The sequence below is a fragment of the Anaerostipes faecis genome (assembly GCF_910574135.1).
GTDB lineage: Bacteria > Bacillota > Clostridia > Lachnospirales > Lachnospiraceae > Anaerostipes > Anaerostipes hominis.
Genome location: NZ_CAJSYK010000018.1, coordinates 1 through 57671, shown reverse-complemented (window position 1 = coordinate 57671; position 57671 = coordinate 1). Strand labels below are relative to the sequence as shown.

Genomic DNA, 57671 nt, shown 5'->3' with positions numbered 1-57671 from the left:
TTTCTTCGCAGTTGAGTAAAAAGCCAGTGCGATCCCCGGACATCCGAAGATTTTTGAGAACCCAGTGGATGTGAATCCGGCCATAGGAACCAACGATTTTAAAGATGCACCGGACGCTGCGATCTCAGGCAGCTTGGTTGCCCAGTAGGCATAAAGTCCTCCGGGTACCACCACATTGTCGTAATAAAACGGTGAATATAAGATATGGTGCAGGCCAAAAGGAATCAGGGCTTTCTCTAAAAAGACGAAGACCCATATTCCGAGAGCTCCCGCTCCTTTGACAAATCCCTGGAATGCAAACATGCCAATCTGGATTTTGGGCCATAATAATGCTGCGAGGACTGCCACCGGAATCATCACGAAAAATCCGACCATGAATACGAAGGTGGAGCCGCTGAACGTACCCAGCCATTCCGGAAGTTCTGTGTCAAAGAAACGGTTATGTAAGTAAATGACGATTCCCGCGATAGCGAGTGCGCCCATCATACCCATATCCAGGGTTTTTATATTTGCGATCATTGTGAGACCGCTTGTGCCGCCGACTTCCTGTGCGAAGTCAACCCCGAAGACTCCTCCCCACTGGGAAAGGATCGTGCTCAGGAAATAGTGAAATGTGAGATATAAAACCAAAGCTTCCATACAGCACCGGGCATTCTGTTTTTTCGCCATGCCAATTGGAAGTCCGACAACAAACAGGAGAGGGAGCTGGTTAAATACGGTCCAGCCGCCCTGTAATATCACATTCCAGCATTTGTACCACATGCTGGACGGAGCGGCAAGACTGCCCATAATAGTCTCTGTGGTAAACAGGGTTCCGATCCCTATGACAATTCCCGCGAAGGCGAACAAGAGAACCGGAGTAAACATCGCCCCGCCGAATTTTTGAATTTTCTGCATCATAATTTTTCATCCTTTCTTCGTCAACTGGACTCAAAGCCCGGCGCCTGGGTATTGAGCACAACACATCAGACGGAATCTTCTGGTCTTTACTGTGTTGTTATTTTCAACAAATCCATCCTAACAGACCTTGAAAATGTAATCAATATATACAAAGGCTTTAGGGAGAGGGGCTATCAAACAATGAAGCTGCACAATTCCTGTGAAATTTCCCAGGAGGAATATATTCCCGTGTCTCTTTGCATCAGTTTTATTCTTGATATGCGTTGTCAAGATCAATATATTGTGTTAATATAATTTTTAGCATCCTACATATAGTTGAAAGGTGAACAATTCATATGAAAAACATAACAAGAGCACAGGGCTCCGAAAACGCTGTCATCGTAAGGCAGACGATACTGGAAGCATTCCGGACAGATGAATTTCCGATTGGAAACCTTCTTAAATCCATACAAAATGAGTTTCTGCAGAAAGAATATGACTTAAATATCCTGAACGAGAAGTTTCAGAGTTTTCTGAAGGAAAATATGGAGGATCATGAGAAACTCCTTCTGCTTGTAAAGGCGGCCGCCGAGCTCACTTCCCAGGAGGCTCCCAAATGGGAGAATATTGCCGCAAGGCTCAAGATCCTGGAGTTCGAATCTGTGGTTAAAAACAATTTAGAAGAATACCATATCCGGAATTTCTGTGATAAAATTATATTTTTGAGTCAGCAGAATTTATATGGAGATTATATCCTGAAACATTACTCTAAAGATGAGATCCGTTTGTTTTCATCCTGGATCCGGCCGGAGCGAAACAACCTGTTTCACTATTCCGGCCTGGAACTTCTGCTCAGCCGGTATGTGATTCGGGACCGGCAGGGGAATCCTCTGGAGACTCCCCAGGAAATGTTCATGGGCATCGCCATGCATCTGGCGATGAAGGAAACAGAAGACAGAAATCAGTGGGTCAAACGTTTTTATGATATGTTAAGCCTCCTTCAAGTCACCATGGCCACTCCGACTCTTTCCAATGCCAGAAAACCTTACCATCAGCTCTCTTCCTGTTTCATTGACACGGTTCCGGACAGCCTGGACGGAATATACCGAAGCATTGACAGCTTTTCCAAAGTAAGCAAATTTGGAGGAGGCATGGGCCTTTACTTCGGAAAAGTGAGGGCCAGCGGAAGCTCGATCCGGGGATTTGAGGGAGCTGCGGGAGGTGTGATCCGCTGGATACGGCTTGCAAATGATACGGCTGTGGCCGTAGACCAGCTTGGAATGCGGCAGGGTGCCGTGGCCGTTTACCTGGACGTCTGGCACAAAGACCTTCCCGAATTTCTGAGTCTCCGGACAAACAACGGAGATGAACGAATGAAAGCCCACGACGTGTTCCCTGCAGTCTGCTATCCCGACTATTTCTGGGAACAGGCAAGAGATAATATTGAAGGCAGCTGGTACCTGATGTGCCCCCACGACATACTCACAGTCAAAGGCTATGCACTGGAAGACTGCTATGGAACGGAGTGGACAGAAAAATATCTGGACTGTGTCCGGGATGACAGAATCAGTAAGCGTGTGATCCCCATCAAAGATATCGTGAGGATGATTATCAAAAGTGCAGCAGAGACCGGAACGCCATTTACATTCAACCGGGATCATGTCAACCGTGCAAATCCCAACCCACACAAGGGTATCATCTACTGCAGCAACCTCTGTACCGAGATCGCCCAGAATATGAGCGCCTCCGTACAGACAGAACAGAGAATTGAAATTATCGGTGGTGAGGAAGTCGTTGTGAACGTCACAAAACCAGGAGACTTTGTAGTCTGCAATCTGGCAAGCCTCTCCCTCGGGAATCTCTGTGTCACCGATTACGAGCAGCTGTCCTATGTCACAGAAAGTGCAGTGAGGGCCCTGGACAATGTAATCGACCTGAACTTTTTTCCTGTGCCTTATGCCGAGATCAACAGCAGAAGATACCGCCCCGTAGGCCTCGGAGTCAGCGGTTATCACCACATGCTGGCAAAGCATAAAATACAATGGGAGAGCGAAGAACATTTAAAATTCGCAGAAAGAGTATTTTCCGATATCCATTATGCCGCACTGGAAGCCAGTTCAAAAATTTCCGAAGAAAAAGGATATTATCCGTATTTCCCGGGCAGTGACTGGCAGACCGGGGAATATTTCAGAAAGCGGGGTCTCACAAAAGGACGCTGGAAAGTACTTGAGGACCGGATCAAAAAACACGGGCTGCGCAACGGCTATCTGCTTGCCGCAGCACCTACAAGCAGCACCAGCATTATCGCCGGGACCACGGCAGGCCTGGATCCTGTCATGAACCGGTACTTTCTGGAAGAGAAGAAATATGGGCTGATCCCAAGAGTTGCCCCTGAACTGTCCATGGAGACGTTCTGGTATTATAAAAATGCCCACTATATTGACCAGACCTGGTCTGTGAGAGCATGCGGTGTCCGTCAGAGACACATCGACCAGGCACAGAGCATGAATCTGTATATCACCAATGAATACACGTTCCGAAAAGTCCTGGACCTATATATCCTGGCATGGGAACAGGGAGTAAAAACAATTTATTACATGCGGTCCAAAAGCCTTGAAGTTGAAGATTGCGAAGTTTGTTCTTCTTAACTACAGAAAGAGAGAGAATCAATGACAGAACTTACAAAAAAACCTCTGTTTAATCCTTACGGTGACACGGATGTCCGAAAGCGCAGGATGATCAACGGAAATACAACAAACCTGAATGATTTTAATAATATGAAATACCCCTGGGTCAGCATCTGGTACCGCCAGGCTATGAATAATTTCTGGATACCTGAAGAGATCAATCTGGGGACAGACATCAAAGATTATAAGCAGCTTGCGGGGCCTGAGCGCCGGGCATATGATAAGATCCTTTCTTTTCTTATCTTCCTGGACAGCATCCAGACGGCAAACCTTCCGAATATCAGTGAATATATCACGGCCAATGAGGTCAATCTGTGCCTGTCGATCCAGGCATTCCAGGAGGCAGTCCACAGCCAGAGTTACAGCTATATGCTGGATACGATCTGCGAGCCTCAGGAAAGAAATGATATCCTGTATCAGTGGAAAGACGATCCTCATCTGCTGGAGAGAAATCAATTCATCGGTGACCTTTATAATGATTTTCAGACCAATAAAAATGCAGAAACTTTCGTAAAAACACTTGTTGCCAACTACATCTTAGAAGGCATTTACTTCTACAGCGGATTTATGTTTTTTTATAATCTCGGAAGAAATCACCGTATGCCGGGTTCTGTACAGGAAATCCGGTATATCAACAGGGACGAAAATACTCATTTGTGGCTGTTTAAAAATATTCTGCTGGAATTAAAAAAAGAAGAGCCCTCCCTGTTCAATGCTGACTGTATCAATGACTATCGCCGGATGATCAAAAAGGGTTGTGAACAGGAGATACGCTGGGGACACTATGTAATCGGCGATGAGATCCAGGGGCTTAAAAAGGAAATGGTGCAGGAATATATCAGGTACCTGGGAAATCTGAGATGCCAAAATCTCGGCTTTGAACCCATTTATCCCGGTAATGAAACTGAACCGGAGTCCATGTCCTGGGTCGGACAGTTCTCCAACGCCAACATGATTAAAACAGACTTTTTTGAGGCAAAAAGCACTGCGTATGCAAAAAGTACCGCCTTAATAGATGATCTGTAAGAATGCAGATCCGGCAGTCATTATGGCTGCCGGATCTTTGATTTACCGTTTACTCATTTTTCTTTTTTACCGGAACCCAAACTCATATCCTGAGTTTGGCAGCCATTCGGTTCCAATCCTCTTTTCCAGCTGCTGGATCGATTCCGGCATGGTACCTTCTCCTTCAAAGATTGCCCAGGTGGCAGCCGATCCGTCTTCAGCGGCTTTTGTCTACAGTCCCGGCACCATTTGAAAGTTTTTTTCCACATCCTTATGCATCGGCGCAGACGGCCCTATAATACGAAAGCTCTCTTTTGTCTCAATTCTGTTTTTCCGGCGATACCGTCTGCAATCAATTTTCCTAGCTTTTTCATATCATTTCCCAGTTCACAGTCTCCCTTGTTATCACAGAAAAAACTTTCCACGAGAATCGCCGGCGGTTTTGTTCCGTTCAGAAAATAGAGGTGGTCATCTTTTTTCGCTCCCCTGTCTCTGAATACTCCGGCCAGCTTTTTCTGAACTCTCTGTGCATACGAAAAGAGGAGCAAGCCCACTTCAACGCCCCAACCCCTCACTCTTTGAGGGGCTTGACAACTTTGCGTGCCAGATGCGATTTGCCGCAGGCAAATAATTTCCTTTGTCCAGACAATAGTTCTGCAGTCAATCACTCACCCGGGTGAGTGAATCACTGATCCTATGTAACCTATTTTTCATACCTGTTGATCTGGTTTGCACTAATGACCACATCGCCCTTGCCGACCTTTATTCCCTTGGCTTCCAGGAGCTCAGATACCGTGCACACTTCAAATCCCTTTGCCTTCAGCTGAGGAAGAACCTTTTCCACTGCCGCCACCGAAGGTTTATGGATATCATGCATCAATACGATGTCTCCGTCCTTGGCCTGCTTTAAAATCGTGTTGACCGTGGCATTTGTATTCAGTGTCTTCCAATCCAGCGTATCGATGCTCCATAAAATCAGAGGAGCATCAACATTGGCTTTCACCGTGTCATTGATAGCACCGTAAGGAGGTCTAAGCTGTCCCACATCTGCTCCTGTCACCTTGGAGATGGCAGCGTTCATCTTCTGCATCTGCAGCCGGACTCCGGAAGTCCCGATCTTTGTGAGCTGAGGATGATTCCATGAATGTCCTGCCACTTCATTTCCTGAATCCATGACTTCCTTTACCAGTTCCGGATACAGGTTGGCATTCTGTCCCAGCATAAAAAATGTTGCTCTCGCATCATTTTTGTCTAAAGCCTTGACAATCCTGTCCGTATTCTCTCTGGCCGGACCGTCATCAAAAGAAAATGCGATCAGCTTCTTCGTTTTATCAATTTTTCTCGGAACATAGAGCGACTCCTTTAATTCGTCTCCTGTTCCTTTGTCCATGACACCTTCATTGGCCTTCGCAGTCATTTCTCCAATCCCGTCATTTACACTTGTGTATTTTGTCTTTCCGGAACGGACAAACCAGATACTCCCGGCTATGACTACAGCCAGTAAAAGAATCCATCCGGCAATACCGGCTTTGTTCCATTTCCTTCTTGTTCTCCTTCTTCTGCTCATTCTACTCACCTTTTTCCTTTATCATCTGAAAGTTTTTTACATCCACCAGTCCTTTATCTGTCAGGCGTAGTTCCGGTATCACCGGCAGCGCCATAAATGACAATGTTATAAAAGGATCACAGTCCTCTGATATGCCCATTTCCCTGGCTCTCCGTACCATGGCATCCAGCCGGTTCTGTATCTCTTTTGCAGGCCGCGTACTCATGAGTCCGGCAATCGGAAGCGGAAGTCTCAGAATATCTTCCCCGCCCTGCACCAGAGCATAGCCTCCCTGCATCTCTTGTATGATCTCCACAGCTTTCATAATGTCTCTGTCATTATCTCCCGCTGCGATAATATTGTGTGAGTCATGGGCAACAGATGTAGCAACTGCTCCATTTGTGATCCCATACCCTTTCAGCGGAGCGGCCTTAATATTCCCTGTACCTCTGTGCCGCTCAAACACACACAGCTTTGAGTATGTGGAATCGGGACAAAAAAGACCATTTTTAGCAGGCACCTCTTCTTTTAGGTACCTTGTCGTGATCTGCCCGGGCACCAGCCCGATCACCGGCACTTTTCCTTCTGTGTGCAGTTTCAGCTGTTCCTCAGTAAACGGTTTCAGATTCACTGTGTGCAGCATTCCCCTGTAATTCGTTTCATGTTCCGCCCTGTGTTCCAACCACCATCCGGAAGGAAGACCCTTTTTATAGACTTCAAGAACATTCATATTCTCCAGAGAATCTAAGACTGCGATGTCTGCATCAAATCCCTTTTCCAGGCATCCGACGCTGGCAAGGCCATATGTCCGCGCCGTATTCCAGGTGCCCATGGCCACTGCTTCCTCCGGTTTCAGTCCCAGCCGGATGCTTTTCTTTATATTATAACTGATATGACCTTCGTGCTCGATTGTATCCAGATGTTTATCATCTGTACAGAAAAGAAATCCTTCCGTGTCAAGGCCCTTCTTCACGATTCCTGAAACGATCGCCTCCACATTTCTTGCCGCACTTCCTTCCCGGATGAGAATCTTCATGCCGGCTCTCCGCTTTTCTTCTGCCTCTTCAAAGGAGGTACACTCATGGTCCGTCATGACCCCAGCCTGTATATATTGATACAAATCGGTTCCTGAGAGTCCGGGAGCATGTCCATCGATCACTTTTCCCCTGCAGAGAGCGATCTTATCCATAATCTCCTTTCTTCCTGCAAGAACATCCGGATAACACATGACCTCTCCCAGGCCGAGCACTCTCGGATGTTCAATCCACGCCTCTATATCTTTAGACGTGAAATCCGCCCCATTAGTTTCAAATGGTGTAGAAGGAATGGAGGACGGGAGCATCACATAGACGGAAACCGGCAGATCCTCTGATGCATCCAGAAGATATTTCATAGCTTCATTTCCCCTGACATTGACCATCTCATGAGGATCGGCGATTACCGTCGTAGTCCCATGGGGCAGCACTGCATCTGCAAATGAAGCCGGCGATGCCATGCTGGACTCAATATGGACATGGGCGTCTATGAATCCCGGACAGAGCACCTTTCCGCTGCAGTCCACTACTCTTTCTCCGTCAAGACTGCCGATCTCTGCGATCACTCCCCCTGACACAGCCAGGTCTGCCCTGTAACTTGTCTTTGTCTTTACATCTACAATGGTTCCGTTTTTAAACACAAGGTCGTATGACATCATCCTATCCTCTTATTTGGCCTGTTCTCTCAGCATCTCTGCCTTATCCAGGCGTTCCCACGGCAGATCCAGGTCATTTCTTCCGAAATGTCCGTAGTTGGACGTCTGACGGTAGATCGGCCTTCTCAGATCCAGCATCTTGATGATACCTGCCGGTCTTAAATCAAAGTTTTTCCTGATCAGTTCCACGAGATCTTCGCTGGATATTTTTCCGGTGCCGAACGTATCCACATTGATGGAAGTCGGATGTGCAACACCGATCGCATAAGACAGCTGGATCTCACATTTGTCAGCCAGTCCGGAAGCTACGATATTCTTTGCCACATAGCGCGCAGCGTAAGCAGCCGAACGGTCTACCTTGGTACAGTCCTTGCCTGAAAAAGCTCCGCCGCCGTGCCGTGCATATCCGCCGTAGGTATCTACGATGATTTTTCTTCCCGTGAGTCCCGCGTCACCCTGCGGCCCCCCGATGACAAAACGTCCTGTCGGATTGATGAAAAATTTTGTTTGATCATCCACCATTTCTTTCGGAAGAACCTTATCAAAGATCTCTCTTTTCACATCTTCGTGAATCTGCTCCTGATCCACTTCCGGATCATGCTGTGCAGATAAGACTACAGCTTCCAGACGGAAAGGATTTCCGTTTTCATCATATTCCACACTGACCTGTGTCTTTCCGTCCGGCCTTAGATAAGGAAGAACCCCGTCTTTACGTACCTGCGTAAGTCTCTTGGACAGCTTATGAGCAAGAGAGATCGGATAGGGCATATATTCCTCCGTCTCATTTGTAGCAAATCCAAACATCATGCCCTGGTCACCTGCTCCGATGGCATCCAGTTCCTCATCGGACATATCGGATTCCTTTGCCTCCAGGGCCTTGTCCACACCAAGGGCAATATCTTTGGACTGTTCATCGATGGCCGTGATGACACCGCAGGTACTCGCGTCAAATCCATATTTGGCTCTCGTATATCCGATATCCGTCAAAGTCTGTCTTACTATTTTCTGGATATCCACATAGGCATTGGTTGTGATCTCGCCCATGACCATAACGAGTCCCGTTGTGGTACAAGTCTCACATGCTACCCTGCTCATCGGGTCTTGTTTTATCAGTTCATCTAAAATAGCATCTGAAATCTGGTCACAGACTTTGTCCGGATGTCCTTCAGTCACGGATTCTGATGTAAATAATATTTTTTCCATTATGTGCTCCTTTCGCTCTGCTGAACAGCAACTATATATATCGAAAAAGGCCCGAACTGATCGGACCTGCTTCAATCTAAAATCATAAATTCGGCATGATATTTACATTCCTGCTGCGGATGACTTCCACTTCCTTCACCTGCCCTGCGGCAACTTTAGATACGCGGATTGCCCCGCCTGGAAAATAATAACAATGCCCGCACTTTACTTCTTCCTTTTCCAGATCGATGCCCTTGAGTACTGCTTCCCCTATGGACTCTCCTTTGTATTCCTCCGGAATGTTCACATGGACCAGCTCATTTACTTTGGCAATCTTCTGGTTTGGCAGAAATACTGTCTTGTCAATGTCCTCAAAACGGTCCAGAAAATACTTTCTTATAATGAAGAGGACCGCGATTGAAAAAATACAGAGCAGATTTTCCACCGGACTGGTATGCTGCGCAATCATCTGTCTTGCAATCGCAAACATCAGCACTTCTACCAGTGTTGACGCAGTATGCTTGCAAAGCATCTTGATGAATTCCACGCAGATCACAAGATTAAATGCATTGAGTACAAACTGATAGACAGCATTGGAATCCGGATTGGATGATAAAATAGTGATCAGATCTTTGATCATCCAGATCCCGCCGCCGATAACCGCTATGGCAATCAGCGCAGATAAATAAAATTCTATCCACTTGGATATTTTAAAAACTTCATTCTTCAGGTATTGTCGCACCGGCAATTCCCCCTTTATCTATACAATACGAAGTTTAAATCTGGCGATTTCTTTCTCGCTGTTTACCAGCTGGATATCTCCGCCAAGATTTTGAATTTTCTTTTCAAAACCTTCATAGCCCCGGTAGATATATCCGATATCGCTGACCGTAGTATAACCGTCGGCCGCAAGGCCTGCAATGACCAGCGCTGCCCCTGCACGCAGATCGGGTGCTGAGACATCTGCCCCGGTAAACAATTTGACTCCGGTAATGATGGCCGTTCTGCCGTCCACCTGGATACGGGCACCCATCTTTGTCAGTTCATCTACATACCGGAAACGGTTTTCAAAAATGCTCTCTGAAACGATGCTAGTTCCATTGGACAGAGCCAGTGACACTGCCATCTGAGGCTGCATATCCGTCGGAAACCCTGGATACGGGAGAGTTTTGATCTGGGTGGAATCGAGCCTTTTTGTCGCTACAACTCTGACCGCATCGTCAAACTCATCTACCTGCGCACCGATCTCCTCCAGCTTCGCGCTGATGGCTTCCAGATGCTTTGGAATAACATTTTTGATCGTAATATCACCCTTTGTAGCCACGGCCGCAGTCATGAATGTCCCCGCCTCAATCTGGTCCGGGATAATGGAGTATTCACAATTTCCAAGCTTTTCTACGCCTTTGATCTTGATCACATCAGTGCCGGCTCCGCGTATGCTGGCTCCCATGCTGTTCAGAAAATTGGCTACATCAACTACATGCGGTTCTTTTGCCACATTTTCAATGGTTGTATTTCCCTTTGCCAAAGCCGCTGCCATCATGACGTTAATAGTCGCACCGACAGATACCACATCCATATAAATGTGACAGCCGATCAACTCATCGGCAGTCGCTGTGATCATGCCGTTTTCAATCTCAATCGTGGCTCCCAGCGCCTTAAATCCTTTAATATGCTGGTCAATCGGACGGCTTCCGATCTCACATCCGCCCGGCAGGGCTACTCTGGCCCTTTTATACTTCCCGAGAAGCGCCCCGATCAGATAATAAGAAGCCCTGATCTTCCGGATATACTCATTATCCACATCGCAGTCCACATTCATTCCGCTTCCGCTGATAACTACTTCATGTTTCCCTAATCTATTAACTGTGGCTCCAATGCCTTCCATGGCCTGGAGCAGAACATTTGTATCCCTGACATCGGGCATATTCTCAATAGTACACGTCCCGTCTGTCATAACTGCTGCTGCTAAAATGGGCAGTGCAGCATTCTTTGCACCTCCAATGACAACTTCCCCTACCAGTGGGTTTCCGCCTTTAATGATATATTGTTCCATCATACACCTCTATATAAAACTCTATTCAATCAATCGAATCATTCATTCTCTATCAATACTCTATCCATTCTTCTGAAAAATAAGCGTATCTTTTTCATACATAACCCTTGGACAGGCAATCAAAGCCTTCATAAGTCCAAAAGTTCCATGCCGCTTACTCGCATATTTATCAGTATATCACACTACATTAAGTTTTCCAACACTTTTTCTAAGGCTTCCCCGATCTTTAAATCATCGGCATCTACCGTGATGTCTGCATATTTTTCATAGAGAGGTATTCTTTCCTGGTATAAGTCACTGAGTGTCTGCCCGTTATCCAGCACCACACCCCTTGCCGCAAGGTCCCCGAGGCGTTCGGCAACCGTTTCATAATCGAGCTTCAGATAGATGACTGTACCAATATTTTTAAAATGTTCCATCGCTTTGGGGCTGTAAATGGCGCTTCCCCCCGGTGCAATCACAGAGTTTTCTGCTTCGACAGATGCGTTGACCTCCTCCTCGATCTTTTTAAATGCTTCGTTTCCTTCCTGGCTGATAATATCTCTTAAAAGCTTTCCGGTCTTCTGCTGGATCACCAGATCCGTATCGATAAACTCGGCTCCCAATGCCTTGGCGAGCAGAACTCCGATGGTGCTCTTGCCGGCCCCGGGCATCCCGATTAAAATATAGTTATTTCCTTTTTGGCTTGTCATTTCTTTTCTTCCTTTTTTTCTTCTTTACGGAGTATCCAAAACTTCCGATCTGTCTGCCCGTCTCAAAATATCCTCCATGTGAATAGATCAGAGGATTGGTCTTTTCGAGGGCAAACCGTCCGTTTTCTTCCATATAAGTATCATCTGCGAGAATGTTTACAACTCTGGCCGTAAACATATGGTGGGAGCCCAAAGGATTGATCTTTTCTACCCGGCATTCGATGTTCACGGGGCTCTCCTTGATATACGGCGCATATGAGAGTGTACCGTGTTCCCTCGTGAGTCCCGTCTCTTTAAACTTATCCAGGTCCCTTCCGGAGCGCACGCCGCAGAAGTCTGTCGCTTTGGCAAGTTCTGCCGTGGTAAGGTTGATGACAAACTCACCGCTCTTTTCAATCATATGGTAGGAATGTCTCTGGGGTCTCAGTGAAATATAGGTCATCGGCGGATTTGTACAGATCGTACCCGTCCATGCCACAGTAATGATATTGTCAGGCTCGCCCTCTGCGCCGCAGCTTACCATCACTGCCGGCAGGGGATATATCATATTGCCCGGTTTCCAGGATATCTTTGACATGCCCTTACATTTCCTTCCGTATGGCTTCCCTGAGCTGTTCCATCTCTCCGTCTTCATAGCTCAGTTCTTTCCATCCTATATTCACGGTATCATCCTCGAATCTCGGGATGATATGCATATGAAAATGGAAGACAGTCTGACCAGCCACAGTTCCATTGTTTTGTAAAATGTTCATTCCGTCGCAGCCAAGAACCGACTTTAAAGCCCTCGCAGTCATAGCTGCAAGTTCAAACAGTTCTCCGGCTGTGGCCGTATCTATATCGTAAATATTATCATAGTGTTCTTTCGGCAATATGAGTACATGCCCCTTGTTGGCCGGAGCGATATCCATGATCACCTTAAATTTTGAATTTTCATAAATGGTTGTTGACGGAATCTCTCCGCTGATTATCCTGCAAAATATACAATCCTGTTTTTTCATGATCTTCATCTCCTTTGGTAAGTATTGTATCTTATTTATAGGCCTTTTTCAAGAATCCAAAAATGAAGTGTGAAATTATTACTATAATATTCGCTTAACTAAAAAAGGTGAGTCTCTGCGACTCACCTTTTAGATTATTTAATTGTTATTGATCGGAGGCTTCTCTTCGATCCGCCCTATTTCATACATGCCATACACAACTTCTGTATTCCCTTCAATCTCTCAATCAATCCGAACTCTGAGTCTCTGCGACTCAAACATCAAACTTCTTGATCTTTCATTTCTTTTATTTCCGTTCTCTTCTATATACGTCTGATTCTTCGTATGACGTTCTACCTGTCCTGTCTCTCCGACCTGTGTATAAAATCTATACCGGACATATTTATTCTATATTCTGAAGGCTCACTGTATGAAATTTATTACTCTCTGTATATAGAATGTCTTCTATGTCTTTCGACATAATATCCAAACAATATCGCCTCCCATCAATTCTTTCTAGGTATCCGTTCCCTTGTTCCTCTTTATGTTATTATTATAAAAAATGGGTTTTATATTGTCAAGCAATTTCAACATGTATACAGTGTTTTTTGTTTTCTCATTATTTATTTCAAAAGATTCTGATAATTTAACCTCTTTTTTTAATTTATCCACAGTTTCTTCACGGTTTGGTCACAATTATCCAGTAGAATAAGAAATGTAAAGTAGTTAAACATTTTTAAATACTTTCAAATCCTACCCCTCTTGAGGATGAAAATCCTCTCCTTATTGTTTTAAAGTTACTTACAGAAAAAGAGCAGCCTGCCCGGCTGCTCTTTTTCATTTCATAATTCAGTTCTTCCCTCCAGTGCCCGAAGAAGGGTAACCTCATCAATATATTCCAAATCTCCGCCCACCGGAACTCCGCTGGCAATTTTGCTGACTTTGATGCCTGTCGGCTTCACAAGCTTGCTTATATACATTGCCGTGGTCTCTCCTTCCAGGCTTGAGTTGGTAGCAATGATCAGCTCTTTCACATCCCCCTGAAGTCTGGCCATCAATTCTTTCAGCCGGATATCTGAAGGTCCGATTCCAAGCATCGGAGATATTGCTCCGTGCAGGACATGGTAAATGCCCTCGTATTTTCCTGTTTTCTCATAGGCCATCAGATCCCTGGTACTCTCCACCACCATAATAGTACTGTGATCACGCTTGCTGCTGGAACAGATCGGACAGATGTCCTGATCCGTCAGGGTACAGCACTCTCTGCAGTAGTGGACATTTTCCTTTGCATCCAGGATGCTCTCAGACAAATGCTTCACCTGGTCAAGCGGCATATTTATAATGTGGAAAGCAAGCCTCCCGGCCGACTTGGGGCCGATTCCGGGAAGCTTCCCCAATTCTTCAATCAACTTCGTGATCTGGCTGCTGTAATAATCCATATCCGCTATCCATCCTTAGAAAGGAAATCCGCCTCCCATGCCTCCTCCGAGACCTCCGGTGATTTTCCCCATTTTGCTCTGTGAATCTTCTTCCATCTTGCGAAGCGCTTCATTGGCGGCTGCCACGATCAGGTCCTCCAGCATCTCAATATCATCCGGATCAACCACTTCCTCATCCAAACTTACGGATACCACTTCCTTTTTGCCTGAAACAACAACCTTTACAACTCCGCCTCCGGCTGTGGCTTCATATTCAGTCTCTTCTAATTGTTTTGTGGTTTCTTCCATCTGCTTCTGCATCTTCTGCGCCTGTTTCATCAAGTTGTTCATATTTCCGCCCATACCCGGAAATCCGCCTCTTTTTGCCATTTTAAATACCTCCTGAAATAAAATTCTTTTTACTCTTCTATTGTCACATCCATGTGGATACAATCCAGATTAATGGTGTCTTCGTTTTTCTCAGACTCCAGTTCACCGATCTCTATCTTTACCTGGAACCCTGATCTCTTCGCCAGTTCTGCTTCCAGTGCCTCTATCTTTTCGGGATGTCTCTGAAAGTAATCCTTCCCCATGTTCATGCTGCCTTCCGGTTTGAACATAAGTCTCAGAACTTCTGTCGATTCATCCGCAGTCAGGATTCCCTTCGAAAGGAGATTCTTTATCATCGGCGGCTGTGCAAGCTTCACCTGCTTCCAGTGCTTAATGATCTCCTTGAGTTCCTGGGCTCTGGCTTTCGGAAGCCTCTCTTCCAGTATTTGCTCCGGCGTCTTTGCCGGCTCCTCAGGCTGCTGAACGGGTTCTTCTGAGGCAGTCTCAGGTGCCAGGGAGATTCCCCGGGATTTTATCTGTTCAAGCGAATCTTCCAGCATGCGCATTCGCTCGAGCACACTGGAGAGGTCGGTCTCCATCTGCGGCCGGCACATCTTGATTAATGCCACCTCGGCCAGCACTCTTTTTGATGTGGCAAACCGGATCTGGTTCAGCAGATCCGACAGTATGCGGATATACCGGATCACAGTCTCTTCTTCCACCTGTGCTGCTTTTTTCTGCATCAGGCTAAGCTGCTCCGCAGAAACTTCCAGAGCCTCCATGGACGCATCACCTTTGCCTGCCAGCAGAAGATTTCTCAAATACCAGATGAAATCTGTGATGAACTGGGAAAGTTCTCTTCCCTGCTCCACAACCTTTCCGACGATCCCGATGACTTCCGTCACGTCATTTACAAGAATGCTGTCCAGAAGTCTTTCATATACACTGATATCTACTGTCCCTAAAACTTCAAGCACATTTTCATAGGTCAGTTTTTTCCCAAGATAAAATGCAATACATTGGTCCAAAAGACTCAGCGCATCACGCATGGAACCGTCCGCCATCCTGGCCACATATCTCAGCGCTTTTTCTTCCGCCTCCACGTGTTCTTCCAACATCAGTTCCATGAGCCGGTCAGCAATAATATCTGCTGTGATCCGGTGAAAATCATATCTCTGGCATCGGGAAAGGATCGTTATGGGTATCTTGTGTACCTCTGTAGTAGCCAGAATAAAGATCACATATTCCGGCGGCTCTTCCAAAGTCTTTAACAGGGCATTAAATGCCCCCATGGAAAGCATATGCACCTCGTCGATAATAAACACTTTATATTTTCCTGAAGCCGGAGAATACTGCACCTGTTCTTTGATATCGCGGATATTGTCAACACCGTTGTTTGACGCCGCGTCAATCTCCATCACATTCATAGAACTGCCTTCCTGGATTTCCCTGCAGCTTTCGCAGACCCCGCACGGATTTCCGTCCTCCGGGTGCTCACAGTTTACTGCTTTTGCAAGCAGCTTTGCAACCGACGTCTTTCCGGTCCCCCTGGTTCCGCAGAACAGATAGGCATGGCCGATACGCCCGGCTTCCAGCTGGTTCTTCAGCGTCGTGACGATATGATCCTGCCCCTTGACCTCATCAAAGGCCGACGGCCGGAACTTTCGGTATAAAGCCATATATGACATATTCTTTCCTCCTGCATCATTTCCTTATTGTATCATAACCTCTGAAAATGGAAAAGGAAAAAAATCGTCGAACTTTTGCCCCTGTTTACCGTTGCCTTTTACACGATCTCCCATATAAACTTATAGTTGCCGATGTATAAAATTTGTAATAGAAAGAAGCGTGAATATGAAGAATCAAAATGAATTGACAACATTTTCTCATGAATTAAAAAACTCTCTGACTTTAATTTACAGCCAGCTTCAGTACATAGAGCAGACACACCCGGAGCTCTTAAAGGACATTTACTGGTCCGGAATGAAAGCTGATTTTTCCTCTGTCTTTGACATGGTCCGCCAAATGCTCTCCCCTGTATCCGATGCCTCAGCCGCACTGGAGCCCGTGGACTTAAAAGCCCTCCTGGAAGAGATCAGGTGTTCATGGAATTCCAGGCTAAACGAGTGTAAAATCCGCTTTTCTGTCCAGACAGAGGATTTCTCCCCCTATTATGTCAAGGGCGCCAAGACTAAATTCCTTCAAATCTTCAACAACTTAATCTCTAATGGTGTCAACGCAATCAGCAGAAAAAAAGAGGCCTCAAGAGAGCCTCTGATTTCTGTCCATTTAAGCCGGGAAGGCGATTATATTGTCTGCAGTCTTTCTGACACCGGAATCGGCATGACAAAAGAACAGCAGTCCCGCGCCTTTTACCGCGGCGTCTCTTTTGTGCCCAAAGGAAACGGCATTGGCCTATCCGTAGTCAGTGAGATTGCCAGGGAATTGGACATCTCTATCCATATGGATTCGGCCTTAAATCAGGGCACCACCTTCACCCTTATTTTCCCCTGTCTCGCCGATACAGCAAGATAGCCAAAAGGAATCCCCCGATGCAGCCCCCAATATGGGCTGCATTGTCAACTCCCATGGTAGACAAGCCGTGATACAGGCTTCCCGCGATCATAAGTGCGACTCCTCCTCCGTAAAATTCTTTTTGATAACCCCGGTTTTTGATCAAGATCCAAAGCATCGCACCAATGAGTCCGAAAATAGCTCCCGATGCCCCGACAGATGCCACCATTTCTCCCATATTCATATAGTATACAGCGGAGGCGATGCTTCCGCATAACCCGGCTCCCATGTATAAAACCACATATCTGGCCCTGCCGAAGCTCCGTTCCAGTCTGCTTCCAATCAAAACAAAGACGATCATATTGTTAAACAGATGATCAAATCCATTGTGCAGAAAGTTGCTGGTAACCAAACGGTAAAGCTCCCCCTGTTTGAATGCATGCATCCATGTAAGCGCTCCCCAATTAAGGATCTCTGTGCTGGCCGCGGACCACAGATACATGAAAATATTGATCATCAATATAACAGCCGTAGCCCGGTAATCTTTCAGTTTTCTGAAACGGAACTCCTCTGACGGAGCCGATAACCGGCCCTTGCTGTCTGAAGCTGAAAGTATCATGCAGACAGGATCATATAATTCTTCAAAAGACCTGTCAGGGTCCGTCCATATGGATCCGCCCTGTTCTGAAAGAATCAATACAAGAATCGATGCCTTCGGCCCAATATACTGCTTCAGTTCCTCATTCAATGAGCCCGTTTCCTCTGCAGTATAAAGGCTTCCGTCCGGTTTATGCTCGTAAGCAATAAACACTCCTTTTTTTCTACTAAGCTCTTCTTTTACATAACATGGGCCCAAAGGAGTCATTTCTTTTTGATATCCTCTGATATTTAGCAAGTTTAATATTCTCTGATACATGACATTTCCTCCAATAGAAGCCTTTTCAACTTTATTGGAATTATATCATAAATTCAAATTGTTCTGTACCTGCTTTTATCACATCTCCGCTCTTTAGTTCCGTTTCCTTCCACACTCTTTCACCATTCAAAAATGTTCCGTTTCTCGATCCCAGATCCCTGAGTATGTATCCCCCATTCTCTGTCAATATCTGAAAGTGCCTCCGGCTTACTCCGGGCTGGGGCAGATAGAGATCAACTGCTTCTTCCTGCCTCCCTGCAGTGAACTCAGGGCTGTTTAATTCTATTTCCGTATGTTCCTCTCCCGAAGGCTTTAAAACAGGTCCTTTATCCCGGACTAAAAGCACGGTTTCATCACACATCATCACGGTCTCATCCGCAGGCTGTTTCTCATCTTCTTTCGGCTTCACTCTGATTTTTCTGCTGTTTTTTACTTCTGCCCACAGGCATCCTGTGTTTAGCATAATCAGAAACCCTCCGATCACAATCCCTCTGAGATTCGGATAGGTCATTCCCTCATTCCATGCTCTGACCGCAAAATATGCGGCAGAGAAAAGAAGCGGAATATACAGCATGGCAGAACAGACCTGCATCCTGCCTCTTTTATCTTTCTTGCTCTCAAAAGGTTCATCTTTTATGAATTCTTCTGTTCCCGGAAACTCCTTTGCCCGCTCAATCAATACCGGTTCAGGATTCATAAATTGTTTCAGCCCTTCCAGGGAGACTGGGGATTTTCTCAGCCTGTTATGCAGTTCGTAAAAAAAAGTGACCTGGCTCCGGCTTCCATAATCCAGCTGATCAATACAGGACTGTACAAACTCCATGAGCTGCTCTGTGATGTCTGATCCGTTTCCCGGCACATAGCAGAGAGCCGGCTTCCCGCCGAAAACATACACATGCCTCGGTGTCAGAATAAATTGATCCGGATTCAGCAGGTGATCCTCCGCTTCTTCTATCGTCGTGATCAGATCCATAAAAAATTTTCCCGCATCCAGCTTTCCAATCTGGTCAATATATAAATCAGATGAAACAAGATGAAAATAATATGCCTCTTCATTTTCCGTCCTCCGAAGTTCACAGGGAAGGATCCCCGCGATCATATTTGACAGAAGGACCTGCTCTTCATAAACTTCCCCGCCTGTTTTAGGCACAACATAGTAATGATCAAACCCTTCCCGGACCCACTGTTCATTCAATCAAGCTCCACCTCCTGATCTTTTCTGTCTCTTTTGGAAGCATAAATTCCTGCTGTTCCGTAATCTTAAACAGTCGCAGCCCAAAGAATTCCACACTTCCCGCCACCGGCACTCCAATTTCAGCCTGTACTTTGATCTTTCTCTTTTCCTTTGTCTCAGATACGCTGAATGAACTGATCCGCCCCATCATAATCTTTCTTTCCAGATCCCGCCTCAAATCTGTTCCATATTTTTGCTTCTCCGAATACAATCCTGCTTCTTTTACAGTACCAGATACAATACCCAGATCCATAATATAAAAGAAAAACGAAAACAGAAGAACAAGTAAAAAACAGATAACAGGTACGATAAGGCTCGCCTCTAATGTTATATATCCATCTATTTCCCGCATCTTTCGCATGGCTTCATCCCCTCTGCCTCACTTTTCTTTTTCTTACTGACTGTTCTTTTTAAGCCGCTGCATCCTAAGTCCGTGTGATAAGCGTCTCCCTCTTTCGCAATAAATAAAATGGATATATCCCCTTTATGGTATTTTGTGCAGCGTTCACATTCCCGGTATCTGGTCTTTCCGTCTCTGTACTTCTGCACATCCGAATCAGAAACAATGGACAGTGAAAGATGCGTACAGTTTATGTCTTTGTGGTATACACTCTCATAAGGCGTTATATATACTTCCCCGCTGCCAGCTCCTCTCTGTCCCTCAGCATATCCGGTCATAGCTTTTTGTCTGATCTTCTGCTCATAGTCTCCTGTAAACGGCGGAAGAAAAGGAAGACGATACACAATTCGGTAGCGCGCCCTGATCTCATAGATTTCGCGGTCTTCCTGAAACCGCGAGTCTGTAAACAAAATACCCTGTGCACCTCCCGCAAGTGAGGAGCTATTCAGCCTTTTTTGATCCACAGCAGTCAGAAACTTCTGTTTCAGCAGCACGGTCCTCATTGAAGAGATGTTCTTTTTGGCCAGCATATACTCATATACCGCTTCCTCCTTTGCAGCCTCTGTAACTCCGTGATATACCTGACCGTGAATCCACAGGTTTTCCCCGACCGAGGCCAGCGCCAGGAATAAAAATACAAAAACCGGGATCAGAAGGCTGGCTTCCAGCGTCATGCTCCCACCGGAGGAGGAGAGCAGAGATGTCCCTTTGGATCGTCTGTATTCAATTGATATTTTTAAATTGTTGGCTGTTGGCTTGGAGAAATGTTTTCTTTTACAATCCAAGAACATCTCTGCTCCCCTCCTCCCGTTTAGACATTAATATTGTGATATTTCTTTCATTGGCCATTGATACCGTCCCATGACCGGAAGATTGATTCCCCCGAATCTGAACGGATTCAGACTCATGTTTGTCTCTGCTTCAAAGGAAACGTAACAATCCTTCAGAGAGAACCCGGGGACTTTCCTCTTTATATTGTCCTCGATCACATCCATCATCCGCAGATATTTTTCCTGTTTTTCAGTCTGGAGGAATAATAATACCTGAAGATAATCTTTATAAGACAGTCCTTTCTTTACAGACTTTCTTCTGCCGGTAAGTGAGGAAAGACCCGCAAATTCCATCTGCCATGTGTCTTTGGATTTCCACAGAGGCACCTGTTTTCCTTCCGAAAGATTCCTCAGATCAAGAATTGATTCTCCATAGGCCAGCGCTGCCAGAAGCAGATGCTTTGCCAGCTTGACAACAGGTACGAGCCCGGTAATTCCGAGGATCGAGACCGCAAGTGCCTCTGCCTGCCCCTGTTTTACAGTATCTCCCTGAACATAGATCAAGTTTGGCAGGAATCTCATCAAGAGAATCTTAGAAAACACCGAACCAAGATTTTCTTTTTCCGACTCCTTTCCGGCAATCAGATATTCTGTTTCATACTGCAGGCCCTTCTTCTTTTCTTTTGATGTATAGTTCCTGAAATATTTTACCCCGTAGGCTGTCCCCATAAGTTCTGTTTTTATCCCCGGTGAAGATGCATACTGTCCCCGGCCTTTTAATGACTGACTTACTGATTCCGCCTGATAGAAATCAGGATTCTTTTCCTTCTTCGTGTCCCTGTGTCCGTAGACGATCGGTACATTTTGTTCGGATACTTCCGCCTCTTTTCCCAGTACAACAGTCACCATGCCCTCCCGCAAAATCTTGACCAGCCCTTTCCTCGGATCTTTTGATCTCACCGGCGTTTTTGTTTCCGTCTTTTTTCCTGTCTCCTCCGCTTCTTCCTCCTCTTTGGCTTCTCTGTCTGCCTCATTGATGACTTCTCTTGCCCGGGAGGCATCGTCTTCTTTCGGCATCTTAAACACGTTATCCGTCAACAGCCTGATGCCGTCTTTCCCAAGGTCGTATTTCATGAATTCTGCGATCTGTTCTCTCAGGATCTCACCTCTTCTGTCTGCCAGCGAAACTTTATGAGAGGTTCTCACAGAGCCAGGATAAAAAGAAAACGGATCCCTGCTCTCTGTCAGATTGTATTTCAATGCCTCCGCAAGTTTCTCGTCCAGCTGTTTTCCATACCGCACATCCAATCCGAACAGATGATATTGCTGCTCCAGCTCTTTTTGATAATTTCCTCTGGCACCTGCGAGGGCCGCCATGTAAGCTCCCTGGGCCTTCCCTTTTCCCAGATAGAGATAAGCTCCTTCCAGACACATGCTAAGCAGCAGTAAAACTACGAGAAACATAAGACTTGCATATACAGTCACACTCCCCCTCGTATTTGTTTTCATTGAACCTGACCCGTCTTGGATGTGATCGTTTTGAAAATGTTCTGTACCACTTTCTTGATCTGAGTTTGAAAAATAATGACAAGCCCTATGAGAACGACGATGATCAAAATCACTTCTACCACACCCATTCCTCTTTCATCTTTCATAAACTCCTTCATAGCAAACTCTCCTTTCTACGAAAATGATAAAAATGCAGGCACCATCAGCAGGGTGAGAATAACGATCAGCATAAGGATCATCGGCATCAGCAGCTTAGTGCTGGCCTCCTCCCCTTTTCGCCGGGCCGTTTCCTTCCGCTCTGAAAACGCCGCTGTCTCTTCCTCCTCAAGTCTGCTTAAAAGATCCCTTGTTCCTCTGAGCAGACTCTGGGAAAGCAGGACCGACAGCTTTTTATAGCATGGCAGCTGAATGCTGCTTCCAAGTTCACTGAGAGCCTGCGTCTGGGACATCCCGAGAGCGATCTTTCTATCTGCCTCCTGAAACTGCCGGTAAACAAACTTGGGGTGATCCCCGTCATAAGAAGATCCGATGGAATGGACTGCTCCCTGAACCGTCATTCCGGCTCCCAGGAGCAAAACAAACCGGCTGATAATCATAGGATACTCCTCCATCGTCTCTTTCATTGAATTAGCCTTCTTCTGCTTCTGTCTTTCTTCCTCTGTGTACCACAGGAGCCCGAGACAGAGGATACCCATTGCAGCCAGTATCGGGAGACGGCTTTTCCCCTTGTCCGCCTCTGTAATCTCACTGCCGTTTATACTTGACGGAATACGAAATGTTTCTTTCCCTGCATTTTCTTTTTCAATTTGTTCTAATTCCTTTTTAATTCCGGCAATTTTTGATCCCTTTTTGCCGGCCTGTCCGGGAACCAGGCGGACCGGTGTCATGATTATTTCTCTGCGCTCTCCGTATGAGAGAGACGCTCTCACTTTTATGATCACAGGATTTTTTAAATCTCCGTTAAATACATTGCCTGCCTCATCGACCAGACTCAGATCCCCTGTATCCCAGCTGACTTTTATCTGAGTTCCCGGAATCTGCCCCGGGAAATCAAGCGGGCTTTTCACTTCATTTAAAGACGGATTGTCACCTTTCATATGTTTTTCCAGATAGCTTTTTGCCTTCTGAAAGGCTTCCCTTTCTTCTTTTTTGGTATATGCCTTCGGATGAATGGTCAGATCATAGGACTCTTTTTCTTTGCCTGTATCAATATTTAGTTCCTGGTTCAGTTCTTCTCCGTCTTTATCCCTGTGGATGACAATATCTTTTCTTCCCAGCCATTCTGCTCCTGCCGCTAAAAAGATGACCCCAACAAATATAAAGGCTGCAAGAAATACCCTCCTCCACTGTTCGAAAAGTGAACGCCAAACCTCTTTCTCCTGTTCCTCCCTGCTGCCGCAGAAGTAGCTGCGGATGCACTCCCTCCTGTTCCTGACAGCTGTTTCCGGCAGATGACGGACCCATTTTTCTATCAATGTTACACCTCGATTTCCACAATCCTTTTTGCCCACATTCCTGCAGTGACTAAAACAATCAGACAAACCGTCGACAATATCACGCCTCCCGGCGAGTCATACAGAACCTGAAAATATCCCGGGTTCATGAGACGCACATACAAAAGGACAAAAAACGGCATCACAGACATGATTTTCTGTTCCATCCTTTTGGAAGACACCATCGTAAGGATTTCTTCTTTCACCTGTATCTTCTGGTTCATATGCTCCACCGACTTTTTAATGATCTGGATCAGATTCCCTCCGTTTCTCTTAATTATCCACAGCACCTGTGCAAACTGCACTGCTTCATCCACACCAAGCCTTAAAGCCATCTTGTCCATCAACACTTCGATAGGCTGATTCACCTCCAGTCCCGCGCACACCAGAGAGAGTTCCTGTTCCAGCACACTTTTCTTATCTCCATTGACTGTTTTCAAATCATCTCTTGCGGCCCTCACAGCGTTTTCCAGGGAGTATCCCGCGCTCAGACTGTTATAGACGGAGAGCAGCATCTCTTTGAATTCCAGCCTGGCCTGTCTGATCCGCAGCTTTCTCTCCTCTCTGGCCTGGTACAGCATATATGGGAAGCAAAACACGGCATAGAGGAGCCCGAGCCAGATCCGGTCATAAAAGAGATAGCATACTATAAAAAACAAAATCATTCCCTGTGCCGCTTTGAACGCAGCCTTTCGTATATCAAACACTTCAAGGATGTTTACCTCCTTGATTCTGCTGAGATAATAGTTCTTTATAAGCCTCATACTGACCATACTCCCTAAGTTTTTTCGTATTGTTAAGTGATCCGGCAAAACAGAGCCCTTTTTCCTGATCATACGTAAACAGTTTTGCAAGCTTCACCTGACCGTTGTGAATTCCAAGAATCTCATCGATCTCCATCAGCTTTCTGCTGCCGTCTCTGACTCTGCCGAGATGAATGATAATATCAATTGCAGATGCGATCTGTCCCCTTATGGCTGAGACCGGCATATCTACTCCCATGAGAACCATTGTTTCCAGGCGCCTGAGCATATCTTCCGGGCCGTTTGAGTGTCCCGTCGAAATGGAGCCGTCATGTCCAGTGTTCATGGCATTCAGCATCGACAAAGCTTCCTCACCGCGCACTTCCCCCACGATGATCCGGTCGGGTCTTGACCTGAGCGCTGCCTTAATCAGCTGTGCAATCGTAATCTGGTTCTCCCCGGCAATATTAGCATTTCTCATCTCCAGACGAACCAGGTTTTCAATACCATTGAGTTTAAGTTCGGCCGAGTCCTCTATCGTGATGATCCGTTCATCTTTTGGAATACAGTTTGACATTCCGTTCAGCAATGTTGTCTTTCCGCTTCCGGTGCCTCCTGAAATAAAAATGTTATATCTGGCCTTCACAAGTATCTCAAGAAACTGCTCCGTAAAATGCGTAAAGGCTCCTTTTCCCCTCAGCCATTCCATCGTCATAGGTTCCCCCGCAAACTTTCTGATCGTCATAGCGGCACCGTTTAAGGAGACCGGCGGCAGCATTACATTCACCCTTGAACCGTCGGGGAGCCTGGCATCCACTATGGGATTCGTCTCATTGACGATACGGTTGGCCCCTGCCACAATCTGCTGGATCACCTGATACAGCTTCTCTTCGGAAGAAAACTTCTTATGACATCTCCTGAGCTTTCCGCCGATCTCAACAAATACATTTTCATATCCGTTGATCATGATCTCCGTGATCGAAGTATCGTCCAGCAGCTCCTGGAGAATATCAAGTCTGCGCAGAGAGTTATAAACCTCTTTCAGCAGTTCGAACTTGTACTTCAGCGGCAGATACCCTTCTTCCGACATCCGCTGCAGTTCTTCTTCTATCAGTTCCAGGAGCTGTCTGTCGCTTATATCGCAGATGAGGTCAGCCCTCTGAAGAACTCTTTCTTTTAATATTTCTCTGCAGGACATCTCGTCCTGTCTGCTCGGTTCTGTGTCTTTGATAAATATACCTCCTTCCAGTGCAGTGTTGAAAGTACAGGGTGCTGTTTTGAAAGCTCTTTAAACCCCAAAAACCGGGAATCCTCTATATCTTCTTCCCAAACAGGAAGATACAGACAGTCACACAATGAGAACAGTTCAAAATCATAAATACAGGCGGTACTCATATCTAATACGGCGGATATGCCCGCTTCCCCCAGCTGCTGAAAAAACCATCGGTAATCTTCCCCGGACATGTCCTTATAGTCCAGAAAACATCGGGCAGAGTCTATCCTTTGGACTCCGTCAGTGCCGGCGGTCAGACTGTATGCATAATCAATGATGCCCTCTCTCCTGGCCTTTACCGCAAACAAAAGGTCCTCCATGCTCCTGTTATAAACGGCATAACCAAAGGACTCCATGCCTAAAAACAATGCATTGAGTTTTTCCGCGGTCTCAAGTGCAAATCCGGTCCGCTTCAGATTATCGGAAGGAGAGTAGACACCCGTGACACCGCCTGAACTCAGACCTTTCGGCCTGAAAGCTGCATAGGCCTCCTTCACGATCTCCTTTGCACTTCCATACCGGCATGCCTCCTGTGTGGAATCTTTCTTTAAGTAATAAACCGGTACTTTACTATCGATCTGTGTTCCCTCCTCAAGAATTAAACCTTTCACATCCTGACTGCCGGTAAATTCTGTGAGTGCTTCTAAAGAAGCAAACGCCGCCGCTGTGAGAGGATACTCTTTCTGCCGGTTGATATACTCCATCAGCCGTTTTCCATAAACAGCGTCTTCATCATAGATGCCGATAAAAATATGGCTCATAGGCACTCCTTCCATGCACACAGCATCAGATACCCGATCATCACTGCCGCGGTAAAATGAATTTGATTTTTCTCTTTCTGAGGGGAATAAGATGGATACGTCATAAACTTTCTTTCATGGATACAGCGGAGCAGATAGAAATAGAAACAGACAAGACGCGGAATCAGACTTCTGTCAGATAACATCTGAAACAGAGAAAGAACACCTCCGGCTGCAAATGATACCGCCACAAGATATATGTTTAATCCGCCGAGGAACAGTCCTGTGACAGCAAAGAGCTTGATATCTCCCGCACCAAGGACACCCATGCAAAACAGCGGATATAAAAAAACAGCAGGGCACAGACACCCCAGCAGGACTTCCTGTATGCCATAGCCGCGAAACGGCAGGAGCAAAGCTCCAAGAATCAGTCCAAACAAAATAAAATAATTCGGTATCCGGAATGTGGTGAAATCCCATATCACCGCGGCTGTGAGATAAAATAATAATACCATAGGCCTCCCTCCTATGGTATTATTTTACAATTATTCTTTATGATTGTAAAGCAGTTTTTTGTAAATAATTGTTTATTATTTTTATATATTCTTTACATTCCAGGCATCCTTTTTCTCTCATGATTCTCATAAAATGAGATCCGATGATCACCCCGTCTGCCCCATGGCTGCACACAGCCTTCACGTCTTTTAGCGTCTTTATGCCAAATCCCACATAGACAGGCAGGGCTGTATTTTTTTTTAAAAAATGAACAGTCCGTATATATCCGTCCGGCAGGCGCGAAAAAGATCCGGTCTTCCCATTTCCGCTCATGACATATGCAAAGTTTGCATTCTCAGCCAGTAGTCCGAGCATTTGAACTTCCGTCATAGTTTCATTATATATCTGAACCGGTTTCATCCCGCTATCTGCCCTTATCACTTCATCCACACATAAAATGCCGTCGTATAATTTTCTGTCCAGTTCAGATAAACAAAACTTTTCCATACCCTCCTTATACGTCATTAGTATGATACGGAATTTATACTCTCTCCGTATTTTCTGCAGCCACCTTACGATCTTTTCCCTGCCAATTCCTGAATCGAGCACCTGCTTGTGGCTTTGCCTGATCAGATCACCGTCCAGAAACGGATTCCCGACCGGAATTCCCAGCTCCAAAACAGGAACTTTTTCCTCATCCAGCATATCCAGCATTTGAAAAAAAGTATTTTCATCAGGATAGCCAATGGTCATATACAATACAAGATCTTTCATCTAAATGCCTCCCAGAAGTTTTAAAAGTCCTCCTAAAAGCGGTCCGTATAAACAATAGTCAGTCTCACTTAATATTCTCATGATCGGAGCATAAGTTCCGATCATTGGAAGCAGGAGTGCCTGGCCTATGATCAGAATCAATCCGTTCAAAAATGAACCTGCAAACGCACCCCGGATCCCGCCTGTGGAGTTTCCAAAAATAGCCGTAACCGCCCCTGTAAAGAATGTAGGGATCAGAGCCGGAAACACAACGACCGGATAATTGACTGCTCCTAAAATCCCCATGCCGATAAATCCTGCGGCCAGGCTCACCAAAAATCCAAAAATAACGGAAGTTGGATAATTGGGAAACAGCAGCGGCACATCCAGTCCGGGAACTGCGTTCGGAATTACCTTATCTGCAATTCCATGGAATGCAGGGATGATTTCTGACAAAAGCATTCTCACACCGGTGATGATCACCGTAATCCAGAGTCCAAACTGTAAACCGTTCAGCAGGGAAAAACTGATGATATCTCTGCCTTGACTGACCTGCTGCACAACCCATCCCGGACCGCTGATCAGAGAGATTACGAAAAACATCAAGGTCATTACGACAGTAAGTGCAATCGTCATTTCTCTCAGGAAATTTAATTTCTTCGGTATTTTAATATCCTCCAGATCCTTTTCTTTGTTTCCCACAAGTCTGCCGATCTTTGCAGCCAGCCAGATACCGCAGGAACTGGAATGTGCCAGGGTAAATCCTTCCCCTCCCTTGATATTTTTCATCAGAGGTGCCACGTAGGCACATGTAAAGGTCATATAGCACCCTAACAGGACGCTCCTATGAGAACTAATGGTATAAAGCTTAAATTTGTCCCAAATTTTAATGCCGCCGCAATCAGCCCAGAAAAGAAAAATGAGACATGGGCAGAAAGATGTACATACTTAAATTTCGTAATTCTCGCCAGCAAAATATTCATCAGAAATCCAAGGGCAAAGATCAGGGCCATCTCACTGCCTATGTCCCCAAGGCTTTCTGCCTGTGCGGCTCCCAGATCCTGTACTTTTACCTGGAGACGGAAGACTCTTATGAGCATGGGCTGAAGAGGAAGCAGTGCAGCCCCAAGCGTCTGTCCTCCTGTATTGATCAGCAAAAATCCAATCATTGTCTTAACGGTGCTTGCAACGATTTTAGACATCTCCGTTTTTTGTACGAGCATTCCCAGAAAAACGACCATTCCTATGACAAACACCGCCTGATTAAAGACGTTGTTGATCAGGTACATTAATATATCCATATTTTATCCTTTCTCTAATCACTGTCTATATTTCTTTTATTGTTCTTAAAAGCTGTTCTTTCAGATAAGACTTGTCCATCATATTATCGATCCTCACGATTTTCGCTCTGGAAGCATGAAGAAGGTCTGCAAAATCAGATGTGGTGATCACAATGTCAAAGGTATCGGGATTGACAGAACCGATGTCTGCCGCCTCCACATTTGCTTCAATCCCTTCTTCCGACAGACTCTGCTGCGCATACAGACGCATCATCATGCTGCTTCCGACTCCTGCTCCGCACACTGTCACTATATTTAACATAAGGCTGCTCCTTTCTTTACAACATCCATAATCTCTTTGGGCGATCCGGCCTTTAAGATCAACTCTATTTTCTCCCTGTCATTTAATATCTCTACCAGCTCCGAGAGTGCTGTCAGATGTGTCTGGTGATCGACTGCGCAAAGGCCTATGACAATTCTCACAGGATCATTGACCTTATGGCCGAATACGACCGGCTCTTTCAATGTCATAAGGCTGATCCCGATCTTTTTTGCACCGCATTCAGGCCTTGCGTGAGGCATGGCGATTCCGGGTGCAATCACGATATAGGTACCGTTTTCCTTCACATTTTGGATCATCGCATCTATATAGCTCTCCTCTGCAAACCCCTGGCTGCATAATAGCCGTCCGCTCTCCCTCACCGCTTCATCTCTGGTTTTTATTTCTGCATTTGTTTCAATCAAGTCTTCATTTAACACTTCTATCAACATTGGATCTCTGTCCTTTCCTTCTGTAATTAACTCTGTGGTTTCGGATTTAAAATACTGTTCCAGTTCTCTTTTCAGTCCTGCTTCATCCCTGATCATTCCATGACGTTTCATAATTTCCAAAATTTCATGTACGCTGATTTTTGTGTCGATGGAACCGAGCTGTTCGCTCAGCCGGTCCATGTCATTTTTACTCAGAACCGGACTGACTTTTATAATTTTTACATTGTCCCGGATTAATTCCACCGTAGAAATGATCAGATCGACTTTCTGACTCCTTAAAATATCATCCACCTTTCTGGCCGGAAAAGCCCCCAGCAGGGAAATTTGAAATCTGCTTTTCAGCTGGGATAAAAGCATCTGTGATGTGCTTGTCCCCGTACTGCATACCACCATAACCCGGGGAAGCCTTTTCTTTTTCTTCTTCTGCCTCTCCAGTGCTGCCGCAAAACAGATCGTCAGAAACGAGACCTCTTCTTCGGGAAATAAAATTCCCAGGTCCTGCTCTGCCAGACAAATCTGGTCCATTACTTTTTCATGAATGAATCTAAAATTTTCCATGACATACTCATACATCGGATTGTCAACACGCATGCCGCAGAGGATTCTGTAATACGCAGGCCTCAAATGTGCCAGCAGCCCATAAAACAGCTGCCGGTCCTGCATCAGTTCTGCATCAAGTTCTGCTTCCATGGCTTTGATCAATTTTCTGACTACGATCTGAAGAGGCAGCCACTGGTTCACAATCTTGCCGAAATTCTTTTCATCCTGCAGGCTGCTTGCTATAAAAAGTGATGAAAGATATGCCTTTTCCTTTTCTGAAAAATAAACACCGAATTTTTTCTCAAGTCCCCTTCCCCTTCTTGCAATGATCTGAAATTCATTTGATTCCTCCAGGCCTGGATAGAGGAAGTCTTCCTCTATTTCTCTGCCATTTCGAATCCTATATACAGAAAATCCGAGAGAAAAGACAATCCGTCCGTAAGCTTCATCGGACAGCCTTGTGTGAAGTTCTTCTTCCAGGTCAGAGACGGTTTGGATCAGCTTTACCGCTTCGTCTTTTCCTATGATGGTGCCCCATAAATTCAGCTCATTGATCAGATTTTTCCCCTGTCTTTCTTCTGTAAGGCACGCAGTCCACGCAGCTCTTACGGAATGTTCTTCCCCTTCAATGCAGATCCCCCTGTATGGATAAGTTACCAGTTTAAGCTCATGTCTGCCCATCCAGCTCTTTACTTTTTTCAAGTCATTGACGATCGTATTCCTTGAATATTGAAAGTGATTGGAAATCTCATCGATGGTAATATAATCAAGAGATTCTAAAAGGTAACGAGTGATCTTAATGCTCCGCTCCCTGGGAGAAATATTTTGGTCCTCCCCGCTCCAGATCATTTTCTGAAGTCTCCTTTTTTCTTGATTGTCCAAACGCAGTATAATTCCTTTGCTTTTTTCTCTGTCCAGATTAATAAAACCGTTTTCACAAAGAAAGTCGCTGATCTGATTCAAGTCATTGTAAGCGGTCCTCATACTGATGGAAAATCTCCGCGAAAGATCTTTCACCGTGATGTATTGATCGTCATTTTGTATTAAGAACAAGAAAATAGTTTTTAATCGATTATTCACCCTTTCTCCCTCCTTAAAACCATTATAAGATTGTATGAAAGGCCGTGCAAAACCAAATATTTTCAAGATGGACTGCAGATGTCTGAACACCAAAAAACTGCACTGAAACGTGCAGTTTTTAATAAATAGAATATAACTTAGATTAATAGTTTTTTATCACTATTGGAGGAACGCATTTCAAAGCGTGACGAAAATAGTGGAAAAAACTCACACGATGCATCCCAGCACATAGAGCACCACGACGCCGGGCAGGCCCAGGAGTGCTCCTGTTCCGATGGAAGCTATGTTTAAATCCACAGGTGCATGAATTCCATTTTTCTGACAATAGATGTGGATAAAAAATACAAGAGCCGAGCAGAACCCTCCTCTCGCCAGCAAGACCAGGAGGTAGGACGGCCTCTTTAAGATTCCGTAAAGCACACAGAGGCCGCAGCCCACCACCATTATGTATAAAAGCATCTGATTCTGATCCATAAAAAATCCCTCCTTATGTCCAATATATGTAGACATAAAGAGGGTTAATCCACTTTTCTATGATTAGCTGAAAATTCCTTTAATGGTATCTACGAATCCTGAAAACCAGCTTTTCACCTTATCAAAAAATCCACTGTCGTTGAGTTTGTTATAAATATCTTTTGCCTGTTCCTTCAGCTGATCCACATTTAAATTAAGGTCTGAGATCTTATCCATCAGCTCCTGAATCTTCTGGCGGTCTGCATCGGAAAGATTGATTTCCAAATCCTTTGCAGACTCATCGATGGCTTTTCCGATTTCTGCCGGAGTCTTTAAACTGTCCTCAGCAACCTTCTGTTTTACATCTGCGATCAGTTTTTCCGCATCTTCTTTTCCGATGCTCTCAGATACCTCACCTGTTGTGATCAATTCGTCGGTTGCAGCATCCTTGCTCTTTTCGGGAATCTTTTTTCCGGTCATTTCCTCATAGGACTTCATGACGCCCACCAGTGCCGCTGTTCCGGATATTTTAAACGGCCCGGCCACCTTCACCTCTGCGTCTTTAATCCCCGCAGTGACAAGGGCATTCTTATACATCCCTTCCGTACAGTATGTAATATTTTCTGTGGTAACATTGACACCGCTTCCGCCGTCGGTCTTTTTGACTGTGACAGACGATAACGCCCTGCTGCCTATGACCTTGCTTGAAAGATAATCGCCCAGATATTCATGTTCCTCTTTATTTGTAACTGTAATCAACGTATAACTGCTTGTGTCGCTCACACCGAGCAGTTCCAGTACTGTCTGTTTTTCTTTTGAACTGAGATCTGCCCCTAATGCCAGATACTGATCGCTGTCTATACTGTCCGCTTTAACAAACTTAGACGGCCCCCATGAAAATGTCATGACCGCAGCCAAAGCCAGAGCTGCCGCCCTGAATAAAACTTTTCTTTTTCCCATCTTAATTTTCCTCCGTAAATTATTCTTACCTGTTTAGTTTAACATATCGGTCCCTTATAAATAGCAATAAAAAGCTTATTTTTTTCTTACACTTTTGTTCACAGTTTGTTCATAATCTTATCAAATTCCGCTCACATTTTCCGCTTATACTAAAATCATAGTAATTAAACAAATTTGATTGCTAGGCTTTTAAAATTTTTTCATAACCGGCCGGGAGCTTTACGGTTCCCGGCCTCCTCTCCGTCTAGGCGGATTTTTTTCGTTTCCTGATGCAGATCACTGCAAACACAATCCATCCCAGGGCTGTTAAAATGACCCCTTCTTTAAATCCTTCAGGACAGTATTTAAGCTCAATCTCATGCTTTCCTCCAGACACATCCACACATAGAAATGCATTTCCGATTGACTTTGCATCTGTCTCTTTTCCGTCCACAAGAACCTTCCAGCCCTTATCATACGGGATTGAGAAAAATACCGGTCCTGCCTCTGACATATTTACAGAGCCTTTCAGCATGCCGCTTGAAGACTCTCTCAGATGAAATGCCTGTTCCTGCATTTTCCCGTACAGGTCTTTCATGGAATCCTCGTCTAAAGATGCCAGAGTGACTCTCACCACGCCCGACATAAGGTCATCTTCTTTCAGTTTCATGTTCACAGTGATACGATCACCCTTTTTTAAATCTCCCAGATAAATGCACTGTGCATTCAGCCTGCCGCTTATATATATCTCATTGTTGCGGTAAATGGCGGTATCTTCCACCTGGCTTCCGTCGAAATGAAAATAAAGCTTTCCGTCTTCTGTGACCGGAATCTCAAATACCATGTTGTCGGAAAGACTTGCGGTATTTTCAAAGACATACTCCCCATCATTGCTCTGAGTAATCTTGCAGGCGTTGGTTTTCGGCTGTTCTGTCTTGATCATGTGAAAAATATCATTTCCCCCGAACGCATCACCGGACAGTCTGTTCTGTACGAGGAACGGATTAACGTCGTCATACTTCCATTTGTACGCTGACTCTTTCATACCGTATCCAACCGCCGTAGAATATGGGTTCTCATATACATTTACATTGCCGATGCGGTCCAGATATTGAAATTCTGTGGTATTCGTATCCGATGTCCTTAACAAATTATACTTCACTCCGAGAAGATTATTGGTAAAAGGGGTTGCCCCCTCATACAGGTACTCATTGATTCCCGTATAAAATCCCAGGTCGTCCATGATATCCACTACACTGCCGAGGGCCGTGGACCCAAACATGGTGACCCCGTTTAGTGTATGCCAGATGCTCTCATCGAGCATTTTGCCCTTGACCAGTTCCATTCGCCGGTCCGGACCTGTTTTGTATTTGTCCTTTACCTTCTGGATATCTTTTGTATCCCCGAAATATTCAGTGACCAGCACCTGGCCGTTCTCAGAAAAGCCGTAGACTGCCATCCCGGCTGTTTCTATGGCCAGCAGAACCGAGCATATGGCAATCATCCCTTTTCTGGACAGCGTTTTTCTGTCGTACACAGCAAATACCAGGAGATACACGAAAATCGCTGCCGTTGTCAGTGCCAAAACTTTGCGGTCAAAGGCTTTTGTATTCAGGAGGCTTGAGATCCCAACTGACATACAGAAGATGCCGCAGGCAATACAGAGCTTCCATGCCTGTTCTCTTCCTTCCCTCTTGATGACCAGTAGTCCGTCATAGGCCATAATGAGCAGAAGAAAAATATATAAATATGCAAACCGGTTTGGTATTCCGTACTGATTGTGAAATCCGTGCCATATATAGCCAAGGAACGGCATATTAAAGCTGAAAAACAAAAGTATCAGAAGCATTGCACGTTTTATTTTTGTCTTCCACGAAATCCGTGAGGCCATGAAATAGAACAGCACGAAGATCAGTGTCAATATCCCGCAGTAGAGATTAATCTCCCCGTCGTTGACAGAGTTGGTAATCGGCGCAGTCCCCAGGAAATGCCGGCAGTAGAGATCCGCAAAATTCCCATACCAAAGTTCTTTAGGAAAATCCCATTTTGCAGATGAGGTTTTCATTATTCCCAAATATGCCGGAAGCAGGACGGCCCCCGCCATCATTGCCGACAAAACAGAATATCCTGCAAATTTCAGACCGTTTACAAAAAAGTCTTTCACTTTTTTATGGTCATACATTAAATACCACAGTATGAGAAACAGACATGTCATGAAAGACATGTAAAAATTACAGAGCAGGGAGAAAAACAGGGCAGCACAGTAAAGCCTTCCGTCCCGCTTCTTTATCAGCCGGTCTATGCCCGCAAGGATCAGCGGAAGCATCATCATGACTTCCAGCCACATGATATTCCAGCTGTACCCCACGATATAACTGCTCAGGGCATAACAAATTCCAAATGCAGTGATGCTCATATCCTGCCTTTTTTTATCTCTGGATCTGAAATAATATGCCGCACTCAGCCCGCACAGGGCAATCTTTATAATATAGAGATGACTGAGAACCATGTTCAGCATTTCTTTCGGAAAAAGTACAATAATAAGGTTCAGCGGACTGGAAAGATAATACGCCCACAGCCCCAAAAAGTTGAAGCCGAGGCCGCCATGAAAAGAATAAAACAGGCTGTCCAAAGACCTGAGCTTCTCATGATAATCCGCAAAAAATGGAAGATACTGATGCAGTGCATCCACGATCAGAAAGGAGTTGTTCCCAAAGGGTTCTACTTTCATTATGACTGCAATTCCTTCGAGGATGAAAAACGGCGCAAGGAATGCCCATATTAAATATTTATTCCGTCTATAAAAATTTCTTCTTTTTGGCATCTTCTCTCTTCCACCTCCTGATCCGACGGTTAATTCCCATAATCATATCATATCGTTTTTTTAACATGGATATGACACTGCCGTGTGTAAGTTCGGTAACATTTCCGCCGTGCCTGCGGTACAGTAAAAGAACATCTTCTAAAAATACCGGGTTCCCAAGCTGTTCAGCGAGAAGCCCGATCCACTGGTCATGAATCCAAATGGAATCCGGAACAGGAAGAATACGGTTTAAGATATCCCGCCGAAATGCCATACAGCATCCTATATAGGAATTCTTTTTTATGTTCTTCCAAAATCCCGGACCGCTGTCCCTCCACTGAAATGTCGTCTCATCCAGAGGTTTTAATCTCTCATTAGAAATCTGCGCATTGTGGACTGCCACCGTGACATCCGGGTCTTTAAAGCAGGCTGTCACTTTCTCAACCTTTTGGGGCAGCCAGACATCATCCTGGTCGGCCAAAAAAACCAGATCTCCCGTGCAGTGAAGCAGACCGTTCTGAAAATTTTTTACCACTCCCTGGCCCGGGCCCCTGATCAATTTTAAACGGCCGTCATTTTCAGCCATCTCCCTGAGCAGTTCCCCGGAACCGTCCTGATCGGAATCCACGGAAATGATCAGCTCATCTTCTGCTCCAAGCTGTCCTAAGATCGATTCCGCCTGTTCCTTTATATATTCTTTCCCATTATAATAAGCAATGACAACTGAATTTTTCATTGTGTTTCCTTTCTTTATACCGCCGCATCCCCAGCAGTTCCCCGTCGGCGTTCTGCGCTCATTATATCATACCCCGAAAAAACATGAAATCTTTTCCTCATGCATTTCCCGTTTTTACTTCAACACATTAAAGCAGTAATTTACTATTGTCTTATGAGATTTTATCCTGTATAATGTTATCGATAAAAGTCCAAGCAAAACAAAATACTGAAGTATTTTTTCAAGGAGGATACACAATGTCATATGTAGATGAAGTAATTGAGAAAGTGGTTGCCCAGAATCCGGCTGAACCGGAGTTCCATCAGGCAGTCAAAGAAGTACTGGAATCTCTTCGCGCAGTCGTAGAGGCCAATGAGGAGAAGTTTAGAAAAGAGGCTCTGTTAGAGCGTCTTGTCAATCCGGAGCGCCAGTTCAAATTCCGCGTGCCTTGGGTAGACGATAATGGACAGGTACAGGTAAACACCGGTTACCGCGTTCAGTTCAACAGTGCCATCGGACCTTACAAAGGCGGACTGAGACTTCATCCGTCTGTAAATCTTGGAATCATTAAGTTCTTAGGTTTTGAACAGATCTTTAAAAATTCCCTTACCGGTCTTCCGATCGGCGGAGGAAAAGGCGGAGCTGATTTTGATCCTAAAGGAAAATCAGACAGAGAAGTTATGGCATTCTGCCAGAGCTTCATGACGGAACTCTGTAAATATATCGGTGCCGACACAGACGTCCCTGCCGGAGATATTGGTACGGGCGCCCGCGAGATCGGATATATGTTTGGACAGTATAAAAGAATCCGCGGAGTATACGAAGGTGTGCTCACAGGAAAAGGATTATCTTACGGCGGATCTCTGGCACGTACAGAAGCTACCGGATACGGACTCCTCTATCTGACAGACGAAATGCTCAAATGCAACGGCAAATCTCTCAAAGATGCCACCATATGTATTTCCGGTTCCGGAAACGTTGCAATCTACGCTGCCCAGAAAGCACAGCAGTTAGGTGCCAAAGTCGTAACTGTCTCTGATTCCACAGGCTGGATTTATGACAAAGACGGAATCGATGTAGATTTATTAAAGGATGTAAAAGAAGTGAAGCGTGCCCGCCTTACCGAATATGCTAAGGCTCGTCCAAGCGCAGAATACCACGAAGGAAGAGGCGTATGGACCATTCCTTGTGATGTTGCCCTGCCATGTGCAACTCAGAATGAATTAGATATCGAAGATGCAAAAACATTGGCTGCAAACGGATGTTTCGCAGTCGCAGAGGGTGCAAACATGCCTACCACCCTGGAGGCAACAGAATACCTTCAGGCAAACAATATCTTATTTGCTCCAGGAAAAGCTGCCAATGCCGGCGGTGTTGCTACATCTGCACTGGAAATGTCCCAGAACAGCGAACGTTTAAGCTGGTCATTCGAGGAAGTGGACGGCAAATTACAGAACATCATGGTAAATATCTTCCACAACTTAGACGACGCGGCAAAACGCTACGGCATGGAAGGAAACTATGTGGCCGGTGCAAATATCGCAGGATTTGAAAAGGTTGTTGATGCGATGACAGCACAGGGAATCGTATAGAATACATACAATTTAATGCAACTAAAAAATACCGGGAACTGTGACTGGTTTCCGGTATTTTATTTCATTTATTCTCTGGATTTTTAAGTACTTTCAGTTCGTCTTGTCTCAGGTAATTCTTAGCAATACCAATATCTTTTTTAATTGGTATCTCTCCGGAAAATGAGGTTAAACCCATAAACGGCTTGTTTGCATCGGCACGTTCATAAATCACTTCTGCAGCAGTATGCCCATGTGCAGCAAAATGAAGTTTATTTTGTACAATCTTAAAAAAACGAATGGATTGAGCACTTTTAGGATACGTTCTGTTGCCCAAATACGAAACTTCGTAGCGATGATTGATTTTACACGGTAGCCAAGTGAAATAATCATATCAAGATTATAATGTATTACATTATAGCTTTTTCCTCCAGTTCACCTTCCTGAAATATATGTTTAATATGTTCGCTTACTTACTAAATAGCTCCAGCAGCCAGAAATAATTTTCTAAAGAAAAAACATGTTGCTCCGAAATTTGCAACATGTTTTTTATAAATAACGTCTTAATCTTTCTGCCTTAAAACACTTTTGCCGTATAAAGATCAGCTTAGTATTAGAAAAACTATCGCAGGTGGCACCTTTGATTTCTAAGCAGCCTGCTCCAGCAGATAATATGTCCATTTTCTACACGATTGGAGTGAGGCATTCTAAGAGCCGAACGGAAATCGTGTGGAAAATGTCATAATACCTTACTCAAAAATTCTTTCGTCCTGTCTTCTTTCGGATAGTCAAATATCTGTTCCGGTGTCCCGGCCTCCAGAATGACACCGCCATCCATAAACAGGACCCTGTCAGCCACCTCTCTTGCAAAGCCCATCTCATGGGTGACAACCGCCATGGTCATCCCTTCCTTTGCAAGCTGTTTCATAACCTCAAGAACTTCTCCGACCATTTCAGGGTCAAGGGCTGAAGTAGGCTCGTCAAACAGCATGATATCCGGTGACAGAGCCAGTGATCTGGCGATGGCCACACGCTGTTTCTGTCCTCCAGACAGCTGCACTGGATAGTTGTCCGCCTTGTCGCCGACGCCTACGCGGTTTAGCAGCTCCATGGCCTTCTTCTTAGCCTCGTCTGGCGTCATCATCTTGTGACGAATCGGGGCTAACGTCACATTATCAAGAATAGACAGGTGAGGAAAAAGGTTAAAATGCTGAAACACCATGCCTACCTTCCGGCGGAGTTCATCCACATCAACCCCCTTCTCCATGATGTTCATACCGTCAATGGTAATGTCACCTTTTGTAGGTGTCTCTAAAAGGTTGAGACACCGTAAGAATGTACTCTTTCCGGAGCCGGACGCACCTATGATACAGACACATTCTCCCTTCTCAATGTGGCAGTTGATGCCTTTCAGGACTTCCAGAGAGCCGAAATATTTGTGTAAATCTTTAACGTTTATCACTCTGTCTCAGCCTCCTTTCCACAACCCCTAATACAAGAGTGAGAACCTTTACAACCAGATAATAAATAATGGCTGTTCCGATCAGAGGAGCAAACGCTTCATATGTTCGTGAAGTAACAAAATCCGCAACCTTCGTCAGGTCAACGATGGATACGTATCCCAATATAGCTGTTTCCTTGATCAGGACAATAAACTCATTTCCCAATGCGGGAAGAATATTTTTTACCGCCTGTGGAAGGATGATATCTTTCATTGTTTGTCCATAAGACAGGCCCAGAGAGCGTCCGCCTTCCATCTGTCCATGATCTACTGCAAGGATTCCTGCCCTGATGATTTCTGCGACATACGCTGCACTGTTCAGCCCGAACGTCACCGTACCGACGATCAGTCCGTCTACCCCTTTCAGAACTACAAAATACATGATCAGCAGCTGCGTAACCGTAGGGGTTCCTCTGATAATATCAATATATACATATGCTATTTTAGATAATAATGTACTTTTCCCTCTCCGCTCTGCTGTCATGCGCATCAGTGCAAGAATGGTTCCCAGCGCTACACCCAGGATAATCGCCAGCAGAGATACCAGCAGAGTCATTTTTAGTCCGTCCAGGTACATCAGGTACCGCTGCTCTGCTATAAAAGCCCGATAATATGAATCTAACATGTCAATATCTTACCTTTCCTGTAAACTACTTATCGGAATTATCGATGTATTTTGCTTTGAGCTTATCGTAAGTTCCATCTTCCTTGATTGCCTTTAACTGTTTGTTGATCTCTTTCTTAAACTCTTCGTTTCCTTTCGGAAGTGCCAGGCAGTAGTATTCTGCTCCCGCAGAGTCAATGACTAATTTCAGCTTCTTGCTGTTGTTCTTTACAAATTCCTGAGCAGGCTTTTCATCGATGACAACTGCATCCACTGATCCGTTTTTCAGATCCATGACTGCATCTACACCTTTTTTAAATCTTTTTACCTTTGCCTTCTTTACAATAACTTTTTCTTTTCCCGGCTCACCGAATTTATCTCCGGATGAAATAAGGTCTCCTGTAGTTCCTTCCTGAACACCGATTTTCTTTCCGTCCAGCTGAGACAGTTTTGTAATCTTGCTGTCTTTTTTTACGATGATAGCCTGATTGGATGTATAGTAACTGTCTGAGAAATCTACTGCATTCTGGCGTTCCTCTGTTTTTGTCATTCCCGCTGCAACTACGTTGATGGTCTTGGACTCCATAGAACCGATCAAAGATTTGAATTCCATATTCTGAATCTCGATCTTCTTATCCATGCGCTTCGCAATTTCTTTCATAAGCGCAATGTCGAAGCCGTCAACCTTTTTATTGTCGTCAACGTACTCAAACGGAGGGAATTCCGCATTGGTTCCTACAATGATCTTTTCCGGTATTTTGCTCTCTTCTTTTTTGCTGCATCCTGCAAACAGCATTGTTGCTGCCAATACACCAGCCAGTGCTACGGTTAAAATTTTTCTCATGATCTTCTCCTTCTTAAACTTGATTTAATCGCAATGGTTCTAGAACAATGGTACGACTGCACCTTTGTATTCTTTCTCCATATACTTCTTTACTGCGTCACTCTTTAGTGCTTTGATCAGAGCCTTGATAGAGTCTTTGTCTTCATTGCCTTTCTTCACTGCAACGACATTTCCGTAGGTCTTTGCTCCGCCCACAGACTCTTCGTCTTCCACTGCCAAGGCATCCTTATTTACTGTCATACCGGCCTGTAAAGCATAGTTTCCGTTGATGACTGCAAAATCCACATCCTTTAAAGAACGCGGCAGCTGTGCTGCTTCCAGTTCTTTGATCTCAATATTTTTCGGATTTTTCACAATATCTTTTTTGGTTGCCGTAAGGGCTGCTCCGTCTTTGAGCTTGATCAGACCCTGTGCTTCCAAAAGTAATAATGCTCTTGCCTCATTTGTAGTATCATTAGGAACTGCGATCACTGCACCCTTTTTCACATCTTTCAGTGATTTTGCTTTCCCCGGGAAAATACCGAACGGTTCATAGTGGATCATTCCGGCGGAAACCAAATCCAGCTTGTGTTCCTTTGCAAAATTCTTCAGATAGGTGATGTGCTGGAAGTAGTTGGCGTCAAGATCTCCTGATCCCAATGCGTTATTCGGCTGTACATAGTCTGAATACTCTTTGATCTCCAGCTTGTAGCCGTCCTTTTCCAGTTCCTTTGCTGCAACCTTCAAGATGTCTGCGTGTGGTGATGGACTCGCACCGACTACGATTGTCTTGTCCTCTTTTTTGGAGCTGCCGCACCCGGCCAGCACTCCAAAACAGACAACTGCAGACAGCGCAACTGCTATTAATTTTTTCATTGCTGCTCTCCTTACTTTAAAATAATATATAGCTTCTGTAATTGTACCCTTTAATAGGCAGATTGTAAAGACTCCCTAAACATTTCAAATGCCGATGGAATGGCATATTCCTCTTCTAAATCCTTCTTGCTGACCCATGTAAGTTCCTCTGACTCCACCGGTTCTTTCAGAGAAACCAAAACTCCTCTCATCTGCCATTCAATGTGGCTGAAAATATGTTTCCCCTCATGCGTAAATTCATAAGCACAGTCAGTCATGCCCCAGCCGTCCAATGTTTCTTTCACCAGATCCTGACTGCACTTCCCGAGTATATTGGGAAATTCCCACAGTCCCGCCAAAAGACCTTTCTCTTCTCTTTTATGAAGAGCTACCATGCCGTCCGTCTCGATGACGAACACGGTCCTCTTTTCTATCTTCCGTTTCTTTTTCGGCTTCTTCACCGGCAGCTTGTCGATCAGATCCTCTCTGTATGCGGTACAAACTGTGTCCCATGGACAGTCACAACATTTCGGCTCTCCGTTAGGCACACAGACAATGGCCCCCAGTTCGATCAGCGCCTGATTAAAATCTCCGGCCCTTTGATCCGGCATGATCTCCATGACTTTCTCTGCCATCTCTTTTTTCGTTTTTTCTTTCAGGATATCGGAATCATCTCCCAGCAGCCTTGCCATAACACGCAGCACATTTCCGTCAACGGCCGGAACTCTGATGTCATAAGCGATAGAGGCGATGGCTCCCGCCGTGTACATACCGATCCCTTTTAACGAAAGCAGTTTATCATAGTCATCCGGAAGTTTTCCATCATACTGTTTTACGATGGTTTGAGCCGCGGTTTTTAAGTTTCTGGCCCGGTTATAATAGCCCAGCCCCTCCCACAGTTTCATAAGTTTTTCTTCATCCACTTCTGCCAGATCCTTTACCTCCGGCAGTTCCTCCATAAAGTGGTCAAAATAGGGCTTCACTGCCTCCACTCTGGTCTGCTGGAGCATGATCTCAGAAACCCAGATGCGGTATGGATTCTTGTCCGCCCGCCAGGGCAGGATTCTTGCATTATGGTCATACCAGAAAAGCAGTGCTTCTCCGATTTCTTTTGTCAATTCCATTACAAAGTCCCTTCTATCAATAAAATGGTCAGCAATCCTGACGTTTTATTATATCAGGGAACCAGGCAGATTTCTACCTTGAGATTTATGGAAAGGTTTCAAAACATTAAATTGTATTAAATGAAATTTTATATCTTATTTTCGATTATCCGCATAATTATTATATTTTCAAACATTTTACCGTATAGAAAAACACTTATCCCAAGTGATGTATCAACAATTCTATTTATAGCAAATGCTAGGGGACTTGTATCGGTATTGTGAGTTACTGTAACACACAAAAATACGACACACATTAAAAAAGTTCCTTTCTGTTGCTTTAAGACCACTGATAAATAGATAATTGGTATAAGGGTAATAGACAAAATTAATTCCCTTATAATTTCGGAACTTATAGGTCTGAACATTCTTTCTACTATCAAAAAGCACATTCCCTCTATTCCTCCGATAATTGTAGCGATTTCTCGATTTTGGCTACAATAAGGCTACTTTCCATATCTGATTGCATACATAATATTGAAGCAATGACAGCATAAAATGAAACACTATCCCCCTTAAACCGTCTATCACAAAACACAGGAATACAGAAATTACTGTTTTGATAGCTCTTAATCCAATCATAATATTTTACTTTTCATATATTCCTTTTAGAATTGCTTCATCTAGTATGTGTCCTTCCATACTTTCATACAGCTCATTGAGAAAGAAACCGTTCTTCAAATCAAGGATTTTATCTAACGCATAAATATGCAACTCATATGTATGTGACTTATCAGGTGGTGTCATACCACCATAACAACTTGATAACTCTATTGATTGTTGATTTCCCTGTACACTTATCCAACTATTTGCACCTTGAATAAAGTCAACTGCCGTTTGACTTTCATTTTCTTTCAATTCATGCCTTGTCAAATTTGCACCAATCCAATGTACCCAGATAAAGCCTGTAACTGGATATGCGTCTTTATCTAGTAAAATAAAAGCAAATGAAACCGTTTCTTTTGGTTCATCTTCAATTTTAAATGGTAATGAGTAAGTAGGAACATTATTTTGGTTAAATTGTGTTCCATATCTGCCATGCTCTTTTTTAATAAAACCGTTATCAATACCACTGCTTGAAATAATCATTTGTATACCTCCCATTATGTTTATGATTTTCAATGGTAATGATAGCAAGAGTTTAAAGAAACGTTAATTACCCACTTTTTTGTGGGTGGTTAATCGGGAATGATATTTTTACTTTTTAATTCTTCCTCTTTTCCTGTTTCTTTTAAATACTCTATTCCAATGTGTTGCATAATGATCGGGCTTTTTTTACTGTGCTGAGATAATCAAGAGGAAGAAAGGAATAGAATGGCAGAATGTTTACAGCCATGTGGAAGTCAAAGAAGCTGTGAAGTATATGGGTAATGAGACAAAGGCTACGCAGGTATCACAGTTTGAGGTTGTGTTACATAAGGATAGTAACTGGAAGATTGTAGGATAGATTTTTAACAGCGTGCATTTTTTGTAAGTCTGCACGCTGTCCCCTGCTATTTATTCATCTTTTATCCTAATACCTTGATTATAATCTCCTTTGTGGATAATAACAAAGGAGGAATTTATTATGGCGAAATACGCATATATCCGAGTTTCAAGCAAAGACCAGAATATCGCAAGGCAGGTGGAAGCCATGCAGGAAATTGGACTGACAAAGAAGCAGATGTATATTGATAAACAATCAGGAAAGGATTTTATACGCAAGAATTATCAAAGGCTGGTGAGGAAACTGAAAGCAGGCGACGAGCTTTATATTAAGTCCATAGACCGTCTGGGACGTGATTATGATGAAATACTGGAGCAATGGCGTTATCTAACAAGAGTAAAAGACATTGAACTGATTGTATTGGATTTCCCTCTGCTTGATACCAGAAATCAAGTGAATGGCGTTACAGGAAAATTCATAGCAGATTTGGTATTGCAGATACTTTCCTATGTCGCCCAGATAGAAAGAGAGAATACGAAGCAAAGGCAAGCGGAAGGAATACGTATCGCAAAGGAAAAAGGCGTACAATTTGGACGACCAAAGCATGATTTCCCAGAGCAATTTGAAGAAATTTATCAACTGTGGGAAACTGGGGAAATCAGTATGCGTGAGGGTGGACGACGACTAAACACTCATCACACTACGTTTGCGAGGTGGATAGCCCGTTACCAACAACAAAAGGCATAAAAAGTAGACTTTCTCTGCCACTTCTAAACTTTGTTTTTTTGTACTGATTTAAGTTTAAAACCGCTATTTTTATCCAAAATTATCCTATACTAAATGATAACACACACGGCACAAAAAGTCTGCTTTTTGTGCCGTGTGTACTTCTAACCATTCAATCCATTTATCCTGATGTGAATATCATAAATCTACATTGAGGGGAGGGGGAAAACGAGATAACGGCAAAACGAAGATTTTTCATAATGAGAAATCGGGAGAGCGAACCAGAGAAACAATGGCTCATGGAGATGTAGGATTTGCCCTGTCTGGTTCAAGACCTCCACAAATATGAAAAATAAAAAAGGAGATAAATAAGATGAAGCTAAAAAAATTAAAAAGCATACTTGCCTGTGTGCTTGTCTTATGTATGTTATTTGGTGTACAGTCTAATCTTGCTTTCGCACAGGAAAATGATGATACCATAGCGCAGGAAAATGTAGCTGACTCTACGACAGATAATACGACTGGTGCAACAACGGACGATACCAAAAATACAGACACAACGGGCGAAGATGATGTGAACACAAAAACAGAGAGCGGTTCTGAAATAATGAACCGTAGTATTGCGGAAACTGAACCAGAAGCAGAGATTACACCACAGTCCAATGATACTATACGCGGAAATTGTGGACCATATTCTATAAATGGATATACGAATACTGTGACGTGGAGACTTGACTCATCTACTTCAAGCGAAAACATGTATACTCTTATTATTTCTGGTTCTGGTCCTATGGGAGATGCGTATACTGGATATCCTAATAATATCAACAGCGGTGCACCAGAGTGGGATGCCTATTCTAACCAAATTGAAAAAGTTGTAATTGAAAGTGGAGTTACCTCTGTAGGAGCGAAGTCTTTCAAAAACTATAAAAATCTGAAACTAGTAAGTTTGCCTTCTTCACTTCTTAGGATAGGTAAGGATTCTTTTTATGGCTCTGCTATTGCTTCAATTAATCTTCCTGAAAATTTAGAAACTATTGAAGAACAAGCTTTTTATAATAGTTCTTTGTCAGGAAGTCTTTCTGTTCCGAGTAGGGTTACTTCGATTCCCACCTATGCCTTTGGCAAAACAAATATTGAGGAGGTAGTTTTCAAGGGAGCTATTACTGAAATCGGGACTTCAGCATTTCAGGAGTGTAAGTCGTTAAAAGAAATACAGTTGCCAAATACGATAACAACGATAGGAGCTCAGGCTTTTATGAACTGCAGCGACCTTACAAAGATTGCGCTTCCTGATAATTCAAACTTTATAAAAATAAACAAAGATACATTTAAAAACTGTTCGAAACTGTCTTCTCTTTTTATTCCTGATTCTGTTATTCAAATTGAGAACTCAGCATTTGAAGGATGTTCAAGTTTAGAAAAAGTGATACTGCCCAATCAACTCACTACACTCGGTTCTAAAGCGTTTTACGGAGCTTCTTCACTGGTAGCTGCCTACATCCCGTCGTCAGTAAAGAATATTCCTCAAGGAATAAATGCCAATAATCAGATATTTAAAGGAATGTCGTCGAACAGCATGATTTATTTGGGCAATAAATCTTTAATTGCATTAATGCTACAGAATTCTAGTAATTTAGCTTCGACATCAAATGGCTTTGATACAACTAAAACTGCTCTTGCGGTTACCAATGGCGGTACTTTTGCTGACGATACAGTATTTGAACAAGGAAAGCTGGCCGTCCCTTCTAAATCGGGTAGCATCTTTAAGGGCTGGTACACCAAAGACGGCACAAACAACGATTGGGGCGATAAAGTTACCATGCCAACAACAGGCGAAACCTACTACGCCAAGTGGATCGAACTGAAAACGGATGATGTTTCCATGGAGTATGGCTCTACTAAGGCGCTTCCGACCATTGCTGATGTCACTCTTTCCAACTGGGAATCCGGCGATAGAACCATTGTCTCTATTGAGGGTAAAAAGCTAAAGGCAAATAAGGTTGGTAAAACTACCATCACTGCCACTGCTACAGATGACCATGGCAGTACTGGAACCCTAACGGTCAATATAGAAGTAACTCCTATGAGAATTATCTATGGTTCACCAGATGAAACAGAAGACGGTCGACCATATATTGTATATTCATTAAATGAAGATGGGACAGCACCTAAGATTAGTGATATTTTAGGATTCTATCCAGTAAAAGAGAAAGATGGAGAATCTGGTACTTATGAAGCAGATACTTCTAAGTCAAAGATTACACTTAAACCTGGTATGGGAGCAGACGGCGATGTGGAATATACCTATGTAAATGATGTTAGTGATAACCAAATTACTACTGATACTTTACCAACTCATCCAACTATTGATGAAAAGGGGAATCCTCATAGTATTCGTGTAAAAATGAAACTAAAGAATCCAAACTATCGTTTCACTACTGTTGGTACGAATTGGAAACCAGAAGATACAATTATATTATATGTCACTTGTTATGAAAAGGGTATGGTTGAGGTAGATATGTATCTTGAGGGAGATGAGAACCCATTAGACACCTTTGATGAGCGTCAAGAGTATGAATATGCTGGTGAAGGCATTGTTCCTACTACGAGAGATTTAACTACCTTATATACCAAGGGTGAAACCACTACTAACACGATCACACAATTTACTGCTCATTTTCATGCAGTTGAGGAGGGAACAGCCTTTAGTGGTACACACTTAACTAAAGTTAAAAATACGGAACTGACTACAGATGCTTTAAAAGCAATTGCTCCAAAAGAATTAGGTGTCTACTCATTCGTTGTGAATGGATATAATAACTATACAAAGACTTATTGTTATGTATCACGTCGTTATAGAATTATTAAGGGTAGTCCAAAAGGATGTCCTACATTTAATTTCATTGAAAGTGGAAAGACGTTGTCAGATGTTCAACTCAGTGGAACAATGAAAAATAAGATTGGAAAAACAGTCACTGGAACATTTACGTGGGAAAATGGAAATCAAACGGTACAGGCTGGAACTGCCTATAAATGGACATTTACACCAGATGATAACGATCATTATGAGGTTGTTAATGGGGAAAGTATAGTATGCCCGATTCATCAGGTAATCTTTGATACAAATGGCGGTTCTAAAGTAAACGAAACAAATGCTGAATACAACAAGGAAATTAGTGAACCTGAAACAACTCGAGAAGGTTATCGCTTTGTTGGGTGGTATACGAATAAAGAATGTACAAAGGTATTTGATTTTAAGACACCGATTACGCAAGATATTACTTTATATGCAAAATGGAATGGCATTCCTACCATCAAAGCAAATGATGTAGTTTTAACCATTGGTGATAAATTCGACGCAAAGGCGAACGTTACGGCTACAGACAAAGAGGACGGAGATATTACAAAGAGCATTGAGGTTATCAGCAATAACGTAGATACTTCAAAAGCTGGAACATACAAAGTAATTTACAAGGCAACAGATAGTCAGGGAGCTTCCGTCACAAAGGCAATTACTGTTACCATCAAGGAAAAAGAAACACAAAAGCCAGCAACGGACACCGACAAGAAGCCAACTGGCACTGATACAGATAAGAAACCAGCAAATACGGATAAGCTGACAGCATCTGACAACCCTAAGACTGGCGATACCGCCAATATAACGGCATGGCTTGCGCTGATGATAGTTTCTCTTGGTCTGCTTGCTGGCTCATTTGCGGTAAGGAAATCACGTAAAAGCTGATAACCGTTGTGGGAGGGCTTTAATCGGCTCGTACAGACTATATGTTTTGTACGAGCTTTTTCAGTATGACGGACATGCCCGTATTCTATAGTGAAAGTCCATTGCAGTAAAATCAGTATGCAGGTTGATATTATCGTCATATCAAGGCTCATTGAATCGTGGTAAATCCGTGGTAAAATGAGTGATTTTTAAATCATAAAACTACTTAAATATATAGTATCTATAAGGATATTAAAAATAGCAATCTGCGTGGCTCACATAGACTGGATCATAGAATCCAATCAGGATTTATATCGTCTGCTTTAGCCCTTTATATTCCATATCCGATTGCCACACAAAACACCCACACATTTTCTGCACCTGCCGCTTTCAAAGCTCTCGTACAGCTTTCCGCAGTGGCCCCTGTGGTATAAATATCATCTACCAAGAGGATTCTCTTTCCTTTCACCTCATCCGAAGCCCAGAAACTGTGTTCCATAGATACCAGACGCTCCCTTGGATTTAACGACTTCAGAGGCTTTGTATATTTGGTTCTAAACAGCACGCAGTCACTGACCGGTACATGGAGCATTTCTCCAATGCCTTCTGCAAACAGCATCGCCTGGTTAAATCCCCGCTGTCTCTTTTTTCTCTTGTGGAGCGGAACAGGCAGTATCAGATCAATTCCCAAATCTTTCAGCTGCTTTAATTTCCTCTTTTTTATTTCCATAATATAAAAGTCTGCATACTCCTTATGATTTTGATATTTGATCGCCGCAAGGGAATCCCTCACTTCATCATTGTATACGCACAGTGCCATCCCTTTTTGAAATGTCTTCGGATGCTTTCTGCAGTCACTGCAGTATTCCGTTTCGTCTTTTTCAAGCGGTTTTCCACAGCAAAAACAGGCCGGCTCCTGCACAAAGACGACTCTCTGACAGCATTTTGGACAAATAAGACTTTGCTGGTTTTTTAAGATATGTTGACAGATCGGGCAGCGCCTCGGAAATAAGCAAGACAGGAATAAAGATAACATAAAAAATCCTTTCCGAAAGCAGGACGATTCCTTATATATGGATCATACCGCAAATCTTATAAAAAAACAATTCCTTGCATGCTCAAAAAAGTCCCGTATCTTTTCAGGATACGGAACTTTTCTGAGGATTTATTCATGATGGTATTATATTTGATTCTTAGATTTCTTTTTTCGCCTTTACAAGCGCCTGAAGCATTTCTTCAATCTTTCCTTTTCTGCTAGGAGCATTCAGGATTCCGCTTGTTCCGCCGCTTCCGTGAGCTCCACCCACTACGACTCTGTATACGTCATCCCCTGTGCTGACTCCGGCAGCCTGAATGATCTTGATATCAGGATTTACTGACTTCACTGCTTCATTTGTAGCTTCTATGTATGCGTCATCACTTGTGCTTCCTGTTCCGATCAGGCTGGTAGGTTCACAGATCATAACATCAGGTCCAAGCTCTGCAACCGCCCTTGTCTGTTCCACTGAATCTGAGCACACAATCGTGATCATATCCAGTTCATTTGCACGTTTGATGGTCTTATCCAGGTCACACATAGAAAGCGGATGCTCTGCGTGGTTTAAGATCACACCGTCCACTCCGGCTGCTTTCAGCGCATCCGGAAGGATGAATCCCATTCCTCTTCCCGGAACTAATCCGTCCATATGCTGTGTTGTAACGATCAGGTTCTTCGTCTCCTGTGCGATCTGTTTTAAGTCCACATGCTGTCCTGTAAAAATAATATCAATGTCATATTCCTCAGCAAGCTGGTCACAGACTTTTGCAAGCTCTAAGGATTCTTCTCCATAAATATATGCTTTCGGATTGACAATTAAAAATGGTACTCTCAATTCTTTCTTCATGCTCATGCCATCCCTTCTTATTCACCCATTACAATGATCTTGCATTTTCTTGTGCGGGCACGTGTGCGGTCAAAGTCTACAAAGTAAACATATCCGGTGGAACCGACGCCTAATTTTCCGTCTTCTACGTCAAATACCTGGCTGGAGCCGAGCATAGTAGCCTTTAGATGAGCATCACAGTTCCAGAGGGCTTTTCTGTCCCCGTCCGGAAGATATTCTGCAGCGTTCGGCCATGCCTCCACGGCCTCATAATGTTTTTCTCCCGGATAAATGTAGAGCTCTTTAGAATCCTGGTTCGGAATAATCTTTTCAAGTACATTGTTTAAGTCTTCCTGAAGGAACTCATCTCCTGCCTCATTGTAATCGTGTACAAATTCTTCAAAGAAAACCGAACAGGTTGTATGAGGTGAGATGACGGTGCAGGTTCCGCTCTTGATCCCGCTGTTTTTGATTGCTTCCTTTACCTGAGGGGTGATATCCAGGTAAGTCGGTGTCGTGCCATGAGAGTCTAGGCTGATTTGTTCTTTATATACGGTCATAATTGATTTTCCTCCTTACAGCTTGGAAATTAAGCTTCCCTTGTTTCAAATACTGCATAGTAGTGTTCCAGACATTTCTGCATTCCCTGTTTTGACAATGCCTTTACATCCAGATACGTTTCCGGTTTATTATTGTCAATCTCCTCTTTTGCCGCCACTAACAGGTCAGAGAAGATATTGATTTTCGTAATTCCATTTGTTGCACAGCGGTTTAAGTTTTCATCTCCTGAAGAAGATCCTCCGTGAAGGACAAGCGGAGTGTCAACAGCCGCGGCGATTTCTTTCAGTCTGTCAAAATTAATTTCCGGAATGCCTTTATACATTCCATGTGCTGTACCGATGGAGATTGCAAGTGAATCCACGCCTGTCTCCTCGGCAAACTTCTTTGCCTTTTCTACCGTTGTATACTGAGAATCTGATGTCTCATGGTTCTCATAGTTTTCACCGGCTCCTACATGACCAATCTCTGCTTCAACTACCACTCCTTTTGGATGTGCATAGTCAATGATTTCCTTAGTTTTTCTTACATTTTCTTCAAAAGTATCCTGTGAAGCGTCAATCATGACAGATGAAAATCCAAGATCGATTGCCTTTTTGATCACTTCCGGTGTAGTTCCGTGATCAAGATGAAGTACAACCGGTACTTTTGCTTCCTCGGCATATTTCTTTCCTACCAAAGCAGCGTCTTCTAATGTAATGTTTTCTCCGATATGTGCCTCAGCCAGTGCAAGGATCAGCGGGAGATTATGTCTTTCGGCTGTTTCCACATGCCAGCGGAGAGACTCAAGATCAATAAAGTTTGGTGCAGGGATCGCGAATTTCCCTTCCTGCGCTTTTTTAAACAGTTCCTTTGAAGTTACAAGCATCTTCTCTTTCCTCCTTAATTGAGAATGTCTCAAAGGTCAGGTCCGTCAAACGAACACAGACCTCCGGGACATCTTCTTTCTGTTCCTAGCTGTTAAACTATAAAACGTTTCTTCCGTACATTGCGTCCTGCTCTTTTCTCAGCTGGTAGATCAGCGTAGACTTATCTAATTCCACATCATCGTATGTCAAAAGTTCACCCTTCTTCACATCTCTCTTCATCACTGCCTTGTTTGTCACAAGTCCAAACGGTACGTATCCCTTCGCATCAGATTCTTTTGCTTCCGCGATAGATCCGTGTGTTGTGAATCCTCCGATTCCGTCGATAGTCTGGCCTGCTTTCAGGTCGATCTTCGCTCTTGTGATACACTCAGATACAAGCCCGTCGATCGGCACACAGGTAACCTCTCCGTCGATGACTGCTTTCGCTACCGTAAGCGGTGTCTCTAAGTTACATAAGTGGTATGGACGGTATAAGGTCCAGAGCGGTCCGGGTCCCATGCTATGGTATGCCATCTGGTACGCGATCTCTTCGTTTGGTGTAGAAACCGTTACGAAGACTCCAGGTGCTACTCCGTTTACATATTCAACAACCCCATGTTTGTTTAAGATTCCGCCGTCTTTCTTAAGCTTTAAGATATCATTTAATTCTTTGATACCTTCTGTTCCAGGAGCAGTCTGTGGTCCGTGTCCTCCGATCACATCCGGCACTAATCCTGTGTAGTTGGACATTGCGGTCATCTCTACCATAGTCTTTGTTCCGTCTTTGAATGCGCACAGCATCTTCGGGCTCATGACCCTTCTGGTTGCTTCTTCTAATACAGTGTCTGGGTTGCAGTCGTAGTCAAGCTTGTTGTTCTTTCCTTTACCCATGACTTCTACATTCATTCCCATTGCCTTTGCGAAGCTGTAAAGTTCCATGACAGCTCCCGGCTCATCTCCTGCGGATCCTGTATAGATAACCCCTTCTTTTTCTGCCATCTTCTTTAAGTAAGGTCCGATGACTACGTCAGTCTCAACGTTCAGCATAACCACATGCTTTTTGTTCTTCATTGCGTCAGTTGCGACTTTTGCACCTACATCCGGCACTCCAGTTGCGTCGATGGCACACTCTACTAAGTTCGCCTGGGATACGAAGTTTGCATCTTCACAAGCTACATATTTCCCTGCTTCCATAGCTGCGTTTGCATCAGCAAGAGTTTTTGCCACTGCAATATCATCATCTTTTACACCTGCATATTTGAATGCATTGACTGCGTTTTCTACTTTAATGTCGGAAACGATGGCCGGCATCATACCGTTCATTAAGACCATCTGGGTTACCATTCCGCGTCCCATCTGGCCGGCACCTACGATACCAGTCTTGATGATCTTTCCTTCTTCCTGTCTCTTGATTAGTTTTTTGTCCATGTTTAACATAACATCAATCTCCTTAAATTCTATGTATGATTGTTAGATTGTTACCTGATTTCAATAGTACCGCCGGCTTTCAAGTCCTCCGGCAGCAATGCATTGCCTTCCAGCATAATGCATCCCGGGCGTTCTGCCTCGGTTCCGCCCTTAAAGCTTAATGTACAATGTCCAAGTTCCTTTAAGGTATGCGGCGCTTCACTGCCCACAGCGCTGATCTTAAAATCTTTGCCGCAGATCGTCATGGTATCTCCTGCCGCAGGTTCTTCTGTAAGTTCCGCCTTTGTATGTAAAACTGACAGTTCAGCAAGTTCCGGCGGAGCATCTTCATTAAAGATAATGATAAAGTTCATATCGGCATCCGAGAGAAACGCTAATGCGTCCGGCCCTAAGCCTGTGATGGTTGACTGATATTTCATATGTTCGTCTCTACCCTCCATTTTTGGTTCTATATTTCTTAATACATTCCAATACTGAATGCAAATGCGATCAATACGGCCAAAGGTCCGGTTACGATCCTTGAGAACAGCACAGCTGGAACACCCATTTCAATGGTCTCCGGCTCTGATTCTCCAAGACTCAGTCCAACCGGCACGAAGTCGGCACCTACCTGCGCATCGATAGCAAACAATGCCGGCAGTGCATACTGCGGCGGGATGTTTCCAAGAGCAAACTGTGCTCCCAAAAGAGTTCCGACTACCTGTGCGATAACGGCTCCAGGCCCCAAAATCGGGGATAAGAACGGCAGGGCACACACGAAAGAGATACCAAGCATTCCAGGCAGGGTACTGCACAGTGGGGAGATCGTCTTTGCGATGACATTTCCAAGTCCGCTGGCACTGATGATACCCAGAAGGGTACTTGTAAATGCCATGAATGGCAGCACGTTTTTGATGATCATCTCGATGGTCTCACGGCCGGCCTGGAAAAACTTGCTGACTACGTTTCCAACGCCTTTTCCGATCTTCACGATGATTCCTTCTTTCTTGCCGCTGTTTGCAGCTGCGATCTCTTCTTTCGCCTGGTCTTTGGATTTCGGCCCGTTATCTGCGGCTGCCGGTTTGGCTGTCTCTGTAACACCTTTATAGTCAGATTCCACGATACATTTTTCTGTCACTGCGGATACGTAGATCTCCGGTGTGATAAACTGTGCAAGCGGTCCTGCCTGCCCTACCGGCATCAGGTTGACGGTAAAGATACCTTTCTTTGGGTAAACGCCGCATCTTGCGGTTCCTCCGCAGTCTACTACCGCTACCAGCACTTCTTCGTCCGGCGCTGTTGTCTTAAATCCGTCTAACGCTTCTCCGCCAGTCATGTCTGCAATTTTCTGTGCCACCGGATGAATCCCTCCGCCGGTTACACTTAAAATCTTATGGCATTTTTCAGTTGCAGTAATTGTCAGGGGGCCTCCCCAACCGCCGTCTCCGGCTTTAATCGTAATTGTTTTATACATACTCTTTCCTCCTCCCACAGATTATTTGTTTGCTTTTCCAGTCATTCTGAAGTAAATCTGTTCCGTCAGCAATCCGCGGATCAGAATGACGATCACACCGACGATAAAGTATCTCACGGCAAGTCCTCCAATGGACAGACCGAGCTTCGTGATACCGGCTGAGATACCGGTGTATACGAACAGTTCGCCGGGGTTTGCATGTGGGAAAAGTCCGGTAACCGGGTGTACAAAACTTACACAGGAGTCATAATAAGCAGGTTTATATTTTTCTTCTACGAAACGTCCGAAGGTATAGCACATCGGGTTTCCCAAGAACAGCACCGCGATGATCGGAAGCAGTGTATAGCGAAGTACTGCAAATCTGGTCAGCTTCTGTGCGAAGCGTTCCACCCTCTCCTCTCCGATCAGCTTGATCACTGAGTTAACGGCTGTCATCAGGCAGACAACCAGCGGGATGATTCCTGTCACCCATCCCATAAATGTGGTACCGCCCTCCTGGAATAGCTTAATAAATCCGTTGGCAGCGTTAGATATGATTTCCATATTTTCTCCTCCTTCTTAATTGAGATATATCAATTTCTCCTATATATATAAAATATTGTCAGACAAAATTTCCAAAAAAGAAAAACCAATCTAAAACATGCTTTTGGGCCCTCAAAACAAGTTCAGTCAGTCTTCTTTTTGCAATCTTGTCAGTCTATATATATATTCCAAAGTAATACTAAAGGGTCGTTCCCTGAAGCCGCATATCCAGAGCCTCCAGTGCCCGGATATATCCTTTGTAATATTTTCTTCTTTTCTTATCCATTCCCCGGAATACATCCAGGTGCTCATAAATACTCGTCCCTACCATCTCCTTATCGAGAATTTTGGAAATGGGCTTAAACTTCGTGAGAAAACTTAGTCCCTCCATGATTTCTCCGCCTGTGATGATCCCACTGCTGTCGCACGCGATCATTACAATATTCCCCGAGAGAAATCTTCCCTTCTTCTGGCCGATCCCGACGTTTCCAAGCTGATGAACTCTCCTCACCGCTCTGCGGTAATCCTTCACCTGAAAATATCCTCCGACAGCCTGAACAACAAACAATACAAAGATAACTAATAAAAACACCGAAATTCCCTGCATCTTTAAATGTACCCCTTTCTCATAACAGCTTCTCAGCACATTCGTTATTTGTGATCAGCATATTGACATATCCTCCGCGTATGGCTCCCTTTACGGCTTCGGCCCGGTTGGCTCCGCCTGCGATGGCAATACGGTTTCTGATCTTTTTGATCATAGGAAATGTCATTCCTGCAACTCTCTCATTAAACTGCTGAAACGGTTCCGCATTCCCTTCTTTGTCAAAGAACTGAAGGGCAATGTCCCCTGCAACTCCCTGCTTAACATACTGATCCATCTCCTCCTTGGTCAGATAACCCGCCTGAATGAGAGTGGAGCCTCCGCTTTCCGGGATACCCACTCCCATGACAATAGTGTCCAGCTTCTTGAAGTCTTCAAAGATATAGTTCACAGATTTCTCTTTCAAAAAGTACTCCATGACCTTCCGTTCAGAAAAAACCGCAGGTGTAAGGAACTGGGTGTAAGTCCCGCCGAATTTCTTTGCAAATTCCTTTGCGATCTGGTTGGCCTGCACGTCTACTTTGGAAACGGTTCCCTGGCTTACTCCACCGAGGATCGGGACAAACATATAGTGATTCTCCTTAGAAAATGCACGGTTGGTGCGGGCTACGTTGTGCAGGGTGAATCCCATAGAAACACCTATGTAATCCCCGTCCTTAAAATACTGTGAAAGAAACAGTGCCGCCTTCTCATACAGCCTGGAAATCGAATCTGTCTTTGTGTCCAGCGGGCTGCTTTCCACTACCACAACTTCCTTTAAACCATATTTCCGTTCCAATGCCTTTTCCAGCTTGCCATACGAAAACTGTACCGGATTGATGACTTCGACTCTTACGATCCCGCTTTCCTTGCCTTTCTGAAGCATTCTTGAAACCGTTGCTCTGGAAATCCCAAGGTAATCGCTGATATCCTGCTGCTTCATATCATCTTCATAATATAAGCTGCAGCATTTGTAAATCAATCTCCAATCATCCACTATCTTTTTCATATGTTTTCTCCTGTTTGTATTAATGTCCATCCCATGATGCCATAGATTGTATTAATTATCATGCAATAACTCTATCAAAATCTTAAATCTTTATCAATGCAATTTCGTTGAACAAATGTCGAAGTAGACTTTTTTGAAACATAAGCTTTTACATTTGTTCTAAAAAATCGTTAAAAAAATGACAGATATAATTGTACAGTATTTTATACAAATAATTCAAGTGATTGTATACAGCCTCTGGTAACTATGTTAATTTTTTAACCTTTTTTCGATCTTTTTTTGTTTAATTCTCCTGACTTTTTCACTTGCCAAGTCTAGGAATTTCTCTATTCAGAAAATGCTTCCATTCTTAAAAACAAAAAAACCGGTGAGCAAATCCCGGTTTTTTTCATCATTGATCCGTATGTTCAGTTACAGATGTTTTCTAAATTAATATCTCAGGATATTTTTTTGTAACAATTTTAAATACCTCATCCGCCACGTCAAAAGTATACCGTCTCCACCAGTTTTCCGCACATTCGATCATAATCGGAGATACAAGAAAGTTTCAGTCCTATGCAGGCAATATTCGGGCAGTCACCGTAGATCATCTGTACCGCTTCAATCATGCTGCGCCCGATACTGTTATTTGTAATAACTTTCACTGACGAGGAATCCATATCCATTTAAATTGACCTTTAGCTCTGCAAACACTTCTCCAATATGTTCTCTGTCTGCCTGATACAGATTACAGGCTGTCTGTTTCATGTCTTTTCTCCACTCACTTCTGGCACTGGTAATGTATTGAATATTATTAGACTTATTTTTAGAAATGTATTCTATCAATGCTACAATCACAGCAGATGACAATAAAACATCGAGAATCCCCATTGTCCGCTACCTCCCCTATATCTTTTGCTGTCTTCCTAATATATCCATTTCATTATACATCATATCGACACATGAACAAAGTGGGCAAGCCCACTTCAACTCCCCAACCCCTCAATCTTTGAGGGGCCTGACAACTTTGCGTGCCAGATGCAATTTGCCGCAGGCAAATAATTTCCTTACGCATCTGTGCACAAACCGCGGAGCGTTTTTATTTCATAGGGAAGGTCGTAGAACTTTCCTATGAAGATTAGGGTGTCAAAAG

At 44.1% G+C, this 57671-nt stretch carries 55 protein-coding genes and 4 pseudogenes (1 of these 59 running past the window's edge); 7 read left to right on the top strand and 52 right to left on the bottom strand.

Annotated features, from left to right (window positions below; genetic code table 11):
* On the bottom strand, positions 1–900 hold the 5' portion of the coding sequence (locus QGT46_RS12300; RefSeq protein ID WP_148459922.1) for an alpha-glucoside-specific PTS transporter subunit IIBC. The gene continues 657 nt to the left of window position 1, outside the view; the window shows 900 of its 1557 coding nt (coding positions 1–900); the start codon lies at positions 898–900; its stop codon lies beyond the left edge, outside the window.
* 335 nt (positions 901–1235) lie between these two features.
* Here QGT46_RS12300 and QGT46_RS12295 point away from each other — a divergent pair, with 335 nt between their 5' ends.
* Both QGT46_RS12295 and QGT46_RS12290 read left to right on the top strand, forming a co-directional pair.
* A complete protein-coding gene (locus QGT46_RS12295) occupies positions 1236–3527 on the top strand; it encodes a ribonucleoside-diphosphate reductase subunit alpha (protein WP_148459920.1) in 2292 nt (763 codons plus the stop codon).
* A gap of 21 nt (positions 3528–3548) precedes the next feature.
* A complete protein-coding gene (locus QGT46_RS12290) occupies positions 3549–4592 on the top strand; it encodes a ribonucleotide-diphosphate reductase subunit beta (protein WP_148459919.1) in 1044 nt (347 codons plus the stop codon).
* A gap of 75 nt (positions 4593–4667) precedes the next feature.
* Here QGT46_RS12290 and QGT46_RS17335 read toward each other — a convergent pair.
* From QGT46_RS17335 to dnaX, 13 genes and pseudogenes are all read right to left on the bottom strand, one after another.
* A pseudogene (locus tag QGT46_RS17335) lies at positions 4668–4898 on the bottom strand (GyrI-like domain-containing protein); the annotation flags it as partial.
* Positions 4865–5125 (bottom strand): N-acetylmuramoyl-L-alanine amidase, encoded by a 261-nt coding sequence (locus QGT46_RS12280; RefSeq protein WP_301591037.1) that lies wholly within the window; start codon positions 5123–5125, stop codon positions 4865–4867. The pseudogene QGT46_RS17335 and the gene QGT46_RS12280, both read right to left, overlap by 34 nt.
* A gap of 149 nt (positions 5126–5274) precedes the next feature.
* Positions 5275–6138 (bottom strand): polysaccharide deacetylase family protein, encoded by an 864-nt coding sequence (locus QGT46_RS12275; protein WP_024729257.1) that lies wholly within the window; start codon positions 6136–6138, stop codon positions 5275–5277.
* A 1-nt stretch (position 6139) separates the two neighbouring features.
* Positions 6140–7810: an adenine deaminase gene (ade, locus tag QGT46_RS12270; protein ID WP_330607072.1), complete on the bottom strand. Its 1671-nt coding sequence runs from the start codon at positions 7808–7810 to the stop codon at positions 6140–6142.
* Between the two features lie 9 nt (positions 7811–7819).
* A complete protein-coding gene (metK, locus tag QGT46_RS12265; protein WP_148459918.1) occupies positions 7820–9010 on the bottom strand; it encodes a methionine adenosyltransferase in 1191 nt (396 codons plus the stop codon).
* Between the two features lie 82 nt (positions 9011–9092).
* Complete coding sequence (locus QGT46_RS12260) at positions 9093–9731, bottom strand: phosphate-starvation-inducible PsiE family protein (RefSeq protein ID WP_024729254.1); 639 nt, start codon at positions 9729–9731, stop codon at positions 9093–9095.
* 18 nt (positions 9732–9749) lie between these two features.
* Positions 9750–11045 (bottom strand): UDP-N-acetylglucosamine 1-carboxyvinyltransferase, encoded by a 1296-nt coding sequence (locus tag QGT46_RS12255; protein WP_024729253.1) that lies wholly within the window; start codon positions 11043–11045, stop codon positions 9750–9752.
* Positions 11046–11227: 182 nt separating this feature from the next.
* Positions 11228–11737 (bottom strand): shikimate kinase, encoded by a 510-nt coding sequence (locus QGT46_RS12250; protein ID WP_148459917.1) that lies wholly within the window; start codon positions 11735–11737, stop codon positions 11228–11230.
* A complete protein-coding gene (locus tag QGT46_RS12245; protein ID WP_024729251.1) occupies positions 11715–12314 on the bottom strand; it encodes a flavin reductase family protein in 600 nt (199 codons plus the stop codon). The genes QGT46_RS12250 and QGT46_RS12245 overlap by 23 nt, the downstream gene beginning before the upstream one ends.
* 4 nt (positions 12315–12318) lie before the next feature.
* Positions 12319–12735, bottom strand: a complete 417-nt coding sequence (locus QGT46_RS12240) for an HIT family protein (RefSeq protein WP_024729250.1) — start codon at positions 12733–12735, stop codon at positions 12319–12321.
* An 821-nt stretch (positions 12736–13556) separates the two neighbouring features.
* Complete coding sequence (gene recR, locus QGT46_RS12235; RefSeq protein ID WP_024729249.1) at positions 13557–14153, bottom strand: recombination mediator RecR; 597 nt, start codon at positions 14151–14153, stop codon at positions 13557–13559.
* A gap of 15 nt (positions 14154–14168) precedes the next feature.
* Complete coding sequence (locus tag QGT46_RS12230) at positions 14169–14522, bottom strand: YbaB/EbfC family nucleoid-associated protein (protein ID WP_024729248.1); 354 nt, start codon at positions 14520–14522, stop codon at positions 14169–14171.
* Positions 14523–14551: 29 nt separating this feature from the next.
* Positions 14552–16150 carry a DNA polymerase III subunit gamma/tau gene (gene dnaX / locus QGT46_RS12225; protein WP_024729247.1) on the bottom strand — a complete coding sequence of 533 codons (1599 nt, stop codon included), beginning with the start codon at positions 16148–16150 and terminating at the stop codon, positions 14552–14554.
* Positions 16151–16316: 166 nt separating this feature from the next.
* Between dnaX and QGT46_RS12220 the strand changes: the two genes are divergently transcribed.
* Positions 16317–16997: a sensor histidine kinase gene (locus tag QGT46_RS12220; RefSeq protein ID WP_024729246.1), complete on the top strand. Its 681-nt coding sequence runs from the start codon at positions 16317–16319 to the stop codon at positions 16995–16997.
* Here QGT46_RS12220 and QGT46_RS12215 read toward each other — a convergent pair.
* From QGT46_RS12215 to QGT46_RS12125, 19 genes and pseudogenes are all read right to left on the bottom strand, one after another.
* Positions 16963–17892, bottom strand: coding sequence for a rhomboid family intramembrane serine protease (locus QGT46_RS12215; protein ID WP_148459916.1), 930 nt, complete (start codon positions 17890–17892; stop codon positions 16963–16965). The genes QGT46_RS12220 and QGT46_RS12215 overlap by 35 nt on opposite strands.
* A 40-nt stretch (positions 17893–17932) precedes the next feature.
* A complete protein-coding gene (locus QGT46_RS12210; RefSeq protein WP_148459915.1) occupies positions 17933–19087 on the bottom strand; it encodes a DUF6382 domain-containing protein in 1155 nt (384 codons plus the stop codon).
* Positions 19080–19487: a hypothetical protein gene (locus QGT46_RS12205; RefSeq protein WP_148459914.1), complete on the bottom strand. Its 408-nt coding sequence runs from the start codon at positions 19485–19487 to the stop codon at positions 19080–19082. Before QGT46_RS12205 ends, QGT46_RS12210 begins: the two co-directional genes overlap by 8 nt.
* Positions 19466–20317 carry a pilus assembly protein TadE gene (locus QGT46_RS12200; RefSeq protein ID WP_024729242.1) on the bottom strand — a complete coding sequence of 284 codons (852 nt, stop codon included), beginning with the start codon at positions 20315–20317 and terminating at the stop codon, positions 19466–19468. The genes QGT46_RS12205 and QGT46_RS12200 overlap by 22 nt, the downstream gene beginning before the upstream one ends.
* A gap of 27 nt (positions 20318–20344) precedes the next feature.
* The gene (locus QGT46_RS12195) at positions 20345–21781 is read right to left on the bottom strand and encodes a DUF5702 domain-containing protein (protein WP_301591025.1); all 1437 of its coding nucleotides are present in this window, start codon (positions 21779–21781) and stop codon (positions 20345–20347) included.
* 20 nt (positions 21782–21801) lie between these two features.
* The gene (locus QGT46_RS12190; RefSeq protein ID WP_081723925.1) at positions 21802–21963 is read right to left on the bottom strand and encodes a Flp1 family type IVb pilin; all 162 of its coding nucleotides are present in this window, start codon (positions 21961–21963) and stop codon (positions 21802–21804) included.
* Positions 21964–21978: 15 nt separating this feature from the next.
* Complete coding sequence (locus tag QGT46_RS12185) at positions 21979–23280, bottom strand: type II secretion system F family protein (protein WP_301591022.1); 1302 nt, start codon at positions 23278–23280, stop codon at positions 21979–21981.
* A 2-nt stretch (positions 23281–23282) separates the two neighbouring features.
* Positions 23283–24005 (bottom strand): type II secretion system F family protein, encoded by a 723-nt coding sequence (locus QGT46_RS12180; protein ID WP_270432903.1) that lies wholly within the window; start codon positions 24003–24005, stop codon positions 23283–23285.
* Between the two features lies 1 nt (position 24006).
* Entirely contained in the window at positions 24007–25239 is a 1233-nt protein-coding gene (locus QGT46_RS12175) for a CpaF family protein (protein ID WP_024729238.1), read from the bottom strand.
* A complete protein-coding gene (locus tag QGT46_RS12170) occupies positions 25218–26075 on the bottom strand; it encodes a hypothetical protein (RefSeq protein WP_024729237.1) in 858 nt (285 codons plus the stop codon). The genes QGT46_RS12175 and QGT46_RS12170 overlap by 22 nt, the downstream gene beginning before the upstream one ends.
* Positions 26072–26569: an A24 family peptidase gene (locus QGT46_RS12165; RefSeq protein ID WP_148459911.1), complete on the bottom strand. Its 498-nt coding sequence runs from the start codon at positions 26567–26569 to the stop codon at positions 26072–26074. The genes QGT46_RS12170 and QGT46_RS12165 overlap by 4 nt, the downstream gene beginning before the upstream one ends.
* A gap of 37 nt (positions 26570–26606) precedes the next feature.
* The gene (locus QGT46_RS12160) at positions 26607–27323 is read right to left on the bottom strand and encodes a tryptophan synthase subunit alpha (protein ID WP_024729235.1); all 717 of its coding nucleotides are present in this window, start codon (positions 27321–27323) and stop codon (positions 26607–26609) included.
* A pseudogene (locus QGT46_RS12155) lies at positions 27324–28525 on the bottom strand (PTS ascorbate transporter subunit IIC).
* A 103-nt stretch (positions 28526–28628) separates the two neighbouring features.
* Positions 28629–28904 carry a PTS sugar transporter subunit IIB gene (locus QGT46_RS12150; protein WP_024729233.1) on the bottom strand — a complete coding sequence of 92 codons (276 nt, stop codon included), beginning with the start codon at positions 28902–28904 and terminating at the stop codon, positions 28629–28631.
* Positions 28898–30973: a BglG family transcription antiterminator gene (locus QGT46_RS12145; protein ID WP_301591019.1), complete on the bottom strand. Its 2076-nt coding sequence runs from the start codon at positions 30971–30973 to the stop codon at positions 28898–28900. Before QGT46_RS12145 ends, QGT46_RS12150 begins: the two co-directional genes overlap by 7 nt.
* Positions 30974–31180: 207 nt before the next feature.
* Complete coding sequence (locus QGT46_RS12140; protein ID WP_024729231.1) at positions 31181–31447, bottom strand: pro-sigmaK processing inhibitor BofA family protein; 267 nt, start codon at positions 31445–31447, stop codon at positions 31181–31183.
* Positions 31448–31510: 63 nt separating this feature from the next.
* Positions 31511–32386: a DUF1002 domain-containing protein gene (locus tag QGT46_RS12135; RefSeq protein ID WP_024729230.1), complete on the bottom strand. Its 876-nt coding sequence runs from the start codon at positions 32384–32386 to the stop codon at positions 31511–31513.
* 244 nt (positions 32387–32630) lie between these two features.
* A complete protein-coding gene (locus QGT46_RS12130; protein ID WP_148459909.1) occupies positions 32631–35189 on the bottom strand; it encodes a YfhO family protein in 2559 nt (852 codons plus the stop codon).
* Positions 35164–35904 carry a glycosyltransferase gene (locus QGT46_RS12125; RefSeq protein WP_301591015.1) on the bottom strand — a complete coding sequence of 247 codons (741 nt, stop codon included), beginning with the start codon at positions 35902–35904 and terminating at the stop codon, positions 35164–35166. Before QGT46_RS12125 ends, QGT46_RS12130 begins: the two co-directional genes overlap by 26 nt.
* 236 nt (positions 35905–36140) lie before the next feature.
* On the opposite strand from QGT46_RS12125, the gene gdhA reads away from it, so the two are divergent.
* The gene (gene gdhA / locus QGT46_RS12120) at positions 36141–37475 is read left to right on the top strand and encodes an NADP-specific glutamate dehydrogenase (RefSeq protein WP_024729227.1); all 1335 of its coding nucleotides are present in this window, start codon (positions 36141–36143) and stop codon (positions 37473–37475) included.
* Between the two features lie 79 nt (positions 37476–37554).
* Here the strand turns inward: gdhA and rhuM are convergent.
* The 7 genes and pseudogenes from rhuM to QGT46_RS12085 form a co-directional block, all read right to left on the bottom strand.
* A pseudogene (gene rhuM / locus QGT46_RS17330) lies at positions 37555–37927 on the bottom strand (RhuM family protein); the annotation flags it as partial.
* A gap of 266 nt (positions 37928–38193) precedes the next feature.
* Positions 38194–38916 (bottom strand): amino acid ABC transporter ATP-binding protein, encoded by a 723-nt coding sequence (locus tag QGT46_RS12110; protein WP_024729226.1) that lies wholly within the window; start codon positions 38914–38916, stop codon positions 38194–38196.
* Positions 38903–39580: an amino acid ABC transporter permease gene (locus QGT46_RS12105; protein WP_024729225.1), complete on the bottom strand. Its 678-nt coding sequence runs from the start codon at positions 39578–39580 to the stop codon at positions 38903–38905. Before QGT46_RS12105 ends, QGT46_RS12110 begins: the two co-directional genes overlap by 14 nt.
* Before the next feature lie 25 nt (positions 39581–39605).
* Positions 39606–40403 (bottom strand): basic amino acid ABC transporter substrate-binding protein, encoded by a 798-nt coding sequence (locus QGT46_RS12100; RefSeq protein WP_024729224.1) that lies wholly within the window; start codon positions 40401–40403, stop codon positions 39606–39608.
* A gap of 39 nt (positions 40404–40442) precedes the next feature.
* Entirely contained in the window at positions 40443–41258 is an 816-nt protein-coding gene (locus QGT46_RS12095) for a MetQ/NlpA family ABC transporter substrate-binding protein (RefSeq protein ID WP_148459907.1), read from the bottom strand.
* A 50-nt stretch (positions 41259–41308) separates the two neighbouring features.
* Positions 41309–42361 carry an A/G-specific adenine glycosylase gene (gene mutY / locus QGT46_RS12090; RefSeq protein ID WP_148459906.1) on the bottom strand — a complete coding sequence of 351 codons (1053 nt, stop codon included), beginning with the start codon at positions 42359–42361 and terminating at the stop codon, positions 41309–41311.
* Between the two features lie 627 nt (positions 42362–42988).
* Positions 42989–43489 (bottom strand): YbhB/YbcL family Raf kinase inhibitor-like protein, encoded by a 501-nt coding sequence (locus tag QGT46_RS12085; RefSeq protein WP_148459905.1) that lies wholly within the window; start codon positions 43487–43489, stop codon positions 42989–42991.
* A gap of 244 nt (positions 43490–43733) precedes the next feature.
* On the opposite strand from QGT46_RS12085, the pseudogene QGT46_RS12080 reads away from it, so the two are divergent.
* From QGT46_RS12080 to QGT46_RS12070, 3 genes and pseudogenes are all read left to right on the top strand, one after another.
* Positions 43734–43847, top strand: a pseudogene (locus QGT46_RS12080) (conjugal transfer protein); the annotation flags it as partial.
* Between the two features lie 120 nt (positions 43848–43967).
* Positions 43968–44573: a recombinase family protein gene (locus QGT46_RS12075; protein WP_024729220.1), complete on the top strand. Its 606-nt coding sequence runs from the start codon at positions 43968–43970 to the stop codon at positions 44571–44573.
* Positions 44574–44925: 352 nt separating this feature from the next.
* On the top strand, positions 44926–48297 hold the full coding sequence (locus QGT46_RS12070) for a leucine-rich repeat protein (RefSeq protein WP_301591009.1): 3372 nt from the start codon (positions 44926–44928) through the stop codon (positions 48295–48297).
* Between the two features lie 310 nt (positions 48298–48607).
* Here QGT46_RS12070 and QGT46_RS12065 read toward each other — a convergent pair whose 3' ends face one another.
* The 12 genes from QGT46_RS12065 to QGT46_RS12010 form a co-directional block, all read right to left on the bottom strand.
* A complete protein-coding gene (locus QGT46_RS12065) occupies positions 48608–49312 on the bottom strand; it encodes a ComF family protein (protein WP_148459904.1) in 705 nt (234 codons plus the stop codon).
* 157 nt (positions 49313–49469) lie between these two features.
* On the bottom strand, positions 49470–50159 hold the full coding sequence (locus QGT46_RS12060) for a triose-phosphate isomerase (RefSeq protein ID WP_024729217.1): 690 nt from the start codon (positions 50157–50159) through the stop codon (positions 49470–49472).
* Positions 50160–50176: 17 nt separating this feature from the next.
* Complete coding sequence (locus QGT46_RS12055) at positions 50177–50698, bottom strand: YjbQ family protein (RefSeq protein ID WP_148459903.1); 522 nt, start codon at positions 50696–50698, stop codon at positions 50177–50179.
* A gap of 29 nt (positions 50699–50727) precedes the next feature.
* Positions 50728–51564 (bottom strand): class II fructose-bisphosphate aldolase, encoded by an 837-nt coding sequence (locus tag QGT46_RS12050; protein WP_148459902.1) that lies wholly within the window; start codon positions 51562–51564, stop codon positions 50728–50730.
* A gap of 97 nt (positions 51565–51661) precedes the next feature.
* Positions 51662–52981 carry an NAD(P)H-dependent oxidoreductase gene (locus tag QGT46_RS12045; RefSeq protein ID WP_148459901.1) on the bottom strand — a complete coding sequence of 440 codons (1320 nt, stop codon included), beginning with the start codon at positions 52979–52981 and terminating at the stop codon, positions 51662–51664.
* A 41-nt stretch (positions 52982–53022) separates the two neighbouring features.
* Entirely contained in the window at positions 53023–53391 is a 369-nt protein-coding gene (locus QGT46_RS12040) for a PTS glucitol/sorbitol transporter subunit IIA (protein WP_024729213.1), read from the bottom strand.
* 38 nt (positions 53392–53429) lie between these two features.
* Complete coding sequence (gene srlE / locus QGT46_RS12035; protein WP_148459900.1) at positions 53430–54425, bottom strand: PTS glucitol/sorbitol transporter subunit IIB; 996 nt, start codon at positions 54423–54425, stop codon at positions 53430–53432.
* Positions 54426–54446: 21 nt separating this feature from the next.
* Positions 54447–54968 carry a PTS glucitol/sorbitol transporter subunit IIC gene (gene srlA, locus QGT46_RS12030; protein ID WP_024729205.1) on the bottom strand — a complete coding sequence of 174 codons (522 nt, stop codon included), beginning with the start codon at positions 54966–54968 and terminating at the stop codon, positions 54447–54449.
* A 178-nt stretch (positions 54969–55146) separates the two neighbouring features.
* A complete protein-coding gene (locus tag QGT46_RS12025; RefSeq protein ID WP_301591002.1) occupies positions 55147–55539 on the bottom strand; it encodes a transcriptional regulator GutM in 393 nt (130 codons plus the stop codon).
* Positions 55540–55573: 34 nt separating this feature from the next.
* Positions 55574–56539: a sugar-binding transcriptional regulator gene (locus QGT46_RS12020; RefSeq protein WP_024729203.1), complete on the bottom strand. Its 966-nt coding sequence runs from the start codon at positions 56537–56539 to the stop codon at positions 55574–55576.
* A 482-nt stretch (positions 56540–57021) separates the two neighbouring features.
* Complete coding sequence (locus tag QGT46_RS12015) at positions 57022–57183, bottom strand: hypothetical protein (protein WP_301590999.1); 162 nt, start codon at positions 57181–57183, stop codon at positions 57022–57024.
* Positions 57164–57409 carry a hypothetical protein gene (locus QGT46_RS12010; protein ID WP_270432986.1) on the bottom strand — a complete coding sequence of 82 codons (246 nt, stop codon included), beginning with the start codon at positions 57407–57409 and terminating at the stop codon, positions 57164–57166. The genes QGT46_RS12015 and QGT46_RS12010 overlap by 20 nt, the downstream gene beginning before the upstream one ends.
* Positions 57410–57671: the final 262 nt, after the last annotated feature.

Bases quoted from the DNA above. Each gene is read 5' to 3' on its own strand.
- QGT46_RS12170 (WP_024729237.1), bottom strand. From the start codon at position 26,075: ATGAGCCATATTTTTATCGGCATCTATGATGAAGACGCTGTTTATGGA.
- QGT46_RS12010 (WP_270432986.1), bottom strand. From the start codon at position 57,409: ATGGGGATTCTCGATGTTTTATTGTCATCTGCTGTGATTGTAGCATTG.
- QGT46_RS12205 (WP_148459914.1), bottom strand. From the start codon at position 19,487: ATGCGAAAGATGCGGGAAATAGATGGATATATAACATTAGAGGCGAGC.
- QGT46_RS12060 (WP_024729217.1), bottom strand. From the start codon at position 50,159: ATGAAGAAAGAATTGAGAGTACCATTTTTAATTGTCAATCCGAAAGCA.
- recR (WP_024729249.1), bottom strand. From the start codon at position 14,153: ATGGATTATTACAGCAGCCAGATCACGAAGTTGATTGAAGAATTGGGG.
- QGT46_RS12135 (WP_024729230.1), bottom strand. From the start codon at position 32,386: ATGGGAAAAAGAAAAGTTTTATTCAGGGCGGCAGCTCTGGCTTTGGCT.
- mutY (WP_148459906.1), bottom strand. From the start codon at position 42,361: ATGGAATTGACAAAAGAAATCGGAGAAGCACTGCTTTTCTGGTATGAC.
- QGT46_RS12095 (WP_148459907.1), bottom strand. From the start codon at position 41,258: ATGAAAAAATTAATAGCAGTTGCGCTGTCTGCAGTTGTCTGTTTTGGA.
- QGT46_RS12175 (WP_024729238.1), bottom strand. From the start codon at position 25,239: ATGTCCTGCAGAGAAATATTAAAAGAAAGAGTTCTTCAGAGGGCTGAC.
- QGT46_RS12130 (WP_148459909.1), bottom strand. From the start codon at position 35,189: ATGCCAAAAAGAAGAAATTTTTATAGACGGAATAAATATTTAATATGG.
- QGT46_RS12230 (WP_024729248.1), bottom strand. From the start codon at position 14,522: ATGGCAAAAAGAGGCGGATTTCCGGGTATGGGCGGAAATATGAACAAC.
- QGT46_RS12055 (WP_148459903.1), bottom strand. From the start codon at position 50,698: ATGACCGTATATAAAGAACAAATCAGCCTAGACTCTCATGGCACGACA.
- srlA (WP_024729205.1), bottom strand. From the start codon at position 54,968: ATGGAAATCATATCTAACGCTGCCAACGGATTTATTAAGCTATTCCAG.
- QGT46_RS12045 (WP_148459901.1), bottom strand. From the start codon at position 52,981: ATGTTAAACATGGACAAAAAACTAATCAAGAGACAGGAAGAAGGAAAG.
- ade (WP_330607072.1), bottom strand. From the start codon at position 7,810: ATGATGTCATACGACCTTGTGTTTAAAAACGGAACCATTGTAGATGTA.
- QGT46_RS12200 (WP_024729242.1), bottom strand. From the start codon at position 20,317: ATGTTCTTGGATTGTAAAAGAAAACATTTCTCCAAGCCAACAGCCAAC.
- QGT46_RS12240 (WP_024729250.1), bottom strand. From the start codon at position 12,735: ATGAAAAAACAGGATTGTATATTTTGCAGGATAATCAGCGGAGAGATT.
- QGT46_RS12050 (WP_148459902.1), bottom strand. From the start codon at position 51,564: ATGCTTGTAACTTCAAAGGAACTGTTTAAAAAAGCGCAGGAAGGGAAA.
- QGT46_RS12070 (WP_301591009.1), top strand. From the start codon at position 44,926: ATGAAGCTAAAAAAATTAAAAAGCATACTTGCCTGTGTGCTTGTCTTA.
- metK (WP_148459918.1), bottom strand. From the start codon at position 9,010: ATGGAAAAAATATTATTTACATCAGAATCCGTGACTGAAGGACATCCG.
- gdhA (WP_024729227.1), top strand. From the start codon at position 36,141: ATGTCATATGTAGATGAAGTAATTGAGAAAGTGGTTGCCCAGAATCCG.
- QGT46_RS12150 (WP_024729233.1), bottom strand. From the start codon at position 28,904: ATGTTAAATATAGTGACAGTGTGCGGAGCAGGAGTCGGAAGCAGCATG.
- QGT46_RS12125 (WP_301591015.1), bottom strand. From the start codon at position 35,904: ATGAAAAATTCAGTTGTCATTGCTTATTATAATGGGAAAGAATATATA.
- QGT46_RS12085 (WP_148459905.1), bottom strand. From the start codon at position 43,489: ATGATTATTTCAAGCAGTGGTATTGATAACGGTTTTATTAAAAAAGAG.
- QGT46_RS12040 (WP_024729213.1), bottom strand. From the start codon at position 53,391: ATGAAATATCAGTCAACCATCACAGGCTTAGGGCCGGACGCATTAGCG.
- QGT46_RS12295 (WP_148459920.1), top strand. From the start codon at position 1,236: ATGAAAAACATAACAAGAGCACAGGGCTCCGAAAACGCTGTCATCGTA.
- QGT46_RS12105 (WP_024729225.1), bottom strand. From the start codon at position 39,580: ATGTTAGATTCATATTATCGGGCTTTTATAGCAGAGCAGCGGTACCTG.
- dnaX (WP_024729247.1), bottom strand. From the start codon at position 16,150: ATGTCATATATGGCTTTATACCGAAAGTTCCGGCCGTCGGCCTTTGAT.
- QGT46_RS12255 (WP_024729253.1), bottom strand. From the start codon at position 11,045: ATGGAACAATATATCATTAAAGGCGGAAACCCACTGGTAGGGGAAGTT.
- srlE (WP_148459900.1), bottom strand. From the start codon at position 54,425: ATGTATAAAACAATTACGATTAAAGCCGGAGACGGCGGTTGGGGAGGC.
- QGT46_RS12290 (WP_148459919.1), top strand. From the start codon at position 3,549: ATGACAGAACTTACAAAAAAACCTCTGTTTAATCCTTACGGTGACACG.
- QGT46_RS12190 (WP_081723925.1), bottom strand. From the start codon at position 21,963: ATGAAGGAGTTTATGAAAGATGAAAGAGGAATGGGTGTGGTAGAAGTG.
- QGT46_RS12250 (WP_148459917.1), bottom strand. From the start codon at position 11,737: ATGACAAGCCAAAAAGGAAATAACTATATTTTAATCGGGATGCCCGGG.
- QGT46_RS12165 (WP_148459911.1), bottom strand. From the start codon at position 26,569: ATGGTATTATTATTTTATCTCACAGCCGCGGTGATATGGGATTTCACC.
- QGT46_RS12245 (WP_024729251.1), bottom strand. From the start codon at position 12,314: ATGTCAAAGATATCCTGGAAACCGGGCAATATGATATATCCCCTGCCG.
- QGT46_RS12220 (WP_024729246.1), top strand. From the start codon at position 16,317: ATGAAGAATCAAAATGAATTGACAACATTTTCTCATGAATTAAAAAAC.
- QGT46_RS12075 (WP_024729220.1), top strand. From the start codon at position 43,968: ATGGCGAAATACGCATATATCCGAGTTTCAAGCAAAGACCAGAATATC.
- QGT46_RS12140 (WP_024729231.1), bottom strand. From the start codon at position 31,447: ATGGATCAGAATCAGATGCTTTTATACATAATGGTGGTGGGCTGCGGC.
- QGT46_RS12020 (WP_024729203.1), bottom strand. From the start codon at position 56,539: ATGAAAAAGATAGTGGATGATTGGAGATTGATTTACAAATGCTGCAGC.
- QGT46_RS12275 (WP_024729257.1), bottom strand. From the start codon at position 6,138: ATGAGCAGAAGAAGGAGAACAAGAAGGAAATGGAACAAAGCCGGTATT.
- QGT46_RS12160 (WP_024729235.1), bottom strand. From the start codon at position 27,323: ATGAAAGATCTTGTATTGTATATGACCATTGGCTATCCTGATGAAAAT.
- QGT46_RS12100 (WP_024729224.1), bottom strand. From the start codon at position 40,403: ATGAGAAAAATTTTAACCGTAGCACTGGCTGGTGTATTGGCAGCAACA.
- QGT46_RS12065 (WP_148459904.1), bottom strand. From the start codon at position 49,312: ATGTTATCTTTATTCCTGTCTTGCTTATTTCCGAGGCGCTGCCCGATC.
- QGT46_RS12215 (WP_148459916.1), bottom strand. From the start codon at position 17,892: ATGTATCAGAGAATATTAAACTTGCTAAATATCAGAGGATATCAAAAA.